The organism is Patescibacteria group bacterium (assembly GCA_026397045.1).
In the GTDB taxonomy this organism is placed as follows: domain Bacteria; phylum Patescibacteriota; class Saccharimonadia; order CAILAD01; family BJGX01; genus JAPLVO01.
Window position 1 is genome coordinate 1 of record JAPLVO010000012.1, and the last position, 57,671, is coordinate 57,671.

Here is a 57,671-nt window from a genome sequence, read left to right on the forward strand (position 1 = left end):
GTAAAGGTGCTTGTCTATTAGTTCTAGCTTGCCAGCTGAAACAACTTTATTAGATTGCTTGGCTTCAATTACAGAAAATATTTTATTGTCGTAGCTAAAGAAACTCTTAGGCCAACCTTGGTAAGCACGAATCTCGCGCTCTATCTGCTCGGCAGGTTTAGTATAGTCTATTTGCCCATCTTGCTTGGTAGTTTTATGGGTTAGAGTTATGGAGTCGACATCCTGCTCTAGTAGCTCTAGCCCACCTTCTAGGAATAGTTTAATTGTTTCCGGCAAGAGAGCATCATTTAGCTTAGATAGCTCTAGGCGCAGCTCTATTGCGTTACTAGTGCCAATCTCTATTTGGCCCCAACTCAGAATCGGCCCATCGTCTAATCCTGGGGTGATTTTGATTATAGTAACACCCGTGCGCTTATCGCCGCTTAGTATGCTTGCCCTAATAGGGTTAGAGCCTCTGTGCCTCGGTAGAAGGCTGAAGTGGCTATTTAGTATGCCCTTTGGGAACATATCAATTGCCTCAGAAGGGATAACCATACCGAAATCTAGCACTAGTCCTATTTTGCTTTTGAAATCTGAGGCTTTTAGCTTGTCTATAAGATCTGATTTGCTGGCGGGGTTAATGACCACAATAGCGTTTTCCTCAGCCCATTGCTGAACTGCATTCTTGAATAGCCTGCCAGATGAATTAAGGGCTGGGGGCTTGGTAACGACCAATTCAATAGGATAGTAAGAATCGACTGCCCGGAGTGCTTCCAAGCTAGTCTGGCCAGTGCCAAAAAAGACAATCGACGGTCTTGGGCTAATTGCTTTTTTTGATATCATCTTTTTTGGCTTGAGCCACTGGCATTAAGGACCCGTTTTTGTCGATACTAAATAACTGCGAGGAGTCTTTGATGTGGTCTAGAAATATGACGCCGTTCATATGGTCTATTTCGTGTTGCAAAACTCTGGCGGCAAAACCCTCGACGCTAAGTCGAATTGGCGCTCCGTTAGCGTCTTGGGCTTTTATTTTGACCTTCAGAGGCCGCTTGACCCGTCCGTAAATACCCGGCACACTCAGGCAGCCTTCGATATCACTTATCATTTCGGCACTAACTTTTACTATTTCGGGGTTCACTAAAGTCGTAAACTCTTTATTTTTAGGGTCATCAAAGTCGTTACGGACAACTGTTAGCTTGAGGGGTTCGCCCACCTGGATGGCCGCCAAGGCCGCACCAAATTCGCTGTCGTGGTCCCAATCTATGGTGGTGGCGATCATATCGCTAGCCAGCTTACGAATAGAGTCGTCGACATAGCCAATTCTTTTTGATTTGGTGCGAAGTATTTTATTGGGTATGGTGACGATTTTTTTTATCATGATATTCCGAATGGGTCGAGGTTGATAGCCCAGTATGGCTCTAGCTGTGAGGCGATATCAACAAGTATTTTACGGTTGCGGCTTTTTATTATCAAGCTCCAGAGGTGCTTCTTGCCGCGAATTGAGGGGTGCGATCTGACTGGCCCCAGAATAGCTATCGATTGCTTGCCTCGAAGCTTCGCAATTAGGGCTTGGGCTTTTTGCCGGCCGAGCTCGGGACTTACAAAACCACACTCTAATTTTAACAGATACGAGTAGGGTGGGTAAGAGTATTTTTTGCGTAGAGCCAGCTCGGATTGGTAGAAGCTTTCATAGTCGTTACTGATGATTAGCTCAAAAAATTTGTTGTCGGGGTTTTTGGTCTGGATAATTACCTCGCCGCGATCTTTGCGTCGTCCGGCTCGTCCGGCCGTCTGGCTCAAAAGCTGAAAAGCTCGTTCCAGGCTGTTGTAGTCGATATTGGCTAAATCGTAGTCGGCGTCTATCATACCAACCAAATGTAGATTCTCGAGGTCCAGACCTCGGCCAATAATCTGTGTACCAATTATGATATCGACCTCATTATTGTTGATACTATCTAAAATTTTTGTAAATTCTTTTGGTTCGGCGCTGTCTCGGTCGATCCGTACAATTTTGGCTCCAGCAAATAGTTCTGCTGCTTTTTCGGCGACTGCCTTTGTACCAATACCAACCCCGCGCAAGTTGCTGCCCTTACAGCTCGGACATTTTGCGGGGGGAGCTTGTTTAAACCCACAGACATGACAAACCAAACGCATGCTGTCGGCGTGGAAGTGCAAATTGACCCCGCAGTGTGGGCACTCAAAGCCCTGGCCGCAGTCGTTACAAACAAATATCGGCGCCGTTCCGCGGCGGTTGAGGTAAAGCATCACGAGCTTGCGGTTGGACAAGGTCTCTTTTATAGCGGTAGTTAGCTGGCTTGTGAATATCTCAGATTTTTTGTCTTTTTTGATTATTTTAATATCTGGGTGCGACGAAGCAATGGCTCGTTGCTTTAGACTCAGCCGTTGAAGTTTGCCAGCATCGGCCAAAAAGCGCGTTGAAATTGAAGGCGTGGCGCTACCGAGTACGAGCTTGGCACCCGTCAGGCTAGCGAGTTTGCCAGCCACCATCTCGGCATGGTAGCGCGGCGAGGAATCTTGTTTGTAGCTCTGCTCGTGGCACTCATCTATTACGATGAGTCCTAGGCGGTGCACTGGGCTAAATAGGGCTGATCTTGGGCCCAACACCACCAAGCCAGACTCTTTAGACCTCGCACTACAATCTACCCAGAAAGACCGTCTCTCGGCCGGAGTCATGCTGGAGTGAGTGATGATTAGCTTTGAGCCAAAATGCTTTCGTGCCCGCTCAATCATTTGCTTAGTCAAAAATATTTCAGGCATGAGCATTATAGATGACCTGCCGCTGGCTAGTTGCCGGCTGATTAAGTGGAAGTATATCTCTGTCTTGCCAGAGCCCATAGCCCCTTCCAGTAAAGAAGCCTGAGTGGACTGGGTGATATCGTTAAAGGTACTTTTCTGTGGGCTAGAAAGCTGTACAATCGGCTCAGTATTATATTCAATCTTTTTGAAGGCCTTGCGAGGCCTAGTAGTTGAGTTACGAGGTATCAGCATTTGCCAGACTGTAGACGATGGAGCTACATAGTAATCTATTATCCAGTCGCCCAACTTCAGCAAATGTTCGGGTAGCGGATCGATCGGTAGTACATCGGCTATCGGCTGCACCTTAATAGGCGGCTTAGGGGCAGGAGTATTCAGAGCCCGAATGATGCCAAGCGAACTTTTACGGCCAAACTTAACCATCACAATGTTTCCAACCACTAATCCTGATGAGCTATCTGCGAGGTAGCTAAATCTGCGGTTGTCATTACCCCCGTAACCAACTACATTTACTTCTACATACATGCCTTTATTGTACATCAGATAAAAATTATTACCCTAGGAGGGGCAATATGGTTTATAATAACTACATGAAGCTAAGAACAAAGTTATATCTAATCCTTGCGCTGTTGGTAGTGTTAGTACTAATCGCATTGCCCCGCGAGGACAAATTACTTTCTGCGCTAGGAATAAAGGGCACCTCGCCAAAAATACGGCTCGGCCTAGACCTCCAGGGTGGTGCGAGCCTGACATATCAGGCCGATCTATCCAAGATCTCAAGCCAAGATAAGGCCAAGGCGATTGAAGGAGTCATAAATGTTATCAATAAGCGCGTCAACCCTAGCGGAACCTCCGAAGTTGTGGTCCAGACCTCTGGATCGGATCGGGTATCTGTCCAGCTTCCAGGCGTAAAGGATATAAATCAGGCTATTGGTATTATTGGCAAGACTGCCCAGTTGTCGTTTTTGTCAGTAGGCCCAGATAATATCCCACAAGTCACAGATATTAGCGGCAACGACCTGGATAGCGCCAACGCCGATATAGACACCCAAACAGGTCAGCCTATTGTTTCATTCCAAATTAAAAACGAGGCTATCCAGAGATTCGCAGATGTTACTAAGAAGATAAATCAGGAAGGCGGAAGACTACTTATAGTACTTGACGACCAACCACTATTTAATGGCACCGTGTCTAGCCCGATCACCGATGGGAAAGGCCAAATGCAAGGCTTTGAGGATTTGAAGGATGCCCAGAGCAAGGCCCTGCTCTTGAATGCCGGCGCCCTACCAGTCCCGATCGAGTTAGTAGAGCAACGCGCAGTAGGCGCTTCACTAGGTGCGGAATCTATCCAAAGAAGTCTTTTTGCAGGTGCCATTGGGCTGGTAGCTGTCCTAATATTCATGATTTCATATTATCGTCTGGCTGGTTTAGTGGCCAGTGGAGCCCTATTAATTTACACGCTAATTACCTTCGACATATTTAAGTTGTCCAGTCTGAGCCAAGCTCCGATAGTGCTAACTTTAGCCGGCATAGCTGGGTTTATATTGAGCATTGGAATGGCTGTAGACGCTAATATACTAATATTTGAGAGGATGAAAGAAGAGATAAGAGGCGGTAGTAGTGTAGCGGCGGGAATGGATGTGGGCTTCAAACGGGCCTGGAGCAGCATAAGAGATTCCAATGTATCAACCCTAATCACTTGCACGATTTTGTACATATCTGGAATCCCAATCATCAAGGGTTTTGCCGTCACGCTTGCTATCGGAGTAATTGTGAGTATGTTTACAGCCATAACTATTTCAAAAACATTTATGGAGGCTGTCGTAAGGACAAAAATCGGCTCCAAACCAAGCTCTTATAGAATTAAGGAGGGTAATAAAGAATGAACATAATAGGAAGAAGAAGGCTTTGGTTTGTGATATCGTTTTTATTAGTACTGCCGGGGCTAATAGCATTAGTATTGTGGGGCCTAAAGCCAGGCATCGATTTTACGGGCGGGCAAGAAATGGAAGTAGCCGGAACATCTGACCAGCCGCTACTTCGCGAGTTAGTTGGCAAGGCTGGCGTTAAGGATATCACAGTTACCACAAGTGGTAGTGATAGGTTGCTTGTAAGATATAGCGATAAGGAGGCGGGTGAGTCGGAGCTAGTCCATCAAAATGTCAAAACCATTCTCGCCCAAAGCGGTATCACCGAAACATCCTTTAGTTCGGTTGGGCCATCTGTGAGTAAGGACATCACCAGAAATGCATTATTCGGAGTAGCCCTTGCCTCGTTAGCGATACTACTCTATATCGCGTTTGCTTTTCGCAATACGCCGCCCCCAGTCAGCCCCTGGAGCTTTGGGGCTACTGCTATTGCCGCTTTGATGCATGACGCCTTATTTGTACTCGGGGCATTCGCCATACTTGGCCATTTTTTCGGCGTTCAGGTAGATGCCCTATTTGTCACAGCCATTTTGACAGTCATTGGCTTCTCTGTACACGATACCATCGTAGTATATGACAGAATCAGAGAAAACCTTCGACGGCTTAATAAGCCCTTCGACGAGGTGGTAAATATATCTATTAATGAGACACTGGCTAGATCTCTTAACACTTCTATTACAGTTATTATTGTTCTATTGGCCTTTTTCATGTTTGGCGGAGAGTCAATAAGATACTTTATATTGGCTCTTTTGATCGGTATCATATCGGGCACTTACTCTTCGATATTCAACGCATCTCCGTTACTGGTTGTATATAATAATTGGAAGATCAAAAGATCAACTCCCAAGCCAGCGCCTAAGACTCGAAAGTGATTAGTTCTGGATAATAGTTAGTAGGATTATTACCATAGCTACAAATATCAATATCCCTACTATTATCCATGTCCACACGCTTGGGTCTTTCTGGGTGGCAACGGTAGCTTCAAGATTATCCCTCTGGGATAAATCTGATCTATCGGAGCCCTCTCTAGTATTTTCAATACCATTATTGATAGTAGTTGTCTGATCTGTGACGCCAATATGGTTGTTATTAAGTGATGGGCTGACAACAGATCCACTGTCTATCAGGGTTTGATGCGGTGGTGCTAGCTCCGGTACCACTAATCTCTTCAGCATTGATTTAACTTTGTTGTTACTATAAGTTTGCTTGGTTTCGCTGGATAGCTTGGCCAGCTGACTAGGCATTACATTCATGTCTGCGGAGCTAGTATCGGCAGCCTCCACTCTAGCCAGAGAGCTACCAAGCATGGCAGAATCAGTAGCCGAATAGAACCTCTGGACATTACCGCATTCGGGACAGAGATAACCCACTAGGCTGGGCGTTGTAATTGAGTTGCATTCAGTGCAGTATCTGTTCATATATTTGTTTTATTACCTTTAAACCAATTTTAGCACATAAATCATAAGCATAATAGCTGTTGTTATTTTTACTTTTGTTAGTTATAATATAAAACAATAACTAAAATCAAATGCTACAGTATTTTATTACATCCAAAACTCGCCGCAAGATAATTACTTTGTTTAGTAAGTATCCTGATTATCGGGTACATATTAGGGGCCTAGCAAAGATTACCAGGGAGGATCCTGGCAATGTCAGTAGGGAACTGGTCAAATTAGAAAAGATTGGCTATGTTAAGTCTTTTAAAGAATCAAACACCAAGGTTTATGGTGTTAATCAAAATTTTATATTGTTTAAGGAACTCCAGGGGATGGTCTTAAAAACCTCCAATAAGAGGGCCTAATGATAAGTTAATATAAAAATAAAAGGAGATATCATGAAACAAATACAAAAATTTTTAAGCACTGTTCGCAATTTTAACTTTATCGCTAATAAGCGATCTAAATTAGATTCAACGAGTAGTTACTTGGCCTCAAAGAGGGGTGGCTATATGGAGCCTATCCCTGTTGGGTTTAAGTCTAGAACCAGCTCAGACTTCTTCTTGCAGAGATAATTATGCTTAGCAATTAGCTAAAATTAGTTATAGACTATAACTATGTCTAAAATAATATGGAATCAATCTCAGGCAATTAGCCCTACTTCATCTCAATCTGTCGCTATGGAGCTCCTATCTAAACGGGGGCTTAACTCCCATCAAATAAAGAAATTTTCACATCCAGATTATGCTAAAGACCTAGAAGACCCCTTTTCCTTGCCTGATATGAGCAAGGCTGTCTCCAGGCTGGCGAAGGCCATCGCTAATAATCAAAAAATCGCTATATACGGCGATTATGATATCGATGGCTTAAGTTCCTGCGCCATGCTAGGGGATGCCTTAACCCAAATGGGCTCTAAGCCGGAACTATATATCCCCGACAGATTTGAGGAGGGGTACGGGCTAAATAGTGGTGCCCTCGAAAAACTGAAAGCTAAAGGGATGGACTTAGTTGTAACCGTCGATTGTGGTACAACTGCGCACCAGCAGGTAAGCCTCGCCAAGAAGATCGGTCTAGATATTATTATCACCGACCATCATGAGCCAGACAATGGGGCTCCGAAAGACGCAATAGCCTGCGTTAACCCTAAGCTATTAAAGGATAGTCCACTCAAGGATTTGGCTGGTGTTGGCGTGGCATTCTATTTGGTGCGTGGACTACAGATAAAACACCCCAGCCTACTACCTAGTGGGAATGAAAAGTGGCTATTAGATCTAGTTGCACTGGGTACAATCTGCGATGTAGTTCCTCTTATCGGAGACAATAGGGTACTGGCTAAGTATGGCTTGAAGGTACTGAGGCTCTCAAAGCGAGTTGGTCTACATGCTCTAGCCGAATCCAGTGGTATGGAATTAAGCCGTGCTCACGAGGCGGACCTGGGCTTCAAGATGGGCCCACGCTTGAATGCTGCAGGCAGATTGGCGCATGCGAAGAAGGCTCTAGTATTACTAACCACCGATGACCCCGTGAAGGCTACTAAGTATGCCAATGAATTATCCGAACTTAACCGAAAAAGACAGGAAACTACCAAAAATATCTATTTTGAGGCCAACGAACAGGCTAAGAAGTACAAAAGAGACCCCATATTAGTACTATCAAGCCCAGACTGGTCTCATGGGGTGGTCGGTATTGTGGCTAGTAAAATAGCCGAGAAATGGCACAAGCCTACTATTATATTGCAGGAAATGGCAGATATATCCAAGGGCTCGGCCCGTAGCTATAACAGCTTTAGTATTGTAGACGCCATAAGATCATGTGAGGAAATTTTATTAAGTTTCGGCGGCCACAGTTTTGCTGCAGGCCTAAAACTCAGCACCGAACGAATAGAAGAACTTCGATATCGCATCGGCCGCTATGCAGTATCAAATATGGATGCAGAGAATAATTTCAAAACATTGAATATCGGCCTAAATCTTGTGGGTTCCCAAGCTTCGTTGGGCCTTTATGATTCAATAGTCGAGCTAGCCCCATTCGGTAGTGCTAATAAGAAGCCGTACTGTCACGCTAAATATGTAGTTGATCAAGTTAGGCTAGTAGGAAGCGACGCATCCCATTTACGGCTTTTATTGCGTGATGATGAAGGTAATGTACACACTGCAATTGGGTTTAGTATGGCCAGAAATTTCTCATGGTTGGAGTCGGGCCAAACAATTGAGATCGTTTTTGAGCTATCGGAAAATATTTGGCAAAATAGACGCAGCCATCAGCTAGAGATATTAGACATGCGAATTATTGAACAGTAAGATTGTTCATTTAATCTATAAATGTACTTAATATTATCTTGGTAAAGGAGTTGTAATGAGGATTAGTAGGCAATTAAGCTATTATTGATAACAGGCAATATTTGTATGATTTTTCGTAAGGCAGGGAGCTTAATAGAATTAATTAGTTCGTTTAAGTTGTTAAGGGGTCCGCTAAATTGCTCTATTAGCTGTAAATAGATACAATATATATATTATGTCAAAACCTAAATTACAAAAACCTCGCGGCATGCAGGACTTGCTGCCTTTGGATCAAAAGTCCCTGAGCCATATAAGCCTCCTATTCTTGAATCAACCGAACTCTTCAATCGTGCCGTAGGCGAACAAACTGAAGTAGTGTCCAAAGAAATGTATACTCTCCAGGACAAGTCCAATAATAGTTTAACTCTTAAGCCTGAGAGCACTGCAGGAGTGGTTAGGGCCTATATTGAAAATGGTATGGCTAGCTTACCTAAGCCAGTTAACCTATATTACATTGAGCCTCATTTTAGGTACGAAAGACCTCAATCTGGCAGGTATAGGCAGCATCACCAAATGGGGCTTGAGATATTTGGTGATCCTTACCCGTCTTGCGATGTACATGCAATCTGCCTGGGCTCTAGAGTTCTCGGAAATCTTGGGATAAAGCATACAGTAGCCATAAACAGCATTGGTTCTGCAGAGGACAGGAATAGGTATCTGGAGGTTCTTAGAAAATACTTCGAGCCCTATAAATCTGATCTACCAGAAATAAATTTGTCCCAGCTAGAGCACAACCCTCTGCGAATACTGGACACTAAAGACGAAAAGGTTAAGCGTATAGTCGAGGACGCACCACACATACTAGATTACCTCGACAAGGATTCGTCCTCGCGATTTCATAATATTCTAGAAATGCTGGAGGGCTGCGGGGTAGGTTATGAACTCAATACTAGATTAGTCAGAGGCTTGGATTATTACAACGACACTGTGTTTGAATATATTTCCGCGCGCGATGAAGCTCGGGATAGTTTGGGCGGTGGCGGAAGATACGATGGGCTGGTATCCGAGATGGGTGGGGTAGCTACCCCGGCCTTGGGATTTGGTATAGGTATGGAAAGAATCAAGATGGAGCTAGATGCTATAAAATACATCCCTAAGGAAGAAAAGCTTGAGGTTTTTGTTGTGGCAATAGGCAAGGAAGCCTCCGGCTATGCTGAAATAATTCGCGAAAAGCTACTAGACGCTGGCATAAGGGTAGATGCAAACTTCACAAAAAAGTCTATCAGCGACCAGCTAGCAATCGCCGCAAGCAAAGAGGCTATTTATGCGGTGATCGTGGGCGCTAGAGAGGCCCAGCAGAAGGAGGCCATAATAAAAGATATGCACTCAGGTAATCAACACACTGAAGGTCAAGACAGCATAGTATCTAGCCTCTTAAAAGCTCTTAAGGGTTGAATTATTCAGCCTTTTCAGTTAAAATAATACAGATTTTATATACAATAATCAAAGAAGGAGCATAATTTGCTACAGGTAACTAGAAAAGACGATGAATCGGTAGAAAATTTGATCAGGAGGTTTAACAAGAAGGTTATACAGTCTGGCATCTTGACTACTGCGCGTCAAAAAAAGCACTTCCTTAAACCAATATCTAAGACCGAAGCAAGATCAGTAGCTATACGCAAAAGGTTTCGCAAGGAACAAAAGCTTCGCGAACTGATTAAGGCTAGATAGTATGGATCTAATAGACCAGCTGGAATCTGATTTGGCTGAGGCTATGAAACTGCGCGATCAAGTTAAGACCACTACTCTTCGGTTGTTAAAAAGTGCAATGAAGAATTATCAAATTGAACTTGGGCACGACTTGACTATGCCTGAAGCTTTAGCGGTCCTACAAAAGGAAGCTAAAAAGCATCAAGAATCGATTAACCAATATCAACTGGCTAATCGAACTGACCTAGTATTAGAGGAGAAAGCCGAGCTGGATATAATAGATAATTATTTACCAGAGCAGCTCCCCAGGGCAGAAGTAGAAAAACTAGTTACAGCTGCAATTACGGAATTAAATGCTCAGTCGTTAGCCGACATGGGTAAGGTTATTGCTCTGGTCCGACAAAAGGCCGAGGGCCAGGCCGATGGTAGCATAATAGCTGAAATAGCCAAGCAAAACCTAAGCTAACTATTAATATATGAAGATATCATTTAGCCTGGAGGGTAAAAGCCCTCTTAAGCAAGCTCAAATAGAGTCTATCGAGAGAGCTATCTCTGCCTCTATGGGCGGGCCAGGCGAATATTTTATCGGCTTGTCATTCGTTAGCCAGGAGGTTATCCAAAAGATGAACAATAGTTATGCAGGGAATAATTACCCCACAGATGTTCTTAGCTTCGACTACTCTGATTCCGTCAAAGGTGGGGCAATAGGAGATATAGCTGTCTGTACACAGCTAGCCAAGGCCCAAGCAAAAGAGTATGATACTTCACTCGAAGCCGAATTAAGCCTGTTGGTTGTGCATGGCGCTCTACATATTCTAGGAGAAGACCACCAGACAAATGCCGAAATCACTAGCCTAGACCAGCTCCAGAGTGATATTATGAGTACTATGAACTATAAATATAGAGATTTCAAATGGTCTCATTAGCTAGCTTTAAATATGCAGCCAGAGGGCTTAAGGAAGTTATTAGCTCTGAGCGTAATGCCAAGATCCACCTCTTTTTTGCAGTTTTAGCGATTATTCTTTCGATTGTGCTGAGAATAGGCAAACTAGAGTTCTTATTTGTTTTCTTGTCCATAGTACTGGTGTTTTTTGCCGAGATAATTAACACTGCAATGGAGAAGTCATTGGATCTTATTAGCCAAGAGAATAATCACTTGGTTCAACAGACTAAAGACATGATGGCCGCTGCTGTGCTAGTTACAGCGATCGGTTCTTTGGTGGTTGCTGCGGCGGTTTTCGCCCCCTATATCTGGGAATTAATAATCTCGATCAAGAAATGAAGAAGCTACTTGTGGTAATAGGCTTACCCGGGTCTGGCAAGGATACCCAGATAGCCTTGTTATCTGAAAGGCGCCCCGTTGAAGTTATTAGGGTTGGAGAAATGACCCGATTAGTAGGACAGAAAGATCCTTTAGTTGCCCAGGCTTTAAAAGACGGCGATCTAGCTGATGATGATATCGTGAACTCTTTAATATTGAACCGTATCAGCAATGTAGTAGACGGTGGTTACCTGGTATCGAATGGCTTCCCTCGCAGCATCAGCCAGGCTAAGTGGCTAGATCAACTTGTCTCTGATCGAGTTTTGCAGATAGATAAAGTAATTCTAATATCCATTAGTGATAATGAGGCGCTTATTAGGCTGCGTAAACGAGGCAGGGGCGATGACGATGAAAAGACTATCAAGCACAGGGTAGCTGTGTATCATGAATTCACTGATCAAGTACTAGATTACTACAAGTCGGTTGGCAAGCTAATTATTGTGGATGGCGGCGGAAGCCCAGATGAAGTCTCGAAAATAGTATCTTCGAGGTTAGGTTGGTAGTAACTAAGATAAAATCTGCCGAAGAGGTTGATAATATGAGACAGAGCGGAAAGATACTGACTATGGTTCTAGACAAGCTTGTAGAATCGGCTAGACCAGGTGTGACACCCAAGGACCTAGATGCAATCGCCCGTAAAGAAACCAAAAGACTCGGTGGGTTGCCGGCATTTTTAGGCTACCAGGGTTTTCCCGCAACCGTTTGTGTTTCTGTAAACAATGAAATAGTCCATGCCATACCCAACCTCCGAGAGCTAAAAATGGGCGACTTAGTTGGGATAGACTATGGGGTTAGCTATCGAGGTATGATCACAGATGCAGCTCGTACTATCTCTATTGGTAAGCCCAACAAGTATTCTAAGATCCTGATTGCTGGCTGCTATGAGGCCCTCCAAGAAGCAATATCAATATTGCGAAATGGTGTTAAGGTAGGCGATGTCAGTTCCATTATCGAGAAAACTCTAGCAAAGCATGGTGTTCGCCCAATATATAGCCTTACAGGGCATGGCGTTGGGCACGAATTACATGAAGACCCTGTAATTCCTAATTATGGGACTGAAGGGTCGGGCGAGGTCTTAAAGACCGGCATGACAGTGGCTATAGAGCCAATCGCATCGACCAGCACTAATGATCTGTATTTAGCAGATGATGGCTGGACTTACATGACTAGAGACGGCTCCCTTAGTGCTCAATTTGAGAACACTCTCTTGATTACAGACGAAGGTTGTGAGGTGCTAGCTAGCTAGCTATTTGCAACTGAGGCCAATGGCCGAGTATAATAGTAATAGATTATGACAGCAAAAAATGAACAAACCTTCGTAGGCTTAGATATTGGTTCTAGCAGAGTCATCTGTGTAGTTGGTCTTTACCAGCAGGATTCTCCTACCCCTAGCATTATTGGCCTTGGGGAGTCGCCAACTTCTGGATTACGCCGTGGGTTAGTGGTTGATGTTGAGGAGACAGTGAGCTCCATAACTGCCGCCCTAGAGGGAGCAGAGAGAATGAGTGGGATAGCCATCGAGCGAGCCACGGTATCAATTGACGGACATCATATACGCAGCCTTAACTCTCGAGCAGTTATTGCTGTGTCTAGAGCTGATAGGGAAATTACCAAGGAAGAATTGGCTCGGGCAGAGCAGTCTGCGACATCGGTTCCCTTAGATGCGAACAGACAAGTACTTCAAGTGCTACCTAGAAGCTACAGTGTTGACGGCCAAAAAGGGGTTGCAGATCCCGTAGGAATGAACGGGATTAGGCTGGAGGCCGACATGCACATCATTACTGGCTCTACCCCAGCTCTGAAAAATCTTCATAATGCAGTGTTTCGGTCGGGTATTCAAATCAATAGTCAGTTAATAGTTCCCTTGGCTGCAGCCAAGACGGTGATCACAAAAAAGCAAATGGAACTCGGAGTAGTGTTAATACATATTGGGGCTGAAACTACTGGGGTCGCCGTGTACAAGGAAGGGCAGCTTTTTTACACTGCAATATTTCCATTTGGCTCTAGTAATATTACCAGAGATATTGTCTATGGGCTCAGGACAAGTATGGAGATAGCCGAAAAGGTTAAATTAAAATACGCCAAGGCCCACCGGCCTAACCAAAAGCACCAGCATAAAATAGATCTCAGTGAATTTGGCGGCAAAGGTATAGTCAACAGTTATGATCTAGATAGAATAGTATATGCTAGGTGCAATGAAATGTTTAATATAATTGCTAATCAGATCGACAAGGTAGATGCAAAAAAACAATTAGCTGCAGGGGTAGTTATTTCTGGTGGAGGAGCCAATATGGATGGCATGGTAGATTTTATATCAGAGCAACTAAAACTCCCCACAGCTATCGGCGTGTCGCATAAGTACACTGGCGTTACTGACAAAATCACTGATCCAGGCTACGCCGCAGCTATAGGGCTGATGCTACAAGACATGGATAGCCCTATAATCCCAAGTACCAACCCCCTTGAAGGAATAATTGGCAACATAGGTTCTAAGCTAAAATCAATATTTAAAAGTCTCACACCCTAATCCTGTAACTCATTTATTAAAATAGCTGGTATGCTTCATCAGACTCTTATTGCTGGTGTAATCCCGGCGCTATATTTTTAGACGAATAAATTATTAAATGTAATGAACACATTTTTTACAGGTGTAGTATTCATAAAAAAGTCGAACAAATATGTTGCATAAGCCTGATACTTTAGGTATACTAAATGTATCTTTTGTGGTGGTACGCAATTGATATGTGGTAAGGCAGAATGTATCTGGAGGGCTCGAGAAGCCTTCCCAAGCAATTATCAAATAGTGAGGATTAATATCATGGCAGAAATCTTACCCGAAATTGAAACATTTGCACGCATCAAAGTTGTTGGTGTGGGTGGCGGCGGAGGTAACGCCTTGAATAGAATGGTTCAATCCAAATTAAGAGGCATCGACTTTGTCGGTATTAACACAGACGCCCAAGCACTACATTATTCTCAGGCCAACACCAAAGTCCATATTGGTAAAGAAGCCACAAGAGGCTTGGGCGCAGGTGCTAATCCTGAGGTTGGTCGTCAGGCTGCAGAAGAGAGTGAAGAGGCTATATATAATTCTCTAAAGCACTCGGAGATGGTGTTTATTACAGCTGGCTATGGAGGAGGTACTGGTTCGGGTGCAGCCCCCGTAGTGGCCAGGATAGCCAAGGAAATAGGGGCCCTTACTGTAGCGATTGTAACCAAGCCATTTAGTTTTGAAGGGGATCGTAGGCGAAAGATAGCTGAGGCAGGAATCGAGGAGCTCCGCGACAAAGTCGATACACTTATAATTATCCCTAACGATCGCATCCTTCAACTAGTTGATCGTAAAACAACTCTGCTTGATGCTTTTGGAACTGTCGATGATGTCTTAAAACAAGGCGTCCAGGGCATAGCAGACCTTATCACCGTAAACGGCCTCGTGAATCTTGATTTCGCAGATGTTAAATCTATTATGAGCAATGCTGGGTCAGCCTTGATGGGCATCGGACAGGGCTCTGGTGATACCCGTGCCATAGACGCTGTTAAGTTCGCAATGGACTCTCCGCTGCTTGAGGTTTCTATACAAGGGGCTAAGGGCGTACTGATCAACTTTACCGGTGGCCGCGATATGGGCATGCATGAAATCGAAGAAGCAGCAAAACTAATTCACGATTCTGTCGACCCAGAAGCTAACATTATTTGGGGCACAGTTCTTGATGAAAATATGACAGGCGAAATAAGGGTCACTCTAGTTGCGACAGGGTTTGATGCAGATCGTAACTCTCATAGTCCATACATGGTTAAGTCTCATTCATCAGATAATATGGATTTAGGTAGTGACACTAGTAGCGATATTTTTGGGACCCCAGAGGCAAATTCCGACGAGGAGCAAGGTATCGGGGCATCATTATCGACGCCTTTTTTAAGATCTCACGGTTCTCGCCCCGTATTTCATGACGAACCTGAGCCTATGGTAAAGCCTACTATTGAACCCAAAGACGCTACAGAAACCACTAACGAGCAAAAACTTGAAGAAGATCTAATAGGCTTTGATTTCGAAGGTCATGAATTTGAAAAGGAATCGTCTCCTAAGGATTTTCCACAAGAACCAATTATAGAAACAATACCATCCAGCTTTGACCAAGACGATATGGACGGTGATGATATGGATCTACCATCATACAAAAGAGATGGGGTGGAGATAGATGAGCCAAAGTCGCCAGATGACGACGACATACCAAGCTTCGTAAAGAAGAAGCTCTAGCAATATAATGAAGTGTCCCGTCTGCATGAAGCAAGCTAGCCGGGTGCTAGAGTCGCGCGATGTTGAGGAATCTGGTGCTATTCGTCGAAGGAGAGAATGTACAGACTGCCTGCATCGCTTTACGACCTATGAAAGGCTGGAGGTCCCTAACTTAATGATTGTAAAGAAAAATGGAGATAGAGAGTTATTTGATCGCCATAAGTTATCCAGGGGCATTTATAAGGCGCTTGAAAAGCGCCCAGTCAAATCTGATAAAATTGAGCTTGTAATATCTGAGATTGAGCGACGCTGCCGTGGCCTCGGTAAGGTCGAGATACCCTCCAGAAAGATAGGGCAAGTTGTCATGGAGGAGCTATTATCAACAGACGATGTGGCTTATGTGCGCTTTGCCAGTGTGTATAGAAGTTTTACTACTCTTGATAGCTTCGAAAAGGAGTTGGAGAAAATCCGAAAGCTACATAGTTAGTTGTTGTGCTAAAATATACAATAATGAAAGTAATATTATTCACTAATGGAAAAATATCTAGCACCAACGACTATAAGCTGCGGCAGCTAGACGCAGTTTTTAAATCTAGTAAAATATCACTCGAGACCATCGATACCCAGACTAAGTTAGGCGGAGACATGGCTAGCAGCTATGGGATAATGGATTATCCCTCTCTCGTAATAGTGCGTGAAGATGGCGGGGTACAAGGTTTTTGGCAGGCTGATTTACCCAGCCGAGATCAGCTTAGCCAAGCTATTGGTTATCTGTAGCCAAGTTATTATTGAATCAAGCAATCGTCTCTATCCTATTCTACCTGGCAACCAAGACAGATATTGAATATCAGCAGCTATTGAAGTATAATTTAATCGTTGAAATAGCAATAAAAAGCGTCTTGCCAATTCCACCGGCAATAAAGTGGTTATCAGCCACATAGCTACAGAAAGAACCGCTCAAAACTGTTTTGAAGCCTAGTAGAGTCTGTCGCAGTCACCTGCGTTGTTAAAGTGAAATTAAGAGCCACACCCTATGGAAGCAGGATGGTACCGTCTCGAGTCATTCGAGATTCCTGCATAGTCTATGGGGTTTTGTTATAAATAAGGAGCTCAAAATGAAAAAACTAGCCAGCTATAATCAAAAAAATATCGAGCACAGCATTCTAGATTTCTGGAACAAAAATGATATTTTTGAAAAATCACTTGAAAAAACAAAAGGCGGAGAAAGATTTAGCTTTTACGATGGGCCACCTTTTGCAAACGGCCTTCCTCATTTTGGGCATAGCTTGGTCACTAGTATCAAAGATTCAATAGGTCGCTATCAAACCATGCGTGGTCGTTATGTGGAGCGCCAAAATGGCTGGGATTGTCATGGGCTACCAGTTGAGTTTGCTATCGAGAAGCAATTTGGAGTATCGGGTAAACAGCAAATTACAGAGCTGGGAATTGAAAAATTCAATCAAGCCTGCCGCGACTCCGTTTTCACTTACAAAAAAGACTGGGAACAGTTTTTTGAGCGCATGGGTCGCTGGTCAGACACCAAAAACGCCTATGCCACAATAGACACTAGCTATACCGAATCAGTATGGTGGGTGATGTCGCAAATTCACAAAAAAGGCCTACTCTACAAGGGCTACAAGTGTATGCCTTACTGCCCAAGATGCGCCACGCCACTTAGTAATTTTGAGGTAAATGAGGGCTATAAAGATGATGTAGAAGACCCCAGCCTGTATGTTAAGTTTAAGCTCAAGGGTGAAGATGTCAGTTTGATTGCATGGACAACAACCCCATGGAGCCTTCCTGGTAATGCCGCCCTTGCAGTTAACCAAGATGCTGAATATGTAAAGCTTCAGCTTAGTGATGACTCTGGCAATACTGAACAAGTGATTGTCGCCAAAAACAGAGTAGAAGCCCTCAACAGTGAAAGCTATCAAGTGATAGATCAGTTTTTGGGCAAAGAGCTGGTAGGAAAATCATATTTGCCTGTTTTTGAGCTTGAAGATTTAGCGCCCTCAGAAAATCTCTACAAGATTTGGTCTGCAGACTTTGTTAGCATAGAAGACGGTACCGGTATTTTGCATGTGGCTCCAGCTTTTGGTGAAGATGATCTTAGCTTGTCTGTTGAAAAGCAAATACCCGTTCTGCAAACCGTTAGTGCCGAAGGTAAAATAAAACCGGGCACTGGGCTAGCAGAAGTAGATGGTAAGTTTTTCAAGGGGGCAGATAAGATTATAATAGCCCACCTCACAGAACTTGGGCTAGTTTACGGCGCTGAAACATTTAAGCATACTTATCCTTTTTGCTATCGTTGTGACACGCCGCTACTATACTACGCAATTGACACTTGGTTTGTGTCGGTTTCAAAAATAAAAGACCAGCTAGCCGAGTCAGCCAAAGATATTACCTGGCACCCAGATCATATTAAAGACGGCCGATTCGGTAAATGGCTAGAAGGAGCTCGGGATTGGGCAGTGAGCCGTAACCGATACTGGGGTGCACCAATGCCAATCTGGGTAAATACCCAAGACGAATCTGACTATCTAGTTATAGAGAGTATTGAGCAGCTCAAATCTCTGGCCGTGGGTGATCCAAAACTCACTGATTTGCACCGACCCTTCATAGACGATGTAATTATCGAAAAAGAAGGCAAAACTTATAAGCGCATAGAAGAAGTGATAGATTGCTGGTTTGAATCTGGCTCAATGCCGTACGCCAAAGGCCACTATCCTTTTGAGAATGCTGATCAATTTGGACAGTCATTTGGGGCCGACTACATAGGTGAAGGCCTAGACCAAACCCGCCTGTGGTTTTATGTCTTGCATGTAATTTCTACGATCGTGTCAGATAAGCCAGCCTACAAAAATGTTTTGGTAAATGGCATGATTATGGCAGCAGACGGCAGAAAGTTATCAAAGAGCCTCAAGAACTATCCACCTATTGAAGATGTACTAGATGACGAGGGAGCCGACAGCCTACGCTTTTATCTGCTCTCTAGCGATCCAGCCATGTCTGGAGACTACATGCGCTTTGATAGGGCTGGGCTTAAGGATGTTCAGCGTAATTTATTTATGACAATCAACAATAGCGTGTCTTTTTTGGGAATGTACGCAGAAATTGACGGCTGGAAACCAAGCTCACTGGGCACACCGCAAAAACTCACCAACCCTCTAGACATCTGGCTAGTTGAGATGGTCAAGCAGGCATCTAGTATTGCTACAAAATCTGCCGACAGCTTTGAGATATCTAAGGCCACCTGGCAGGTATATGAGCTAACTCAGGAGCTTTCTAATTGGTACATTCGCCGCAGCAGAAGGCGCTTCTGGAAAAGTGAAGATGATAGCGATAAGAAAGACGCTTATCGCACTCTACATTGGGCACTGGTAAGCATTTGCCAAATGTTAGCACCCTGGTCGCCGTTTATTAGCGACTATTACTATAAGTACCTGACAGATGGTATGCAAGACGCCGAAGAGTCGGTGCATTTGAGTAAATGGCCTAGCTTTGATCAGGCTGATCAGTCAGTACTTGCCAGTATGGTGAGTGTGCGGCAAGCTGTAAACGACGGATTGGCCGAAAGAGCCAAGGCTGGCATAAAGGTTCGCCAGCCACTTGCTAGCGCAGTAATAAACTCACCAAACAGCATAAGTAAAGACCTTGAGCAAATAATCGCCGAAGAGCTGAACACTAAAAAGATTGTTGTAAAAAGCGCTGAGGAACTTTCGGTGGTCTTGGACACAAATATTACTCAAACCCTCAAAAATGAAGGCATTGCTAGGGATATTATTCGCAACATACAGCAGGCCCGCAAAGATGCAGGCTTACAGATAGAAAATCGTATTAAATTAAGTCTTTTTAGCCCATCTGGAGGACTCAATATGGCTATAAATGAGTTCACTAATATCATTTCAAAAGAGACCCTTTCTGTGGAGTTTTATGCCACCCCGAAGGCTTACGGCTATACCAAAACAGCCATAGTAGATGGCCAGGAATTGATAATTGAACTAGAAGCTAAATGAAAAAAAGGCCGATTTGGAAGCTAGGTAGTTACGATAATTTGCTGCTAGCTGCCAGTACGCTACTAGTTATATTGGGCCTTATAGTGTTGTATTCACTGGGAGTACGGGCCAAGCAAGTATCAAACCAGTTAGATACGACAAGACAAATTGTTTACGCTCTGGTTGGTCTGCTATTAATGGTCGTAGCATCCAGGAATGATTATAAGATTCTTAAAAGCTATAGTGGAGTTTTGTATATTTTTATGATAGCTACCTTGCTGGCTGTGGAGTTTTTTGGCGCAACTCGCCTAGGTGCGACGCGCTGGATCGCGATTGGCCCCTTCCAGTTTCAGCCCTCAGAACTTTCAAAATTAATTCTCATAGTGGTCCTTGCTAAATTTTATTCACAAAATTACGACTTTACAGACCAACTTAGGAACTTAGTTAAGTCTTTAGTATATACTTTACCAGCTGTATTCCTCGTTCTCGTCCAGCCGGACTTAGGTACTGCGATCGTACTTGGGTTTATCTGGCTTGCTATGACACTAGCAACAAGAGTAAAAAAGAAATATATCTTAGCGATGATTGTGGGCATTATTGTCCTTTTCCCAGTTATATATCCGAACCTCAAGACCTACCAAAGACAAAGGGTAAATACATTTCTTCAGCCAGCCTCCGATCCAAGCGGCACCGGCTATAATGTCAATCAAGCGATTATAGCTGTAGGCTCAGGTGGCGTATCAGGGCAGGGCTTAGCAAGCGGCGGCCAGACTCAAGGTAATTTCTTGCCAAGTTCACATACCGACTTTATTTTTGCAGTTTTGGCAGAGAAGTTGGGCTTCGTCGGCGCGCTTGTTTGTATTCTACTATTCGCTGCAGTAATTGCCAGGATAGTGATGGACGCTAGCCTTAGCCAGGATAGGTTCGGTAGCTTGCTTTGCATTGGCATCGCGGCGATGTTTATTATTCATGTTTTTGTAAATATCGGTATGAACCTCGGTATAATGCCTGTCACTGGGATACCTCTACCTTTTATATCTGCGGGCGGTACTAGCATGATGGCGAGTTTATTTTCAGTAGGTATCGTACAAAGTGTTTATTCTAGGCGCAGAGGCCGAGAGCTAAAGGATACGGAGTTAGTGTGAAGCACAATAAAAAACTTATCATATTTGGGGCTGGATTGCTGGTGTTAGGCTGGAGCTTGGCGTTTGGCAGGCCAAATAAGGGCACTGTCGCAGCCCAGGACGAATATGAGGTAAAAAATGTCATAGATGGCGACACATTGGAGATAGTAAGATTTGGGAAAAATGAGAAAGTAAGATTTATAGGCATTGATACGCCCGAAACTTTGGACCCAAGAAAGCCAGTTCAATGCTTCGGAGAGCAGGCTTCCCAAAAGTCAAAGGATCGGCTATCGGGCAAAGTAGTTAGGATTGAGTTTGACCCAGTTGTAGGGGAAAGAGATAAGTATAATAGGCTACTGGCATATGTCTGGGTAAATGGCACAGAGCTATATAACCTTGAATTGCTTGAGCAAGGTTTTGCTCATGAGTATACCTATAGATCCCAAAGCTATAAGTACCAGAGCGCATTTAAGCAAGCTGAAATGTCAGCTAAAAGTTCAGGCTTAGGGCTGTGGAGTAGTGATACCTGTTCGGGTATTACAAAATAGCTGTATACTAGTAGTCATGGAACAAGTTCTAGACCCCGTAAAAAAGCAACGCGAGCGAGACTTAATAGAGCAGTTTATTAGCATCTGTCCTAAGTATTCGGGCTGGGCTTTCGAGTCGTATTCCGAAAACCCTGATATGATTTACACAAAGGGCTCCAATAGAATCGGCTTTGATAGCGTAATAATATCTGACGACCAGGCATCTGTTCAGTGTGTCTATAGTCCAGAGCTATGTCAGATATCGCTGCCTGGCAATATTAGTCGTAGTGAAAGACTAAATAAGATTGAGACATTTTTTGCCAATAAGCTCTTTACTCATCTCAGGAAGTATAGTGTGCCGACTGTTTTGGTTTTCACATTAGTCGATACCCAAGAAACTTCATTTGCAGATATAATTAATATAGCCAAGAAGTTCAAACTCCCTAAGCTCGAGGTATTCAACATTCAGTCCTACTACCTTTGCGATAATTCGCAGTATGTGAAAATTGCCTCGACCTGAAGTATGGTATATAGTATAGGCATAAGTACTTTGCAGTAATTAAATAAATATATTAAGGAGACCATGTCTAAGAAAAAAAAGATAACTATTGAGGGCTTAAGGAAATTTAACATTTTCATGTTTTTCTTTTTTGCCCTGCAAGCTGGAATATTGTTACTCATTGCCAGCCAAAAAGTAAAATTTCCAATAACTACCAACTATTTAACTTTCGATTTAGCTACCGAGACCTTAGTATCATCTAGTAAAACGCTGTTTGACTTGCCCTTGGTTTGGCCAGTCATAGCCTTTGTTCTAATATGTATGTTGTCGCACCTGCTGATTTCTACAATATGGTTTAGGGGCTACAAAAAAGACCTTAAGGCTGGCATGAACCGGGCTCGCTGGATAGAATATAGTTTTTCTGCCAGCATAATGATTGTGGCTATATCTCTGCTTACTGGTATATATGACCTATCAAGCTTAATAATGCTATTTGCGCTGGTTATGGTAATGAACTTGTGTGGCTTAATAATGGAAATACACAACCAGACAACAGCAAAAACTAATTGGATTAGCTATATTGTGGGCTGTATTGCCGGCATAGTTCCCTGGGCAGTGATTGCTATTTACTTCTGGGCTAGTGCCTCTAGTGCCACTGGCGGCGCCCAAATACCGGCCTTTGTTTACTGGATATTTATAACCATCTTTATTTTCTTCAATTGCTTCGCCATAAACATGTTCTTGCAGTACAAAAAATGGGGGCCCTGGAGCAACTACCTGTATGGCGAGAGAGTGTATATTATTCTTAGCTTGGTAGCCAAAACAGCTCTTGTATGGCAAGTATTTGCCGGCACCCTTAGACCCTAAAAATGGCCCGCCGGTACAAGCTTAAGCGTACACTCGGTATATTCTTAGTAACTATTTATGGCCTAGGCAACATAGTCGGAGCTGGCATATATGCTTTAGTAGGAAAAGTTGCAGGCGAAGCTGGAACAGCTACTCCATTGGCTTTTTTATTGGCATCTATCGTGGCTGGTTTTAGTGCATTATCTTTTGCAGAATTATCTAGCAGAAAACCATATAGCGAAGGTGTCTCGGCTTATGTGCATAACGCATTTCGCCGAAAGCCAGTTTCGATAGCCGTCGGCGCACTAATGGCAATCGCAACGGTTGTCTCGGCTGCCGCACTGGCTAGAGCTTTTGGAGGTTATCTTTACCAGTACACTGGTATATTTATCCCGCTTGGTGCAGCTCTTATAATTATCACTTTTGGATTGCTTTCGGCTTGGGGCATAGAAGAGTCAGCTAAGTTAGCAGCTGTACTAACGGTTATCGAGGTTCTTGGTCTGGGTGTTATTATCTGGCTAGGAAGGGGAAGTATAGTCGCTAGCGCTCAGACTCCAGCCAACTTTTTTGATATCAGTAGCGTAGGTATCACCGGCGTTTTGTCGGCAGTATTTTTGGCCTTTTATGCTTATATTGGCGTAGAGGACATTGTGCATTTGTCTGAAGAAACAAAAAAACCCAGGCTCACGGTTCCATTCGCTATTATCGGAGCTGTAACAATAGCTACAGTTCTCTACACTCTGGTTTCAATAGTAGCCATAGATGCCGTTCCACTTGCCGAGCTTAACAAATCGGCTGCTCCCGTTGGTTTGATCTTTACTACATTATCGAGTACGCCGGGCTGGGCGATCGCTATTATTGCTCTTGCGGCTACAGCCGGAGGGGTGCTGGCACATATCATCAGTGGTTCGCGATTGCTTTTTGGTATGGCTGAGGCTGGTTGGCTTCACAAAAGACTGGCAATTGTACATGAGACACGCAAGACTCCAACCGTAACAATCGCGGTGGTTGTTGCTGTATCTATAGTTTTATCGACCTTCGCCGAGGTAAAGACTCTAGCGCTGGTTACTAGCTACCTTATACTAATTATATTTTCGCTGGTCGATACATCGCTTATAATTATCAAAATCAGAGACAAAAACACTAAAAAGCCAATCTTTTCTGTCAGTATGATAGTGCCTATTTTGGGTCTAGTATCTAGTATTTTACTGCTGGTGGTGCAGACCAGCATTTTGCTTTAGCAAATCCGCTAATTACCAATAATATATAGCTCTTGTTCGGCCCTGGTGACCGCGGTATACAGCCAGCGTTGCCATTCGTCTTGGCTCATTTTTGGAAAGCGTTCCTCAAAAACCAACACCCGCTTGGCCTGCGAGCCTTGAGCCTTATGAACAGTCAGGCCATAGCCGAAATCAAACAGACCGACAGAGTCCTTCTGAGGCCTTTTAGGCACAGACTTAAGTGTAGTGGGGGCACCAAATTGTTCCCTCGGTGCAAAGCCCTCAAATTTAATCCCATCAAAATCGGCCGTAATGTCCCACCATAATTCTTCATCATCATGAGCGGCTGGAGTGATTTGTTCGATAAGGCCTATTTGCCCGTTGCTGAGGCCTGATTCGCGGCTATTTTTTAGGCAAACAATAATATCATTACGCTGTGGGTCTGGGCCCTCCATCCCTTTAAGTAGCCTCACATGGGCATTGAGTTTTTGACGCGTGCTGTTATAGCCACAGAGTATTAGTGTGTCGGTATTGTGACTTTGCAGTATCTCTTCAATCAGATCGCCAGTAAGAGGGTCGGCATTATCTAGCTTGGCCACTCCTTCACCATAGCTCATTATTGGTATTTGATTGCCATTTCTTGCTAGTGCTGAAATCGCTATAATAGGGCTTTCAGCAGCTTGTCGCCATATTCTATCTAGCGTTAGATCCGGCTCTAGCATTAGATTAAAGCTGCTGCCAATTGGCGGCAGCTGGCCATGGTCTCCAACTGCCAGAACTGGCTTGCCAAAACTGAGGAGGTCAGCCCATATCTCCTCGCTGACCATACTAGCCTCATCGACCACCACCAAATCGACTCTCAAGAAATCGCGCTTTCGCCATTTTGGCGCATCCCCCTTACTGGACTCAGAATAATACATCAGGCCATGCAGTGTAGATATAGAATCGCCAGGCTGCAAGATATTATCAGCCACTAATTTGCGTTTTAGCACTAGTGTTGCCTTGCCAGTATAGGCAGCAAAGCCAACCTTCATGCTCGGGATGTTAGTTTGCAAGACTCTACGCAAAGCAGCTAGCAGAGTGGTTTTGCCAGTACCAGCATAGCCACCTAGGGTAAGGTATTGTTTACCACCGCCCTTGGCGATTTTTAGCCAAGCCCCAATAGCACTTAAAGCTACGCCCTGCTGATTGGTAAGTTTTTGCATCTACAGTATTGTATCAGTAATTATACTTTAGTATCACTGCAAAAAAGAATTATTATATAATTAACAACAAAATAGTTTTTATTTGCTATAATATGGTCAATATGACTAAAGAATTAAAAACTAAAAAATATGATTTGATCATTATTGGTGCTGGCCCTGCGGGCTACACTGCCGCCATATACGCAGCTAGGGCTAGTCTTAAAGTACTTATGATTTCAGGTACCACCCCCGGAGGTCAGCTACTACTTACCAGCGAAGTAGAGAACTTTCCGGGCTTTAAGGACGGCATCAAGGGCCCTGAGCTGATGGATGAAATGAAAGCCCAGGCACTCCGTTTCGGGGCTACGATCGTCCAGGAGATAGCCACAAAAGTAGAGCTCGGTGGCCAGCCTAAAAAGGTCTGGGTTGGCAAATCTCAATTTCACGCCAAATCCATAATAATTTCTACTGGCGCAAGTGCTAACTGGCTCGGGCTAGATAACGAGCAGCGCTTGATGGGCAATGGCATATCGTCTTGTGCTACCTGCGATGCGTTCTTTTATCAGGATAAGCATGTAGTGGTGGTTGGCGGTGGCGATAGCGCAATGGAAGAAGCCCTGACACTAGCAAAATTTGCCAGTAAGGTCACAATAGTGCATCGTCGTAGTGAGTTTCGGGCTAGCAAAATAATGCAAGAAAGAGTACTAAGTAATGAAAAGATTACGGTCAAGTGGAATAAAACCGTAGTAGATGTATTGGGCCGAGACAGAGTTGAGGGTGTAAAGCTCAAGGACCTAGTGACCTCCAAGGAGTCTAGCCTAAAGTGCGATGGTATGTTTGTCGCAATCGGCCATACTCCAGCCACAGAGCTATTCAAGGGCACTCTCGAAACCGACTCCAAAGGCTATCTTGCGACCAAGGATAATGTCAAGACAGCTTTGTCTGGAGTATTTGCAGCCGGGGATGTAACAGACCCTCACTATAGGCAGGCCATAACAGCTGCCGGCGACGGCTGCAGGGCCGCGCTAGAAGCTGAGCGCTATATTGAATCCAGCTAGGCCAAGTTCATTAATTCATTCTAAATTTAGCCTCTCTTATATCAGACTGATGATTACACCTAGCAAAAAACGCCCTTGAAGAGGGGCGTTTGTACTTATATTTACTAGTTTACTTAGTGTTTATAGCTGTAATCTCTAATATAGTGTGTCGCTGACGGTGGCCAGTGAGAGTTTTTTGACGCTTCTTGGCCTTATATTTTAGGATCTTAACTTTATCGGCCTTAACATCGGCTTCCACGACCTTAGCTACTACAGTGGCGTTTTCAATAACAGGCTTGCCGACCTGGATATTGTCACCATCTATCAGCAATAGGGCTTGGAACTCAATCACATCTTTGTCGGAGTGTAAAAGCTCGGCCTCAATAATGTGGCCTTTTTCTACCATAAACTGCTTTGAACCTGATTCTATTACTGCTATCATTTTGAGTTTCCTTTCTATGCCAGTTATTAAAAGACAATTTAAAATTGTAGCACAAAAGTAGCCTATCTGTAAAGAATTAATTTAAGAGCAAATACTGCTATAATATTAATATGCACGGAGACAGCAAAATAATAATAGTTGCCAATCAAAAAGGCGGCGTTGGAAAGACTACCACAGCAATTAATTGCGCCGCGTACTTGGCTAAATCTGCTCGTAATGTCTTACTAGTAGATTTAGACCCCCAGGGCAATAGTACCAGCGGCTTAGCGGTCGATAAGAACAGTCTTAAACATAGCGTTTATGATGTCTTGATCAATTCAGTTCCGGCGACCGATTGCATTGTTGCAACAACAGTGCCGAATCTCCATCTTTTACCATCTAATTCAATTTTGGCAGCAGCAGAGGTTGAACTCAGTGCTGTTGATGGCAGGGAATACATCCTGGCCAATGCTCTATCCGAACTGAAATATGATGTAATTATCATCGACAGCCCTCCATCTCTGGGGCTACTAACCCTAAATGGTTTTGTGGCAAGTGATTTTGTGCTAATCCCCGTACAAAGCGAATACTATGCCCTAGAGGGGCTCTCGGAATTATTAAATACTATTAAGCGTGTCAGGGTTGGGCTTAATAAGCAGCTGCAAATACTTGGTGTGGTTGTTACCATGCACAACAAACGCACCAGCCTAGGCGAACAGGTATTAGCTGAATTGCGTAAGCACTTTCCGGAGAAGCTATTTGACACAGTAGTGCCACGCAATATACGCTTAGCAGAAGCTCCCAGCCATGGTCGCCCTATTTACGAATACGACCGTTTCAGCAAGGGGGCACTGGCCTATAAGAAGTTATCTAAAGAAATCGAAGGGAGGTTGTTTTAATGGCTACTAAGAATAGATTAGGCAGAGGACTAGATGCGCTAATCCCTGTTAATATGGATGAGTTTGTGGCCGATAGCTTACCCGACGGTCTTAAGGATAATTCCAACGATGTTGCTACGATCGCTATCGATAAGATATCCCCCAACCCCCACCAACCTCGCTCTGAATTTTTAGAAAGTGATCTCAAGGATTTAGCTAGTAGTATTAAGCTGCATGGCGTAATTCAGCCCTTGGTCGTTATTAAAACCAAGCCTGGGTATTTTCAGCTAGTTGCCGGCGAGCGTCGTATGAGGGCATCTAAGCTAGCAGGCCTAAGCACCGTACCAGCAATTGTGAGAACTTTTAGTGAGCAAGAGCAGCTGGAGTTAGCCGTCATAGAAAACATTCAGAGGGCTGATCTCAAACCACTAGAAGTCGCTATCGCCTACAATAAATTAGTCGATCAATTCAACTTAACGCACCTTCAGATCTCTAAGCGAGTCGGTAAGGGTGCCTCGACAGTTTCAAATGCCATAAGGCTGGTTAATTTGCCTCATCCCGCCAAGTTAGCTCTACAAAAGGGCCAGATATCAGAGGGCCACGCCAGAGCGATACTATCCTTAAACGAAACTGCCGATCAGCTTCAGCTATTAGAAACAATCATTAAATCTAGGCTGACAGTGCGTGAAGCAGAGGAAGCCGTTCGCCGATATAAAGACGGCAATGTGGATTCTAAGCCGCCTAAAGCCGTAAAGATTAGATCTGAACATGCGGTACTTATAAATAGTATCGGGAAATATCTTGCGACAAAGGTAACTATCCATAAGACAGCCAAGGGTGGTAGGCTTCAGATAGAGTACTACTCAGATGAAGAGCTTGAGAGAATAGCCGAACAGATAAAGGGCCAAAACTAGCTTATTATTTATATTCCGCTGGCCCTAAAAATCCAATATCATTTAAAGGTAGAAGCCTGAAGAAGGCGTTGCCAGATATGTTCTTCTGAGGCAGTTGGCCCCAGAATCTAGAGTCATAGCTACCGCCAGGGGATCTGTTGTCCCCGACAGTAAAGACATTCCCAGGTGCTATTATTTCGTCAACTTCACCCTCCGAAATGTATGCAGGATCTATGTAGGGCTCTTTTAGTATGAAGCCATTAGGGCTTTCTTTATTATATATTTTGAATACACCATTTTTTAATGTGATTCGCTCGCCAGGGAGGGCGATGACTCTTTTAACATAAAACAGCTCAGCGTTTTCTGGTGGCCTAAAAACTAGTACATCGCCACGCTTAATGTCCATGCCTTTTTTGTTACCCCAAATGGCCGATACATTATTTAGCGAGGATGCTAGCTTATTTATTAAAATGTAGTCGCCGTCATTATAGCCGGGGTTCATACTGCTGCCACTAACATAGTAGGCCTGAAAAACAAAAGTATTGATAAATATCACCACTGCAGCGGCAATTAGAAGGGTTTTGAGAAGCTCCCAGGCAACATGAAGTATGCCTTTTTTTGGTTCAACCTCGGTTTCCTGGTGAGTGCGAGTCTGAGATTCTGCGAAATCATTAAATTCAACAACATCCCGATTGAGATCATGGGGCTCCTTGGCGGCAGCTGGGCTATTGTTGCCGGCTATTTGATTCTTGGTTGGACTGTTGGGCGCGATCACGCTACCTGGCTTTAGGAGGTCGGATTCGTCTAGTCTTGCCGTAAGGTCGACCGGTTCGTTATTGTTATTATCCATTATCATAATTATAGCAGCTTGAAAGTGGATATTAAGCACTTTGCCTATAATTGTTTCCTACTAAGCCCTTATGGCATATAATAGGTTATATACATGAAGTCCAAAAAACAGCACAAGGATAGCCAGACTTCTACTATCCAAAAAGATTTGACCAAACCAATAAAGACCAAGAAAAAGTACCGCTGGGGCTTAAGGTTAATTGTTGCGGTTATAATTTTAGTTATACTTGCAGTAGGTGCTATAGCCGTAAGATCGTTAACATCTTTAAATAAGGTTCTGCAAAAAAGAACTGGTATCGCCGCCGCCGGCCTAAAAGGAGACCTAGAGCTAAGTAAACTTAAGGGCGAGGGAGAGGGTAGGGTAAATATTTTATTATTAGGAACTGGTGACGCTGGCCATGCGGGCGAAGGCTTAACCGATACTATGATTGTAGCTAGCATAGACCCTAAATCGAAGGATGTAGCGATGCTTGGTATTCCTAGGGACTTATATGTCAAGATCCCAGGCTTTGGCTGGGACAAGGTTAACTCGGCACATGCCCTAGCCGAGCAGGAGAATCCTGGGTCAGGCCCTGAACTAGCCAAGAAGACAATTAGTGAGTTTATTGGCCAGCCAATACACTACTTTGTTCGACTGGATTTCACTGGCTTGAAATCAGCGGTGGACTCCCTAGGGGGTGTAGATATTTATAATTCCTCATACCTAAGCGACACCGAGTACCCCTGCGACACGAGTGAATCAAAATCTTGCGGGTTCAAGCTAAACTCCGGCTATTACCATATGGATGGAGCCTTGGCCCTAAAGTATGCGAGATGCCGCAAGGGTACTTGCGGCGATGATTATGGACGCGCAAGGCGACAGCAATCAGTGGTAGTGGGCATGCGAGATCAGGCATTACGGCTTGGTAATATCTTGAACCCTGCTAAGGTCGCTGATCTTATCGGAATCGCTGGGGATCACTTGAAGACAGACATAAGTATCGATGAGTTAAAGCGTTTAGCCGATCTAGCCAGTAAGGTCAACTCCAACAAAATAGCTAATAAGGTGCTTGATTCGGAAAATGAAGGCCTGGTAGTTAACAGTAGTGTCGGTGAAGCCAGTGTTGTCGTGCCCGCGGCGGGAATCGGCAAATATGGCGGGATAAAGTCTTTCGTAAGAAGTATTTTTATTGATGGCTATGTCAAAAGCGAGTTGGCTAAGGTAGAAATAAAGAACTCAAATGCTAAGCCAGGAGCAGTGTATGCCCTATCCTCAATATTGAAATCTCTCGGCTATAATGTTATAAATACTTCAGCCGTTCAAGATAAAGGCAACGGTAACGGTAACACTCAGATCTTAGATTATACTAATGGGTCTAGTCCCTATACTCTAAAGTACCTGGAGAACAGATTGAAGCAGCCAGTTTCGAAAGCTGAAAAGCCCGCTGGTAGCCAGGCCGATATAGTAATTATTTTAGGAGCAGAATATGAACCTCAAGGCAACATTTAAAAGATTTAATTTGTTTACTCAGGGCCAGAGGCTGATTGTTATTATTAGCGTCTGCGCGGCTCTTGTGTCGATGATGATTTTATATTACACACCGTCGCCGCTATTGCTGGTGCCAATTATTGTGGCTCTTAACTATGGGTTATTTAGGCGCCTACTGGTAACTAAAAAAATCAGGATGATAATCGCTAAATCTCTCCGGCCATTTATTTGGCTATCTGTAAGTTTATTTTATTTTTATAGCATCTATAGCATAAATTCTACCCCGGCGTATATATTTATAATTTGTTTGTCGGGCTGCTCTGCAGTATATGGGCTACTTAGCTATATCGAGATCCAGCAAGAAACTAATTTGATGCTTAACAACTCTCTGACGCTAGTATTTATACTTATCACGACATCTCTCTCAAGCCTATTGGTATCTTATTGGAACTGGCCTGTGCCACTTGTTATGGTTGGCCTCTGGCTTGTTAACTTCCTGATTGGCCTGTGGTGGTTACTGGACTTTACCAACAAACCACAGCTACTAGCCGCACTCTGGGGTTTTGTAGTGGTAGAATTGGCCTGGCTGGCTTCACGCTGGACGGTACTATACCAGATCCCTAATCTGCCGCTGATAGTGTCTCAATTCTCTGCGATTGTCACTTCGTTGGCATATGGTTGGGGAGGGATATACTTTCACTACAAGCACCGTAGCCTCAAAAAAGCCATAGTATTTGAATATTTAGGTGTCACGATTGTGGTTTTTGCTGCGTTAATATTATTGAATCGCTGGACTAGTCTCGGCTAAATAATATTTAAAGGAGGTAATTTGAAAGAAAACAGTTTAAGGGGAAACGCCAAGATATACATATTGGCGGCCTCACTAGCTTTGTTAGCAGGCTTTCTGGGGTCATTGGTCGGTAATTTCGTAATCCGCAAGCTGCCTAGCACAGTTATAAACCAAAGTAGACAAGTCGTTATCGATGAGCAGACAGCGGTCGTAAATGTCGCCAAGAAGGTTAGCCCTTCAGTGGTTAGTATTGTGTCCTCAGCAGCTCAGCAGGACCCCTATACTGGTAGCAGTAGTTTGGCTAAAACTGGAGCTGGCACTGGGATTATTATTAGCGCTGAGGGTTTGATAATAACTAATAAGCATGTGGTGGAGGGCAGCGATAGTTTTACAGTTTTTATAAGCGATAACACCGAATACAAAAATGCAAAAGTTATTGCTACAGACCCCTTCAATGATATCGCATTTATAAAAGTCGATGCCAAGGGATTAAAGCCGGCCGAGCTGGCTGATTCCGATAAGGTAGAGGTTGGCCAAAGTGTGGTGGCTATCGGTAATGCGCTGGGGCAGTTTCAGAACACCGTTACCACTGGCGTTATTTCTGGTAAATCTCGACCCATCACAGCTAGCAGCGGTGAAGGCGATTCGGAAAGCCTAACCAACTTATTCCAAACAGATGCCGCAATCAATCCCGGCAACTCCGGCGGGCCGCTCGTTAATATTGAGGGGCAGGTGATTGGTATAAATACTGCGGCTGCCGGAAGTGCCGAAAATATCGGCTTTGCAATACCTATAAATGATGCTAAAAGTGCTCTCGAATCCGTTATTAAAACTGGAAAAATAGCCCGCCCCTATATTGGTGTCCGCTACATCGCCATTAACGATGGGATTGCAAAAGCCAATAACCTTGCTTCTAACACCGGAGCATTGATTTATGGCAAAGGCACTCAGCCGGCTGTCCTGCCTGGCAGCCCAGCAGATAAAGCAGGGCTACAAGAGGGCGATATTATTATTAAACTTGATGGCAAGGATATTAACGAATTAACTTCAATAAGCTCGGTGATTGGTAAGAAGAAGTCAGGCGACAAGATTGAAGTTGTGTATTTGCGAGATGGGAAACAAAATAAAGCTACTTTAGTCCTGGATGAGGCTCCAGCTAGCTAAGCTCCTTTTGAAAAGCCAAGTATTAAGTATTCCTCGAGCAGCAATTTAAGTCCTTGCTTTGAGGCTAGTTTCTTTAAGCCACTGTGCTGCCAGGGGTCTGATTCGTGATAGACAATACTACCAGGCACTAAATGCTCTGAAATTTCGCTGTAAAATTTACGATACAAATCTAGGCCGTCACCTTTGCCGCCAAAAAGTGCAATAGATGGCTCTTTTTGAACCTCAGGCTTCATATTTGGCTTGTAGTCTTCTGAGACATACGGAAGATTGGTGACAATTGTTTCAAATTTACCTTCAATGCCTTTCCAGACATCAGCCTCGACAAAATTTATTTTATTATGGCTGCCTAGTAGGTTTTTGGCGTTAAGTTTGGCCACTTGCATAGCTAGGGGAGAAACTTCTGTAGCGGTAATTGTGAGGTCTGGGCGGTGCTTGGCAATGGCTATAGCCAGCGCGCCACTCCCGGTGCCTATATCGATTAGCCTTGAGTTTCTGGGAGCATTACTAATGGCTTGTTCGGCAATAAGCTCGGTTTCAACTCTTGGGCTCAAGACTCTGTTATCAACAAAAAAGTCTATGCCATAAAACTCTAGTTTGTTGGTGATATAGCATACTGGCTCGCGGTCCACACGGCGTGCTAATGCCTTATTAAATTCTAATCTACTATCTTCATCTAGCTCGTCATTATCGTGGGCTATAAGCCACTCTTTGGGCTCGCCAAGAGTATTTGCTAGTAGCAGTTCTGAATCTAGCTTGGGGTTGCTTACATCTGCCTCAATAAGCTGCTCTCTGGCTTTCTGCAGTGCTACTTTGATGATCATGATGAACTAGAGACGGCTTTATCTGTGGCGGCATCTCTTAGTGCTTTAAGTAGTTCTTGGATGCCCCCATCCATTACCTTGGCTAGATTATGAGCCGTGTAGCCAATGCGGTGGTCTGTGACACGGTCTTGAGGGTAGTTGTAAGTACGAATTTTTTCACTTCTATCGCCAGTACCTATTTGCCCTCGGCGAGTATCGCCCATCTCCTGGGCCTCTTTTTGGGCCTGTGCATCTAGCAGCCTAGCTCTAAGCACACCCATAGCCTTAAGCTTATTTTTGAGTTGCGATTTTTCGTCCTGGCAAGTCACCACAATGCCACTAGGCAAGTGAGTGATTCGAACGGCGCTATCGGTGGTATTTACGCTCTGGCCACCATTGCCACTAGACCTGTACACATCCACCCTGAGTTCATTTTGGTTAATCTCGATGTCTTGCTGGTCGGCCTCTGGCAGTACTGCTACAGTTGCGGTAGAAGTGTGGATTCTTCCAGCACTTTCGGTGACAGGCACCCTCTGCACCCTATGCACACCAGATTCATATTTTAGAGTGCCATAAGGAGAATCACCACTAATTTGGGCAATTACTTCCTTGTAGCCACCTGCTGGGTTGGGGCTCTCACTTAGGAGGCTCAGTTTTAAGCTATTGTCTTCGCAGAACCTCGCATACATTCGTAGCAAATCGCCTGCAAAAATACTGCTTTCATCGCCACCTGCTCCAGCACGAATTTCAATAATTGCATTTTTGGAATCATTAGGGTCGATCGGTATTAGAGCTATTCTTATCTCCGACTGTAATGATTCTATTAGAGGCTCTAGCCTGGCTACTTCTTCAGTCGCGAAGTCTTTCATATCTGCATCTGAGAGCATTTCGGTAGCAGCAACAAGGTCGGCCTCAGCATCACTCACTTGCTGGTACAGACTCAGCCTTTCGCTAAGCTGTCTTTGTCGGTTCACTAATTTGCCCGATTCGGCACTTGCGTATATTTTAGGATCAGCTAATTTAGCCTCAATTAATTCAAGCTCATGTCTCGTATTGGTAATGGTGGTTTGGTTAATAGTGCTCATACATACAAATAATACCCTAATTATAGGGTATTATCGTGTTTATTTATTATTTATTGTTCGTTTGGCTGCTCTAATGGGCTTGGCTTCTGGTTTAGCTTAGGCTTCGGCTTAGAGGTGCTTGCGGCTGCTGTGGGCGTGGTTTTGGAAATCTTGGCCTGCTTGCGTTTAGCCTCTTTAATGGCTTTTTTGCCTAGGTCATCTCGGCGAGATTTGGCAGCCTCAGATCTTGCTCGGAACCTATCGACTCTTCCGGCAGTATCGACTAGCTTTTGTTTGCCAGTATAGAATGGGTGACACTGGCTACAAACATCTACTGTAATATCATCGACCGTAGAGGTCGATTCAAAGGTAGTGCCGCAGCCCAGGCAGGCAACTTTAGTTTTCTTTATTTCGGGGTGTATACCAGCTCTCATAATTTTACAATAATATCAGATTATGCCCCCAAGGTCAAACCTATTAACTTGATGTAGCCTTGCCGAGCTTGGCGGAAAGTAAAAGTTGCCGAGTATCGCCGGTACCATCCGTTATCTCTGTTTTTTGAGTTTCATCGTAGTAGCTCACTAAGTAGTGGCTCATTATCTCTTGCAGATCCTTCTGTTTGAGTTTTTCGTCGTCTAAGTCGGCATTGATCTTCTGAAAATCTTTATCAGCCAAAAGTAGCTTTTTAGCTTCTGCCCGCTTGGTGCTAAGCTCTTTTATTTCTTCCTCTAGCTTACGATATTCATCGTTTTGCTCCATCACATCTTTTAACTGCTCTCTTATTGTTCTTATTTTTTCTTTAGACTCTGTAATCTCTGGCATTAATCTGTGTATCGACTCGAGCGGTGTTTTGTCTTCCATATTTCTCCTTATTCAAATAACTATTATAACGCCTGAGCTTGGATTGCCAAGAGTATTTTTAAATTATTTGCGAGCTTGAGCATTACGAGCAATCTGCATAATAGTTTCTTCATCATCTGTAATCGTATATAGGCCCATGTCAGCCGCGTCGATAGTCCCGGTTGGCAGCATCAGGCTGCGATGCATATGTTCATTTAGAGTCTCCCAGAAATAGGCGCCAACACATACTATTGGTACGCGATTTATCTTGGCTGTTTGCACTAGCGTCAATATTTCATAAAATTCATCCATGGTGCCAAAGCCACCCGGGAAATAAATATACATTCGGGCTGCAAAAGCCAGTACAACTTTGCGCGTAAAAAAGTATTGAAAGGGTATTTCTTGAGTGATGTATTCATTTGTAACCTGTTTGTGCGGGATTTTTATGGTGGCAGCTACAGATTTGCCTCCTGCTTCGAATGCCCCCCGACTGGCAGCCTCCATGATACCCCCACCGCCACCTGTTACTACGGTGTAGTCAAGCTCTTCGGAGAGCCGCCGGGCAAGCTGGCGAGCCTTAATGTAGTCGGGGTGGTTTTCATCGAAGCGGGCAGAACCAAAGAAAGTCACCTTTTTGGGGTATCGACTCATCAGTTCAAGGCCCTGAGTTATTTCTTCGTTTATTCGGCAGACTCGCTGGGCATTGTTATCGCCAGGCTCTGTGACAAGGCAGGCCTTCTGGATCTCTTCTAGCGAAAGCGGTTTTATTTTAGATTCGCTCATGCATATTATTTTAACTGGTTATGATTAATTAGTCCAAAGTATTTTAGATATATTATCTAAAACCCACTATTATCCCCTTAGTATTTCAGTTTGTTTGCTAGCTGTTCGTATTATCAGCTATAATACCGATGCCTCTAGCACCTAGTGGGTTTTTGCTAGCACCACATTTAGCGCTTTAAAAAGTATGCCAAACACTATTTACAAACCAATTATGCTTCGGTAATATAGATATCAGTTGATACATATTTAAACAAACAGGAGGGTTAGTGATATGCCAGAAAAAGCCAAAACCACAGGCACAATTAAAGATGACGACTGGGACAAGCCAATGACCTGCCCAATCGATCCAAAAGAGCTCGCTGAGTGCGAAGCTTGCCAGTAGCAAAAGTAGCAAAATTCTAGCTGCACTCATGTGAGGCTTTTGCATATAAAATTAAATAACACAAAACCCCCACTAATAAATAGCGGGGGTTTTGATTTATGGCTTGTGCTAGCTAGCTTAGGCTTATAAAAGACCTAATCTACGAGCACATGATGGCCATGGAGACCAGCCACGTCGGGACTGAGTTTCGCGAGCCTTGGCATCCTGAACTTCAGGAGGAGCAAGGTCGGGGCGGGCATAGCCGCCATAATTGGCCCAAGTACTCATATCGTACTGGTAGGCACCATAGTAGCCGTTACCTGTGTTGGTGTTGTAGTTACCACCAGCTTCACAGAATCTAAGCTTGGCAAAGGCGTCATCGCCACCAATTACAAGCTTAGTAGCATTGGCCGCAGGGCCTGCCTTAGCAATAGACTTAAGCTGTTGTGCCTTTAGGGCAGCTTCAGCGTCAGCCTTGGCCTTGGCTTCCTGTGAGGCCTTAAGGGGCTTTACGACAGCATCGATAAAAGTAGGACGCTTGTCTTTGACTGAAAGGGACAGGGTGTTTGTGTTAAGGTTCAAATCGTAGTCTTGCTTGGCTGTACTCTCAGCCTGGCTGATAGCCAGTGCTGGCTCGGCGACAGTAACTTGTACGGGGTTGATCGCCTGTTGTAGTAGCACCAATACGGTGAATACTGCTATATATAAGTTACGCATAGGTTTGATAGATGGCTTGCTGGGCAATACCCACCTAGTTAAACTTCCTCGTTTAATGTTGTTTTGCCAAGAACGATTTCGACCTCAAAATATGAGTTCGTTCTTATGTCTACTGCTCAACTGAAAAGAGACCTTAATTAGGGTCTCTCAATTGAACAGACGATATTATACCAAGCATAAGCGTATTTGTCAAGGGTATTAGTGGCCTGGGCTAATTCCAACAGGTTAAAACAGCATTTGCGCTCATGCTTGACAGCTATTGGGCAGGACTATTATTGATGCCTATGAGCTATTTACCAAAATAAAAGGATATGGTATAAATAGAGGCCACCCTAAAAGGAGAAAATATGGCTATTGCCTATATTGGTATGGGCTTGCCTGGTGCAGGCAAGACTACTTACCTAGTTAAGCTAGCGCAATTGATTGATGCCCAATATATCTGTGCTGATGAAATAAGGGCAGAGCTTTACGGCTCAGCAGAAATCCAAGGTGATCCCCCAGAAGTATGGAGAATTGTTCACGAAAGAGCCAGTGCTGCACTTGATAGTGGCAAGGATGTCATTATAGACGGCACCCATGCTAAAAAAGCCGACAGAAGGGCTACGATAGAAAGCTGTAAGACCGCAATCAAAATCCACTTAATATGGTTTAAGACGCCATACCATGAGTGCTTGAAGCGGAATTCGCTACGAGACAGGGTTGTACCAAAGCAAGATATCGATGAGATGAAATGGCAGCTAGAACAACAGCCACCGCTCAATTCGGAAGGTTTTAATGAGCTGGAGATAATATACAGCCGATAAAATGATCTAAAAAAGCACCTTTTAATTAAGCCGCCCCAGTAGGGGCGGCTTAAAAATTACCTGTTATTATTTGATTTCTTTCTTTCATGAGGTGAAAGGTATTTTTTGCGTATTCTTATGGTCTCTGGAGTCACCTCGAGGAGCTCATCGGCCTCGATAAAGTCGATAGCCTGTTCTAGGCTGAGGTTAGTGAAGGGGGAAAGCTTGGTGGCATCATCCGAACCAGATGCCCGTACATTAGTCAGCTTCTTTTCTTTGGCAACATTTATTTCCATATCATCACTACGGGAATTTAAGCCAATAACCATTCCGCCGTATACTTTTGTGCCAGGACCGATATAGGCTGTGCCTCGAGCCTCGACTGTTTGCAGGCTGTAAGGTGTGGCTGTACCAGTTTCGGCTGCAATCAGAGCACCCTTGCGAAGCTGCTGGAGCCCAGCAGTAGCCGGTGCATAGCCAATGGAAAGCGAATTCATAATTACCGTACCTTTTGTGGCAGTCAGAAGGATATTGCGTAGTCCTAGCAATGTTCTGGTGGGAAGTTCATAAATGAGTTCAGTGGTGTTCTTGGTAGTGGCCCTTTGATCCTTAATTAGCGCCTTGCGCTGTCCTAGCTCTCTTTGAATAGTTCCTGAGTATTCATCAGGTACTTCAACGGTAAGTTCTTCGATTGGCTCCATAGTTTGGCCGTCTTCTTGCTTGGTTATAACCTGCGGTCGTCCTACTTCTAGTTCAAACCCTTCGCGCCGCATCGTCTCTATGAGCACTGAAAGGTGCAGCTCGCCCCTTCCAGAGACAAGAAACTGCGTATCTCGCTCGTCGACTAAAAGCCCGACATTGGTTTCGAGTTCTTTGTGGAGTCTAGCGGCAATCTGTCGAGATGTCGTAAGCGATCCCTCTTGCCCAGCAAATGGTGAAGTATTGGGGCCTATGCCAATTTGCAAAGTCGGCGGAGCTATTTCCATAACAGGAAGAGCTTCGGGGTTGGTAGGATCGGCGAGTGTTTCTCCGATAGATGCAGAATCTATACCTGTAAAAGAAACAATATCACCCGCTCGGACTTCTGGAACTTCCTTGCGGTCCAGGCCTTCATTAACGAAGACTTTTTCGATCTTAGATTTGATATGGTTACCTTTTGCGTCAATCACCACCACGGCTTGGCCTGGCTTAGCACTGCCTCTGCGAATTCGACCGATGCAGTATTTGCCCTGGTAGCTGTCCCAATCTAGGGCTGTAACAAGCATCTGGAAGGGGGCATCTAGATCGGCCTGAGGAGCCGGAATATGGTTGAGTATAGCCTCAAAGATAGGCGTTAGGTCGGCAGTAATTGTCATGTCTTCGGGAATTTCACTCCACGAAACGCCATCTCGGCCAATTGCATAATAAATAGGGAAGTCCAGCTGATCCTCTTCAGTTGCAAGGTCTAAAAATAAGTTACTTATTTCGTCCTCGACATCTTTAATTCGGGCATCACGCTTGTCTATTTTGTTAATTACAACGACCGGCTTTAGCCCTAGCTGGAGGGCCTTTTGTAGTACAAATTTGGTCTGAGGCATTGGGCCTTCTTGAGCATCAACTATAAGCAAAACACCATCAGCCATATTGAGTGTACGCTCAACTTCGCCAGAAAAGTCGGCGTGCCCAGGAGTATCGATGATATTTATTTTGGTGTCACCGTACTGAACAGCAGTTTGCTTAGCGGAAATAGTAATACCGCGTTCGCGCTCTAAATCGCCAGTATCTAAGATAGTAGTTTGGCTCATTTCAGCTTGGTTGTCGCGGAATGAGTTGGATTGCTTTAAAAGACCATCAACCAAGGTGGTTTTGCCATGGTCTACATGGGCAATGATTGCAATATTTCGGATGTTATCTGGATTTGTCATAGTTATAATTAAAAATAAAAAGCCCCACTTAGGGCTTACCTAGTAATTGACTTAAGACTATATCATAAAAACTATGCGGTGTCGAGCTATTAAAGACTTCAGCTTAGGCAGTTTTCTTGATCAAGGGCTCAATATGTGTAATAATTATTACCCAGTTGGTTACCTTTGAAACTATGTACCTAGGGGGGAAATGTACGGTTTAGTAGATGGAGAATGGCAGTTAGCAATCTTTTTAGTGGTAGCATCCGTGGCGTTACTCGTCATGGCTCACCTTATTCCTGGAAAATCCACAAAATCCGCCCAACAGAGCGAGATTTTACAGAAGGAACGAAGTGCTAACAAGCCGGAATAGACTTAATTAAAAGATAACAGGGCTCTCGTTAATTCGAGAGCCCTGAAACATTTTTGTAGTAAAAAGCCTAATAATTGCTACAATAATTAAATATGAAAGAAATTATCAGAATAATTGGTTACTCAGCAAGCCTGTGGCGTTATTACCTCACAATTAGCTTCTTCGTGGTTGTACTTTCGTTATTAAATCTAGCATCTCCTTTTATCACCAAAGGCTTAATCGATGGCCTGACGACAAAGTATTCGGGTGGCGCCGTGAGCTTTGGGTATTTTATGGTATTGCTTGGGCTGATGCTACTAGCTAATATCACCATCACACTACTCTCAAACATAAATGGCTTTATAGGCGATAACATGGCCGTAAAGCTCAATAGCCTATTGTCCCGTAGGTATTTTGAGCACCTCATGAAGCTACCAATGAGCTATTTTGATAATGAATTAACCGGTAAAATCACCGCCCGATTAGAGCGCTCAATTACTACAATTAGTATCCTAATGCAAACGCTTGGCAATAATTTCGTGCAGTTCTTCTTGACTACCGCTATAACGCTAATTGTAATTGCATTCTACTCTTGGCAGGTGGCGGTGCTACTCGTAATAATATTCCCTACATACATATGGATTACTCATCTTTCGAGTAAGTCGTGGCAGAAAACTCAAGAGGGTATCAATAAGGACTTAGATAGCGCTAACGGCCGCTTTGTCGAGAGTATTGCACAGGTTCGGGTGGTAAAATCATTTGTTAGCGAAAACCGCGAAGTAGGCTTTTTTGGTCTTAAACGAAAATCTATCGAAGGCCAAACGAAGCTACAGTCCGCGCACTGGCACAAGTATGATGTTATGCGCAGGGTTATTCTAAATATTGTATTTTTTGCCATTTATGTAGTCATCATATGGCAAGGCTACCAAGGAGCTTATGGCTTAGGTACGGTGGTGCTTTTAATTACCCTAGTCATCCAGGCCGAGTTCCCGCTATTTGCTAGTAGCTTTATTATAGATGCCCTGCAAAGGGCCAGCGCTGGTAGCAAGGATTACTTTGAGGTCATGAATACCGAGCCTAGTATTACCGACAAGTCTGATTCTAAAATATTTAAAGTCAAAAAAGGCAAAGTGGAGTATCGAAAGGTTGATTTTGGCTATGAAGGCGGCGCTAGTGTACTAAAGGATGTCAGCTTTACGCTGGAGCCAGGCAGTAAGCTAGCCTTAGTGGGGGAATCGGGTGAGGGCAAAAGCACCATCGCGAACTTGCTTTTGCGCTTCTATGAAGTAAATGCTGGGTCAATATTTATTGATGGTCAGGATGTTAGGGATGTATCGCAAAAAAGCCTCAGGGCTAGTGTCGGGGTGGTATTCCAGGAGCCGTTGCTATTTTCTGGAACAGTCCGAGAAAACATTGCCTACTCCGAACCAAAGGCTAAATTATCGGTAATTATAGCCGCCGCAAAAGCCGCCAACGCCTATGGTTTTATCAGTAAATTACCCAAGGGCCTTGATACTGAGATTGGCGAACGAGGAGTAAAGCTAAGTGGCGGTCAAAAGCAACGCATTGCCATAGCTCGGGCAATTGTTAAGGATCCAGCGATATTAATTCTCGATGAGGCCACCAGCAGCCTTGATAGTAAAGCCGAGCACGAAGTCCAGCAGGCACTAGAGCGGCTAATGGAAAATCGCACCACGCTTATTATTGCTCATCGTCTGAGTACGATAGCTAATGTCGATACTATTGTTGGGCTTCGCAAAGGCCGAGTGATAGAACAGGGCTCACCAGCTGAGCTCAAAGATGGTAATGGTATCTATGCCGAGCTACTAAAGCTTCAGACTCTCGGCCAAACGGAAGTCGGCCAAGCCAAACTCAAGAAATACGATATTTCGAGCTAAGACAGACAAATTATCAACTTATGAACACAGCTAAGCCATATAAATTTTATAATCTGATATCTAAAGGCAAGCCCTCGCTGAATCAGCAATTTGAATTTGGCTTTGGCAAAAAAATAGTATTTCTGCACGGTCTTGGCTCATCTGGTCGTTACTGGTCCGAGACATCACGCCTTTTGGCGGGCCATTACCGCACTTTTAGCTTCGATCTACTAGGCTTTGGCGAATCCCCAAAGCCTAACGAACTCGACTACTTTCTATGGCAACAAGCCGATGCTCTTAGGCAGGGTCTGTGGGATAGACGAATATGGGGTAGGGTTAATATCGTCGGCCATTCACTCGGCGGTTTGGTGGCATTAGAATTTGCCAAGCGTTATCCAAAAAAAGTTTCTTGTTTGGTGCTGTCGAATATACCGGTCATATTACAAAGATCAGAACATCAGCGTGTCGAGAAAAACTATGCACTGATTTACGAGCTATTAAAAAATGAGCTACATCGCAAGGGGCTCAAGACCGTCCGTAGCTCAAAAGTTATTCAGCATAAGATACTACCGCGCTACGCCAAAACGAAGCTTGCCCAGAAGGTCTTCTCAGACTACGATCTGGATCATATCAGCCGATATGCCTACAACCAGTCGATCAAAAACTCAATCGAGAGTCAGCAGACAATGCAGGGTTTAGATAAGATTAAGGCACCAGTCTATATTGTTAGAGCAAGCAAAGACCGCGCGGTTATAAAAGGCAATGTTTCTAAGCTAGCCAGCCATGTAGCTAATTCGAAAATAATTGATGTTGTGGGTGGACACCAGTATCCGATTCAGCACGCTGGGGGGTTTGCCAAGATAATCATTGATAATTTGCACTAAACTACATAAATACCAATATCCTAGCTCTAGTTTGCCACATAAAGCTATTGACATAGCAGGCTTAAAGATGTAGAGTCTGGCGTATCCGAACCGAACATTACGATTTTTAGGAGGTGTAATGAAACTCGGGTACTTTACCCCCAGCCAAGCCCTCCAGGAGCTAGAAAGAATTCTAGCCGATGGAAGGGTGGTAGAGGTACAAATGAGGGGCTCAGAAGCCCACCTTTGCTCTTCTGCTCCAAATGCTGAATTGGCAAAACTCATTTCTGGACATAGCTCTTATGAGTTTTGTTCTGAGGCTACTATCTCCGAAAACGGAGAAAATAAACTAGTCCTAACCATTATCCCGGTCAATTGATCCCGCCCCTGTAATTTGGGGGCGGGATTAAACTTGAAAAATCAGTTTTGTTCTGCTATTATTATCACGCAAAAGTAATTTAACGAAACATATTGATTATTAGCTCCTCCCGCTTGGGAAAATCAATAGATGCAAATTAAGGAGATTTACACAATTATGGCAAAGACAACACAGGCTGATCCAAAAAAGCCTATCAAAGAATCTATTAAGGCTGATGATACATTATTGAAACAGCTTCTAGAGGCAGGCGCTCATTTTGGGCACCGGCAGGATCGCTGGAACCCTAAGATGAAACCTTATATCTACGGAGCCAGGGGCGGAGTACATATAATTGACCTTACAAAGACCCACGACCAGCTGTTGATAGCCGAGAAGTTCATTGAAGACACCACTAAAATAGGCGGCACAATCTTATTTGTTAGCACCAAGCGCCAAGCTCGCCCAATTATTCAAAAGGCCGCCAGCGACACAGCGATGCCCTTCGTAATCAATCGATGGCTAGGTGGGATGCTGACTAATTTAGAAACAATCCAGACACGAGTTACTAAGCTCAAGAAGCTCCAGGAGGAATCGAGTGAGGGGAGCTTGGTGGGCACTAAAAAAGAACGCGCTGATCAAGAGCGCGAGATGGAAAAACTAAGTAAGGTGTTCACAGGAATATCCGAGATGCAAAATTTGCCATCGGCAGTATTTATCGTGGATATAATGCGCGACGACATCGCTGTTTCTGAGGCCAATAAGCTAGGGATCCCAATTGTTGCAATTTGCGATACCAATACCAATCCCGAACTAATAACATACCCCGTAGCTGCTAACGATGATGCCGTAAAGACTATAAGCCTGATCGTTTCAAGAATAACAGCGGCGGCTCTGCGAGGCAGTGAGCTTTATAAAGCCAAAACAGCTGAGTCCGCCCAAAAGGAAGCAGCCAAGAATAATCAGGAGGAAAAGTAATTGAACATAGACGATATTAAAAAACTGCGTGAATCTACCGGGGCTGGCATGATGGACGCCAAGTCGGCACTTGAAGAGGCTAAGGGGGATTTTGATAAAGCCGTAGTGGTGTTGCGCAAAAAAGGCCTCGCCAAGGCTGCTAAGAAAGCCGAGCGTACAGCTGCGGTCGGAGTAGTAGAGAGCTATGTACATAGCGATAAGATTGGCGTTCTGGTGGAGGTTAATTGCGAGACCGACTTCGTAGCACGCACCGATGATTTTAAGTTATTTACCAAGGATATTGCCATGCATATTGCTGCCGCCAACCCTACCTATCTCCTGCCCAGTGATATTTCGCAAAATGATCTAGACAAAGAGAAAGAAATATTCGCAGATGAGCTTAAGGCTAGCGGCAAGCCAGCCGAGCATGCTGAAAAGATTATAGAAGGCAAATTGGCTAAGTGGTATGAGGATGTCTGCCTTATGAACCAACCTTTCATAAAGGACCCCAGCCAGACTATAGAGCAGCTCAGGCAAGCTCTTGTTGGAAAGCTCGGCGAGAATATCATAATTCGAAGGTTTAGCCGTATTGAAGTGGGTGGCTTAGAATAGCCTTCTCGGCTATACTATAACTCATGGAAACTCAACTACTAAAGTCGGCCGAGGCTAAATTCAAAGCCACCCTAGAACACTTCGAGAGTGAGCTGACGGGTGTAAGGACTGGCCGAGCTAGTGCAGGGTTGGTAGACACTATTCGAGTCGAAGTTTACGGCCAGTCGATGCCCTTAAAAACAATCGCAACCATCTCAACCCCAGATGCCAAAACCATTCAAATCCAACCCTGGGATCAGTCTAATTTATCATTTATCGAAAAGGCTATTAGCGAAAATCCAAATCTCGGCCTCAACCCCAGTAACGACGGTAGAGTAATTCGAATTGCTGTCCCTGCTTTATCTGAAGAGACCAGAATCCAACTCATTAAGCTAGTCAAGGAAAAGGCCGAATTGGCTAATGTTAGTTTGCGCAACGGTAGGCATGAAGCCCTTAACACAGCCAAAACCAAAGAAAAAGCTAAAGTGCTTACCCAGGATCAAGTAACTAAGCTCCAAAAGGCGATAGATAGCCTTATTGATACCTACAATAAGAGTGTTCAAGCTATAGTCGTTAAAAAAGAACAGGAACTGATGTCGGTTTAATGGCCATCCAAGCACACCACAATGCTGGATTACCTCGCCATATTGGGTTTATTTTAGATGGGAATCGTCGGTGGGCGAAAGAAAAAGGGCTACCCAAACTAGTAGGGCACAAAAAGGGCTATGAGAACCTTAAGACGATATCTCAGGCCTGTTTTGACAAAGGAATCGAGGTCGTATCAGCCTATATATTTTCCACTGAAAACTGGAATAGGGAGGCCGATGAAGTAGATTATTTGATGGGGCTAGCTCTTAAGCTATTTAAGACCGACCTAGAAGAGTTGATGCAGAAAAACATCAAGGTGGTAGTTTCTGGTTCTAGGGATAAGCTTGCCGCCAATATCCTGGAGGCCATGGACGAAACTATTTCAAAGACCAAAGATAACACCTCGGGTATTATTAATGTCTGTTTCAATTATGGTGGCCAGGCAGATATTGTATCTGCAGTTGCTGCAATTATTAAAAATAAAGTAGACCCAAGCAAGATAACCCCTCAGCTTATTCGATCTGAGCTGAGCCACCCAGAGCTACCGCCGGTCGATTATATAGTTAGAACTTCTGGCGAACAGCGACTAAGCAACTTTTTGCTCTGGGATAGTGCCTATGCCGAGCTAGAATTTGTCGATGTCCACTGGCCGGGGTTTAAGCTACAAGACCTCGAAGCTGTTCTGGACGAATATAAATCCCGTAAAAGGCGATTTGGCAGCTGATGATTAATATATTATTTATAATTATAATATTTTCATTGCTTGTTATCGCGCACGAATTAGGCCATTTTATAGCCGCTAGGCGTAACGGCGTGGCTGTCGATGAATTCGGCATTGGCTTTCCGCCAAAATTATTCGGGCTCAAGAAGCGAGGCACGCTTTATAGTATAAATCTGCTACCAATCGGTGGATTTGTTAGGCTCAAGGGAGAAGATGACCAAGTAGTAGGTAAGGATAGCTTTTCGGCTCAACCCTATAAGGCCAAGACCAAAATAATATTAGCAGGTGTAGCTGTAAACCTAGCCATCGCGTATGCCATACTGCTAATTTTGATGGTAGCTGGCTTGCCAGCAATACTGCCTAATGGCTTTGTTAATGTTGGGCCTATTAAGCCCGCCAGCATCGAAAAATCTGCTCTTTTGACAGTTTCAGTGGCTAAGGGCTCGGCCGCAGAGAAAGCTGGTTTGAAGCCAGGCACCGAAATTATCCAGCTCAATAGTACTCCGGTTCTTAGCTTTGATCAGCTCAGAGACTTTACTCAAGCCAACGCTGGCCAAGAGGTTTTGATAACTACTCGTAAAAACGGCGAGACCAAGCAGGTGCAGGTTCAGCTCGGCAATGATCCCGAGGCTGGCTATCTAGGGCTAGTTGCTCAGCCAATCGAAATTGCACGATATTCTCCCATTACTGCGATTTTTGCCGCTGCCATCGGAGTAGTCCAGCTGGCACTGGCCACCTTAGCTGCCTTCGGAAGTTTTATAGCTGGGCTATTTACTAAGGCTCAAGTAAGTAGTAGCGTGGCAGGCCCAGTAGGCATAGTGGGCCTATTTACAGGCGTGATGCAATTTGGTTGGCGTCATGTACTGGCCTTCATCGCTTCAATATCTTTAAGCCTAGCAGTTATCAATAGCCTGCCAATACCAGGCCTGGACGGCGGCAGATTTGCCTTAATAACTCTAGCTAGGCTAGGCTTTAAAATAACTCCCAAAAACGAGGCCCTGGTTCATTACTTTGGCTTCGGGTTTTTGATTATTTTGATAGTAATTGTAACAATCTCGGATATATCGCGACTTTAGCTCTGGTCAGTACTCTACTAGCTTGGTAGACTAGTATCTATGATAGATTCAATTTTGGGTAAATTTTCGCACGATATCGGCATAGACCTAGGTACTGCCAATACCTTAGTTTATGTCCGCGGGAAAGGCATAGTCGTAAATGAGCCTTCGGTGGTCGCGATTAATACCAAGAACCGCCAGATCCTGGCAATAGGCGATGAAGCTAAGCGAATGGTCGGCAAAACCCCAGCCAATATCGTGGCCACAAGGCCTCTTGTAGATGGAGTTGTTAGTGATTTTGAAATTACAGAACAGATGCTGCGATATTTCATCGAGAAGGTCCATCGTGAAAGCTTCGTACTATTCCCTAGACCTCGAGTAGTAATTGGTATTCCATCGGGTGTTACTGAAGTCGAACGGCGCGCCGTTGAGGACGCCGCCACCAATGCAGGTGCTAGGCAAGCTTTTTTGATAGAAGAGCCTATGGCCGCCGCGATTGGTAGCGGGCTATCTATCCATGATGCGGCCGGCAGTATGGTGGTTGATATTGGCGGCGGAACTAGCGAGGTGGCGGTTATTAGCCTCGGGGGGATAGTAGCCAGCCGATCCATAAGAATTGCAGGTGATGAGCTGACAGAGGATATAATTAGCTATTGCAAAGAGGAGTTTAGCCTCCACATAGGGGAAAGAACAGCCGAGAGCATTAAAATAAATATTGGCTCAGCGGTGAAGCTTAATAAGATTCTGGAGGCTCCAGTCAGAGGCCGAGACATGGTAACGGGCCTGCCCAAGGAAATAATTGTAAATTCTAATCAAGTGCGCCAGGCTCTAGCTAAAAGCGTACGATCCATTGTCGATGCTGTTAAATACACTATCGAGGAGACCCCACCCGAACTGCTGGCCGACATCATGGACAAGGGAGTATACCTGGCTGGCGGCGGCGCACTATTAAGAGGCCTCGATGCCCTGCTTGCCCAGCAAACTAAGATGCCCGTGCACATTGCAGCCGATCCTTTAACCTCAGTCGCCAGAGGAACTGGAATGGTCCTGGAGGACCTGGATAGCCTTAAGGATGTGCTGGTCTCAACTCAGTACGAGAAGGCACCCTACTAGGAGCCCTCATGAAGCAAAGATACTCCGTTACAGTAGTTGTAATATGCCTAGTGGCATTGTTGGTAATAGCCCTACGCTACGCTGGCGGATTCTGGCCCTTTAGGATTATTAATGACCAAATCATCAACCCTATTGGGGCCGGGATTAGCCAGGCCGGTCGTGGACTTAGGGATAATATAGAATTAATCACCAGGGCATCGGAGCTATCGCAGATTAGTAAAAACCAGGATGCAGAAATATTAGAGCTCAAAAACCAGCTCTCCAGCCTTAAGGAAATCGCTAATGAAAACGAACAGCTCCGAGGCCAGCTAAAGTTTAATGAACGATTGTCGTTAAATCTTACGGCCGCGCGAGTAGTGTCTAGCGAAGGCACTAGTCTGCGTAAGTACATCACCATAGATCGTGGCAAAAACAGCGGCCTGGCCAGCGGCATGGCGGTGCTTTCGTCGGGCGTGTTAGTAGGTACTATAGATCGAGTTGAGGACTTTAGCTCGACGGTGTTTCTGACCTCCGATCCAGAGTTTAGGATTAGAGCAATAGGCCAGGATGGCAGAGCCCAGGGGATAGTGCGTGGCCAGCTCGGCCAAGGCTATCTATTCGAAAAGATCACCCAGGCCGAATCTATAACCATCTCCGAACAAATCGTGTCGTCAGGCTCAGGGCTAGTACCCAAGGGGATCTTGATAGGTCAAGTGGAGTCTATCTCGAAGAGTGATAATGCCGTATTCCAGTCGGCCCAGCTCAAGCCGCTGGTCGACCTGTCTAGGCTCGAGGTGGTATTTGTAGTAACGGGTCTCAAGCAATGAAGACAGTATTATTAGCCATCGCCCTAGTTATCAGTATTTTGCTACAATTATTTTTCCTACAAAGCTGGCAAGCAGATGGTATTTCAGCCAATGTCGTGTTGGCATATTTGGCCATAATTAGTATTTATACCAGCACCGAGCAAATGCTCTGGATGTCGCTCTTTGCCGGGCTATCGAGCGATATTTATTCTTCAGGAGACTTTGGATTCTACTTAGGCTTTTATCTATTAGTAGCAGTTGCTTGTAAGTACTTGTTTAAGTTTGGAAGCCAGGAGCATTCCTGGTGGAAGCCGATATTTTTTTTAGCTTTCGCGGCTAGCGCCCAGAGCCTAGTGGTTAGCCTGCCTCTTTACAGTTCCAGCCCTGCCTGGCAAGTGACACAACAAGCCCTGACCTTCGTTATATTAACTGTAGGGGTGGGGGTTTTGTGGTATTTACTATTAAGCCAACTACTCGAGATGGCAAATAGAATTAAACTGCCAGGAATATTAAATATCAAATGAGTATATTCGGAGAATTCTACCAAAAACCCATAAAGTTCAAACGGAACAAAAAAGAACTTATAGTGTCTCAAAGCGAGGACTGGAGTGCAGCCATCTTATCTGGGTCAAGCGAACTTACAGCCAGCGAATCGACGGTGCCAAGATATATTTATTTAGGCCTGGCGATAGTTTTAACCTTGGCCACGAGCCTACTACTGTGGAGACTGTTCTCGATCCAGATCGTGCAGGGCCAGCGAAATACGCTGCTGGCTAATGGCAATAGAATAAGGACCACCACAATACCAGCCCCAAGGGGCGCAATATATGATCGAAACGGCACGCTCTTGGCAAGAAATAGCGCCCTCTACGACTTGGTAGCCACACCTTCTCAGCTACCCAAGGCCGATAGCGATATTTCACAAATAGCGGCAGACTTGGCCGTTGTCTTGGGCTCCAGCCAGACCGAGCTTTATCAGAGCCTCATAAATATACAAAAAAGCGATCAGCCAGAAGTGGTGTTGGCCGCAAATATCGATCGTGAGAAGTCGCTGCAGGTAGAGGAAAAGAGTCGTCTTTTGCAGGGGCTATCGCTGGAAACAACACCTCAAAGGGAGTACCTAGATAAAGGCTTGCTTGCTCATTTTTTAGGTTATATAGGTAGGATCTCGCAGGAAGAATGGAAGGAAAATCCCGAATATCGACCTGTTGATGTTATCGGGAAGAGCGGAATAGAGAAGAACTATGAGTCAGAGCTCAGAGGTATTGCAGGTAAAGAGCAAGTTGAGGTCGATGCATCTGGGCGCCCAATAAGGTTTTTAGCCAGAATCGAACCTGTTGCTGGTAAAAATATCAATCTAAGCATCGATTGGGAGCTCCAGCAGCAGATGTATAATTCCGTTAAATCGGCAGCCGAAAAAGCTGGTTCTAAAGCTGGGTCGGCTGTTTCGCTGGATCCCCAGACGGGAGAAGTTTTAGCAGCAGTCAATTACCCCACCTATGATGGCAATTTGTTCGCCAAAGGCATTAGCCAGGCCGATTATAATAATTTGCTCAATGACGAATCAAAGCCTTTGAATAATCGACTCAGCTCTGGTAGCTATCCAATCGGTTCGGTGGTAAAGCCCTTTATATCGGCCGCAGCCTTACAGGAAAATGTAATCAATTCTGGCACCTCGGTGGTCGATAAGGGTAAGCTCGAAGTACCCAACATCTACAATCCCTCAGTGGTCTACACTTTCAAGGGCTGGAAGCCTGAAGGTCTGGGAACTGTCAATGTCGTAAAAGCAATTCAGATGAGCTCCGATATATTCTTCTATCAGGTGGGCGGCGGCTTCCAGAGCTTTCAGGGCCTCGGGGAGAAACGATTGCTGGATTGGTATTCTAGGTTTGGATTCGGCTCTAAGACAGGCATTGATATAGGCGAGGAAAGCTCTGGATCGCTACCAAGCCCTGAGCAGAAGAAAAAACAAACCAACGAAGCCTGGTATGTAGGCGATACCTATAATATATCTATTGGCCAAGGCGATATGAGAGCCACGCCGTTACAGGTGGCAGTCGCTAATGCTGCAATCGCCAATGGCGGCAAGATAATCAAGCCACATTTGCTCCGTAGTACCTCTCAATATGGAGTAGGGCTAAATAATGTTGGCGTGAGTATTGTAAGGTCGAACTTTGTATCCGAGGCCAACTTGCGGCTTATCCAGCAGGGCATGGAAGATGCCGTAAATGGGGGAACGGCTTGTTGCAGTATCAAATCAGAGGTACCCGTGCAAGTAGCAGGTAAGACCGGCACAGCAGAAACCTCATCTGAGGGCTTTGATGGCAAAAATCCCCGAACCAAGCCCCATGCCTGGTTTAGTTCCTACGCACCAGCCATCAATCCCAGAATAGCCACCGTGGTGATGATCGAAAACTCAGGCGAAGGATCCGAATTCGCAGTGCCCGCAAGCAAGGATATACTCAAGTGGTACTTCGCTAACAGATGAAATAATAATAGGTAGCGAGGTTTGACAGCGGGTCTGATATTTGCGATAATAAAAACAAACAACTAAGAATTATGGTTGATTTGCCCTAGATTTAAATCACGCCTCATGGCGAGTTTTTCTTTTTAGAGGCTAGTATATTTAGAGAGGTACACCAATACAATGTCCAAACAAAATGATTTTTATTTAACTAAAGAAGGCCTTGCAGAGCTTCAGGCCGAGCTTGATAACCTTAAAACTACCAAGCGCAAAGAAGTTGCTAATGCCCTTAAAGAGGCTAAAGAATTCGGCGACCTCAGCGAAAATACTGATTGGGATGATGCCAAATCTCGGCAGCTCTTTATCGAAGGCCGTATTTCGGAGCTTGATAATATTCTAAAGCACGCTAAAGTAATAGAAAAATCTAACACTAGCTCCGTGGTTGTAGGCTCTACCGTAGAGGTAGAACTCGAAAATGATCACCATACATTCAGGATTGTCGGCTCCACAGAGGCCAATCCAGATAAGGGTAAGATTTCCGACGAGTCTCCTATCGGTAAGGCCCTTATGGGCAAGAAAATAGGCGAACACGCAGAGGTCCAAATTCCTGCTGGCTCAATCACCTACCGAATACTAGATGTCAAATAGGTTCCTGGCGCCTTAGCTTGTTGGCCCATAGTCGGGTATAATTAAAAACTATGAACGATAATAACCAGAGTAACTATTGGCTAGATATATTAATATCAAGGATAATCACGGCCCACCCAACAGGCGAGCTGATTGTATCTAGTGGTATATCTCCATCGGGTCCGTATCATGTTGGTCATGGCCGAGAGATACTCACAGCCGACTCAATTTATCGCGGGTTGCGCGAGGCTGGAAGGCAAGTCCGGCACTTGCACTTCGTGGACGCCCACGATACCCTGCGCAAACGCTACCCATATCTCCCAGAATCATACGAACAAGAAGCCGGCAAGCCACTATACAAAGTCCCGGCACCAGATGGTAAATCTGAAAATTATGCTAAGCAGTACTTTTCAGATTATCAAAAGAGCGCTAAAAAGCTGGGGATTGAAATGGAGATAATCTGGACCAACGAACTCTATGAATCTGGTGTATTTTCAGATGCCATTGGGCTTTGCCTTAGAAAGCGCGACGAAATCGCCAAGATTCTTTTTGATATTAGTGGTCGGGAAGTATCAGAAGATTGGCAGCCTATTCAGATTCTCGATCAATCAACAGGCAAGCTCAATACCGCTAAGTTTATAGGTTACGACCATGACACCCAAAAAGCTCATTACTTAGGGGAAGATCAAAATGAATATTTCGCAGATGCCAGCAAGGGCCAGATTAAGCTGGATTGGCGGCTAGATTGGACAGCTCGCTGGAAACTCTATGGCGTTATGATCGAGGGTTTTGGAAGGGAGCATGCCACTAAAGGGGGAAGCTATGATACTGGGGTGGTTTTAGCCAAAGAAATATTTGCTATCGATGCGCCAATACCCGTGCCCTATGACACAATCAACCTCAAAGGGGAGTCTAAAAAGATGAGCTCCTCTCTTGGTAATTTAGTAAGCCTGATAGATTCTCTAGAAATTATTCCGCCAGAGGTGCTCAGATACTTCACTTTCAAGAGCCGCCCCGAAAAGCAGCTTGGCTTCGACCCCGGGCTGGGCCTCTATACATTAATGGATGAATACGCCAAAACTGAATCAGCCACCTTAGCAGGCGAAGAGCCAGCTTTTAAGCGAGCCTGGCAGATAGCCAGCTTATCTGGCGATCAGCATGTTGTTAGCACTGTGCCCTTCTCTCATATCGTGACCCTCTACCAGACTGCCAGAGGAGAAGCTGTTGTTATTCTGGAGATGCTCGAGCGCACTGGCCATAAGGCTGCCGTACAGACCCAATCTGAATCCATACTGCGCGAATTAAAGTATGTCAAGAATTGGATAGATCGTTATGCCCCGGAAAATATTAAATTTGAAATACAAAAGAAGCTGCCAGAACTTGAAATTAGTAAGGCTCAACATCAGTTCTTGGCTGGGTTACTCGATAAAATTAAGCCTTCATCCATGCAGGCCGATGAAATCCACAAGGCAGTTTATGACAGCGCTATGGCATCTGATTTGAAGCCAGCTGAAGCATTTAAGCTTATTTATAGGCTATTTTTAAATAAAGACCAGGGGCCGAAAGTTGGCTTTTTCCTTTCTAGCCTAGACAAAGACTTCGTATTAAATAGAATTGCACTAAAAGGGTAGTATAATTAAGCTATGTTAGACATACGATTTATCAGAAAAGATCCAGAGGCCGTTAAGCAAAATGCAATAAATAAGGGCTACGAAATCGATATTGCGTCCATCCTTGATTTGGATGAGAACCGTCGAGATCTTATTCTTAAAACCGAAACTCTGCGCGAGCGGCGCAACGACTTGTCTAAATCTAAAGACCAAACTTCAGATACAATCTCTGAAGCCAAGGCTATTCGAACAGAATTGGCTGGGTTAGAGAGCGAATTGGCCGTCATCGAGGAAAAATTGAACTTAAAGCTCAGAGTAGTACCAAATATGGCGCTCAAAGAAGTCCCTATCGGAAAATCAGAAAACGATAATGTCGTCCTAAAGACAGTCGGGACTAAGCCTGAATTTGATTTCAAGCCTAAAAGCGATGAAGAGCTTGGCGAATTACACGGCTTTATTGACAAGCAGAGGGCTGCAAAAGTGGCTGGGGCCAGATTCGCCTATCTAAAAGGTAAAATTGTTCGGTTGCAGTTTTCCCTCATCGAAATGGTGATGGATATACTAACCGACGAAATAGTCATTAAAGAAATAATCAAAACGCAGGGCCTTAATATAAAGCCCACTCCATTTGTACCAGTGCTGCCACCATACTTAATAAAAACCGAGCCATATATGGCATCCGGAAGGCTCGATAGCGAAGAAGTCACCTATAAGCTAGAAAACGACGAACTTTGGCTAAATGCAAGTGCTGAGCATAGCTTGTGTACTATGTATATGAATGAAAAAATCTCTCATAAGGATCTGCCCATAAGAATGCTTGGCTATTCCACTAGCTTCCGGCGCGAAGCCGGCAGCTATGGTAAAGACAGTGAAGGGCTATTTAGGATGCATCAATTCGATAAGCTCGAAATGGAAATATTTTCAACAGCTGACACCGGCCAAGAAGAACATAAGCTTCTGGTAGCGCTTCAAGAGTATTTATTGCAGCAATTGGAATTGCCTTATCAGGTAATACAAAAATGTTCAGCCGATATTGGTAGGCCAAATGCCCAAGGGGTTGATATCGATACCTGGGTCCCTACCCAAAACAAATATCGCGAAACTCACACTGCTGACTACATGACAGACTACCAGGCAAGGAGCTTGAATACCAAAGTGAAGCTCGAAAGCGGCGAGTCCGAGTTCGTTCACACCAACGATGCCACGGCCTTTGCAATGGGCCGGATATTAAAAGCTATCCTGGAGAACTTCCAACAGGCTGATGGTAGAATCAAATTACCAAAAGCCTTGGCGAAGTATTTTGGAGCCAATGAACTTTAATTAATAAAGGAGGTCCTCATGATAAAGATCCAGCTAACAGGGCGTAAATTTGAGATTGAACCAGAAATCAAGAAGTATGTCGAGCGAAAGCTCGGAGGATTAGATAAATATTTGCCTCGCGGCCATATCAACCAGGGCATGAGCGTAGAAATATTAAAGGACCCATCAGGCAAGGAAGATAATCGCTATAAGGTCATCGCCGTTCTAAAAGTGCAGGGGCCAGATCTAGTGGCCGAGACTGCCACCATAAACCCACATTCGGCCATTGATATCGTGGAACAAAAGTTAAAAATCCAAATACGGAAGTATAAGGAAAAGCAAAAACCTCGTCGCATCGGCATTAAAGAGCTGTTTGATAAAATCAGATCGCACTAACCAAGCGACTCCTGTATAATATAAATTATGTCATTTATAACCAAAATATTTGGTGACCCAAACGAGCGGGAAATCAAAAAAGATCGATTAATAGTCGATAAGATTAATGCCTTAGAAGCTAATACCAAAGCCCTGACTGATAAGCAGCTAACAGCCAAGACGGCTGAGTTTAAAAAGAGGCTTGGCAAACAGGAAACTCTGGATGATATCCTACCAGAAGCCTTTGCTGTAGTTCGTGAGGCTTCAAGGCGCCGGCTAGGCCAAAGACACTTCGATGTACAGCTCATCGGCGGGATTGTTTTGCATGAAGGTAAAATCGCCGAAATGCGTACTGGAGAGGGCAAGACCTTGGTTGCAACGCTAGCTTTGTATCTAAATGCCCTGGAAGGCAAGGGCGCTCATTTGGTTACCGTTAACGACTATTTGGCCAGGATCGGTGTAGGCTGGATGGGTGAAATATATCATTCTTTGGGGCTTTCTTCGGCCGTTGTTTTGCCACAGGGAGCATTTTTGTTCGATCCAGACTTCAGCGACGAGTCCCACCACGATCCACGCCTATGGCACCTTAGGCCTATCACCAAGCAAGAGGCTTATCGAGCCGATATCACTTATGGCACAAATAACGAGTATGGTTTTGATTACTTGCGCGATAATATGGTTTCGGATTTAGATCAATGTTCACAGCGAAAGCTAAACTATGCGATAGTCGACGAAGTAGATTCTATCTTGATAGATGAAGCCCGTACGCCACTTATTATTTCTCAGCCCGCAGGCAAAAGCACTGAGCGATATCAGTCTTTCGCTAAGCTCGCTACCAAACTCAAGCGGGATACAGATTACACCGTAGATGAAAAACAGAAGGCCGTGAGCCTAACCCCCAAAGGCATCACCCAGATAGAAGTCGATCTAGGTGTGGAAAATGTCTACGATGCCGAGCACATCGAATATGTACACCACATCGAGCAGAGTCTTAAGGCCGAGGCTTTATTCGTGAAAGACAAAGATTATGTGGTTAGTGAGGGCGAGATAGTTATTGTCGATGAGTTCACCGGTAGGCTATTGGCAGGCCGTCGCTACTCGGAGGGTCTACACCAGGCTATTGAAGCCAAAGAAGGCGTGATTGTCCAGGCAGAATCCCAGACCTTAGCCACGATCACCTTCCAGAATTACTTCAGGCTTTACGGTAAGCTATCTGGGATGACAGGTACTGCCCAGACCGAGGCCGAAGAGTTCGCAAAAATATACAAGCTCGAAGTTACCCGAATTCCTACCCATAGGACCATGATAAGAACCGACCTCAAAGACCGTATTTATAAATCCGAGGCTACCAAGTTTGCTGCTGTAGTTGAGGAAGTCAGGGTTAGGATCGCTAAAGGTCAGCCCGTACTGCTGGGTACTTCTAGTATTGAAAAGAACGAAATAATGAGCCAGCTACTATCTAAGGCGGGTATCGCCCATGAGCTACTAAATGCCAAAAACAATGAGAGAGAAGCCGAAATTGTGGCTTTGGCGGGCCAGCAAAAGTCTGTCACCTTGGCCACCAACATCGCAGGCCGCGGGACCGATATAGTGCTAGGCGAAGGAGTCAAGGAGCTAGGTGGGCTGCATGTAATAGGCACAGAGCGCCATGAATCTAGGCGCATTGATAATCAGCTCCGGGGTAGGGCTGGGCGGCAGGGCGATCCAGGATCGAGCCAGTTTTTTGTTAGTGTTGAGGATGATCTTATGCGAATATTTGGTGGAGAACGAATTGGCTCACTGATGTCAGGCTTGAATTTGCCAGACGACATGCCAATAGAGAATAGTGTTATATCTAAGTCGCTCGAAACAGCTCAAAAACGAGTTGAGGGCCAGAACTTCGATGCCCGTAAGCATTTGGTGGAATACGATGATGTAATGAACTCCCAGCGCGAGATCATCTATGCCAAGCGCCGCAAGTACCTGGAGGGCAAGGACCTCAGAGCCGAAGCAGAGTCCATGTACTCGCAGGAGTTTGGCGATATCGTGAGCGCTAACACCAATCCCAAGACAGGCTCTGTGGATCTGGTTCAAGTTCAGGCATCGGCAGCTATGATTAGCCCCTTGCCAGACGATTGGTCCAGCAAAATTGATACCAAAGTCCCGGATCTGATCACCAAAGACCTTGTGGCGAGAGTCGGAAATATCCTCGATCAGCGCGGAAAGGATGTCGGTGAAGATGTCCTGGCAGTTATCCTTAGGCTAGT

General features: G+C 44.6%; 58 protein-coding genes and 3 pseudogenes (1 of these 61 running past the window's edge). 47 read left to right on the top strand and 14 right to left on the bottom strand.

Annotated features, from left to right (window positions below):
* The 3 genes from NT111_02180 to priA all read right to left on the bottom strand — a co-directional run.
* The coding region (locus NT111_02180; protein ID MCX6804798.1) for a formyltransferase family protein at window positions 1-822 on the bottom strand (822 nt) is incomplete at its 3' end.
* Complete coding sequence (def, locus tag NT111_02185; protein ID MCX6804799.1) at window positions 800-1,357, bottom strand: peptide deformylase; 558 nt, start codon at window positions 1,355-1,357, stop codon at window positions 800-802. The genes def and NT111_02180, both read right to left, overlap by 23 nt.
* Window positions 1,354-3,279: a primosomal protein N' gene (gene priA, locus NT111_02190; GenBank protein MCX6804800.1), complete on the bottom strand. Its 1,926-nt coding sequence runs from the start codon at window positions 3,277-3,279 to the stop codon at window positions 1,354-1,356. The genes def and priA overlap by 4 nt, the downstream gene beginning before the upstream one ends.
* A gap of 65 nt (window positions 3,280-3,344) precedes the next feature.
* On the opposite strand from priA, the gene secD reads away from it, so the two are divergent.
* Together secD and secF are read left to right on the top strand one after the other, a co-directional pair.
* Window positions 3,345-4,640, top strand: coding sequence for a protein translocase subunit SecD (gene secD / locus NT111_02195; protein MCX6804801.1), 1,296 nt, complete (start codon window positions 3,345-3,347; stop codon window positions 4,638-4,640).
* On the top strand, window positions 4,637-5,554 hold the full coding sequence (secF, locus tag NT111_02200) for a protein translocase subunit SecF (GenBank protein MCX6804802.1): 918 nt from the start codon (window positions 4,637-4,639) through the stop codon (window positions 5,552-5,554). The genes secD and secF overlap by 4 nt, the downstream gene beginning before the upstream one ends.
* Here the strand turns inward: secF and NT111_02205 are convergent, their stop codons facing one another.
* The gene (locus tag NT111_02205) at window positions 5,555-6,100 is read right to left on the bottom strand and encodes a hypothetical protein (GenBank protein MCX6804803.1); all 546 of its coding nucleotides are present in this window, start codon (window positions 6,098-6,100) and stop codon (window positions 5,555-5,557) included.
* 110 nt (window positions 6,101-6,210) lie between these two features.
* Between NT111_02205 and NT111_02210 the strand changes: the two genes are divergently transcribed.
* The 20 genes and pseudogenes from NT111_02210 (at window position 6,211) to NT111_02305 (ending at window position 23,900) form a co-directional block, all read left to right on the top strand.
* Window positions 6,211-6,483, top strand: coding sequence for a winged helix-turn-helix domain-containing protein (locus NT111_02210; protein MCX6804804.1), 273 nt, complete (start codon window positions 6,211-6,213; stop codon window positions 6,481-6,483).
* Between the two features lie 33 nt (window positions 6,484-6,516).
* Window positions 6,517-6,693, top strand: a complete 177-nt coding sequence (locus tag NT111_02215; GenBank protein ID MCX6804805.1) for a hypothetical protein — start codon at window positions 6,517-6,519, stop codon at window positions 6,691-6,693.
* Between the two features lie 42 nt (window positions 6,694-6,735).
* Window positions 6,736-8,418, top strand: a complete 1,683-nt coding sequence (gene recJ, locus NT111_02220; protein MCX6804806.1) for a single-stranded-DNA-specific exonuclease RecJ — start codon at window positions 6,736-6,738, stop codon at window positions 8,416-8,418.
* Window positions 8,419-8,646: 228 nt separating this feature from the next.
* Entirely contained in the window at window positions 8,647-9,852 is a 1,206-nt protein-coding gene (gene hisS, locus NT111_02225) for a histidine--tRNA ligase (protein ID MCX6804807.1), read from the top strand.
* A gap of 66 nt (window positions 9,853-9,918) precedes the next feature.
* Window positions 9,919-10,128: a 30S ribosomal protein S21 gene (gene rpsU / locus NT111_02230; protein MCX6804808.1), complete on the top strand. Its 210-nt coding sequence runs from the start codon at window positions 9,919-9,921 to the stop codon at window positions 10,126-10,128.
* A gap of 1 nt (window position 10,129) precedes the next feature.
* A complete protein-coding gene (locus NT111_02235; protein MCX6804809.1) occupies window positions 10,130-10,573 on the top strand; it encodes a GatB/YqeY domain-containing protein in 444 nt (147 codons plus the stop codon).
* 10 nt (window positions 10,574-10,583) lie between these two features.
* Entirely contained in the window at window positions 10,584-11,033 is a 450-nt protein-coding gene (gene ybeY / locus NT111_02240; GenBank protein ID MCX6804810.1) for an rRNA maturation RNase YbeY, read from the top strand.
* The gene (locus NT111_02245) at window positions 11,021-11,389 is read left to right on the top strand and encodes a diacylglycerol kinase family protein (protein MCX6804811.1); all 369 of its coding nucleotides are present in this window, start codon (window positions 11,021-11,023) and stop codon (window positions 11,387-11,389) included. The genes ybeY and NT111_02245 overlap by 13 nt, the downstream gene beginning before the upstream one ends.
* Complete coding sequence (locus NT111_02250; protein ID MCX6804812.1) at window positions 11,386-11,931, top strand: nucleoside monophosphate kinase; 546 nt, start codon at window positions 11,386-11,388, stop codon at window positions 11,929-11,931. Before NT111_02245 ends, NT111_02250 begins: the two co-directional genes overlap by 4 nt.
* The gene (gene map, locus NT111_02255) at window positions 11,925-12,674 is read left to right on the top strand and encodes a type I methionyl aminopeptidase (protein MCX6804813.1); all 750 of its coding nucleotides are present in this window, start codon (window positions 11,925-11,927) and stop codon (window positions 12,672-12,674) included. The genes NT111_02250 and map overlap by 7 nt, the downstream gene beginning before the upstream one ends.
* A 45-nt stretch (window positions 12,675-12,719) precedes the next feature.
* Window positions 12,720-13,955: a cell division protein FtsA gene (gene ftsA / locus NT111_02260; protein MCX6804814.1), complete on the top strand. Its 1,236-nt coding sequence runs from the start codon at window positions 12,720-12,722 to the stop codon at window positions 13,953-13,955.
* Between the two features lie 291 nt (window positions 13,956-14,246).
* Window positions 14,247-15,215 (top strand): annotated as a pseudogene (ftsZ, locus tag NT111_02265) (cell division protein FtsZ).
* 481 nt (window positions 15,216-15,696) lie between these two features.
* Window positions 15,697-16,155 carry a transcriptional regulator NrdR gene (gene nrdR / locus NT111_02270; protein MCX6804815.1) on the top strand — a complete coding sequence of 153 codons (459 nt, stop codon included), beginning with the start codon at window positions 15,697-15,699 and terminating at the stop codon, window positions 16,153-16,155.
* A gap of 23 nt (window positions 16,156-16,178) precedes the next feature.
* Window positions 16,179-16,445, top strand: a complete 267-nt coding sequence (locus tag NT111_02275; protein ID MCX6804816.1) for a hypothetical protein — start codon at window positions 16,179-16,181, stop codon at window positions 16,443-16,445.
* A gap of 338 nt (window positions 16,446-16,783) precedes the next feature.
* A complete protein-coding gene (gene ileS / locus NT111_02280; protein ID MCX6804817.1) occupies window positions 16,784-19,684 on the top strand; it encodes an isoleucine--tRNA ligase in 2,901 nt (966 codons plus the stop codon).
* The gene (gene rodA, locus NT111_02285) at window positions 19,681-20,808 is read left to right on the top strand and encodes a rod shape-determining protein RodA (GenBank protein ID MCX6804818.1); all 1,128 of its coding nucleotides are present in this window, start codon (window positions 19,681-19,683) and stop codon (window positions 20,806-20,808) included. The genes ileS and rodA overlap by 4 nt, the downstream gene beginning before the upstream one ends.
* Window positions 20,805-21,335 carry a thermonuclease family protein gene (locus NT111_02290; GenBank protein MCX6804819.1) on the top strand — a complete coding sequence of 177 codons (531 nt, stop codon included), beginning with the start codon at window positions 20,805-20,807 and terminating at the stop codon, window positions 21,333-21,335. Before rodA ends, NT111_02290 begins: the two co-directional genes overlap by 4 nt.
* 16 nt (window positions 21,336-21,351) lie before the next feature.
* A complete protein-coding gene (locus NT111_02295; GenBank protein ID MCX6804820.1) occupies window positions 21,352-21,834 on the top strand; it encodes a hypothetical protein in 483 nt (160 codons plus the stop codon).
* Between the two features lie 63 nt (window positions 21,835-21,897).
* A complete protein-coding gene (gene heR / locus NT111_02300; protein ID MCX6804821.1) occupies window positions 21,898-22,680 on the top strand; it encodes a heliorhodopsin HeR in 783 nt (260 codons plus the stop codon).
* 2 nt (window positions 22,681-22,682) lie between these two features.
* Entirely contained in the window at window positions 22,683-23,900 is a 1,218-nt protein-coding gene (locus NT111_02305) for an APC family permease (GenBank protein MCX6804822.1), read from the top strand.
* Between the two features lie 8 nt (window positions 23,901-23,908).
* Here the strand turns inward: NT111_02305 and NT111_02310 are convergent, their stop codons facing one another.
* The gene (locus tag NT111_02310) at window positions 23,909-25,084 is read right to left on the bottom strand and encodes an ATP-dependent RecD-like DNA helicase (GenBank protein ID MCX6804823.1); all 1,176 of its coding nucleotides are present in this window, start codon (window positions 25,082-25,084) and stop codon (window positions 23,909-23,911) included.
* Window positions 25,085-25,185: 101 nt separating this feature from the next.
* On the opposite strand from NT111_02310, the gene trxB reads away from it, so the two are divergent.
* Window positions 25,186-26,121 (top strand): thioredoxin-disulfide reductase, encoded by a 936-nt coding sequence (gene trxB / locus NT111_02315; GenBank protein ID MCX6804824.1) that lies wholly within the window; start codon window positions 25,186-25,188, stop codon window positions 26,119-26,121.
* Window positions 26,122-26,230: 109 nt separating this feature from the next.
* On the opposite strand, the gene rplU is transcribed toward trxB, so the two are convergent.
* Window positions 26,231-26,542, bottom strand: coding sequence for a 50S ribosomal protein L21 (gene rplU, locus NT111_02320; GenBank protein MCX6804825.1), 312 nt, complete (start codon window positions 26,540-26,542; stop codon window positions 26,231-26,233).
* Window positions 26,543-26,652: 110 nt separating this feature from the next.
* On the opposite strand from rplU, the gene NT111_02325 reads away from it, so the two are divergent.
* Complete coding sequence (locus NT111_02325) at window positions 26,653-27,420, top strand: AAA family ATPase (GenBank protein ID MCX6804826.1); 768 nt, start codon at window positions 26,653-26,655, stop codon at window positions 27,418-27,420.
* Complete coding sequence (locus NT111_02330; GenBank protein ID MCX6804827.1) at window positions 27,420-28,313, top strand: ParB/RepB/Spo0J family partition protein; 894 nt, start codon at window positions 27,420-27,422, stop codon at window positions 28,311-28,313. Before NT111_02325 ends, NT111_02330 begins: the two co-directional genes overlap by 1 nt.
* Window positions 28,314-28,317: 4 nt before the next feature.
* Here NT111_02330 and lepB read toward each other — a convergent pair whose 3' ends face one another.
* Window positions 28,318-29,142 (bottom strand): signal peptidase I, encoded by an 825-nt coding sequence (gene lepB, locus NT111_02335; GenBank protein MCX6804828.1) that lies wholly within the window; start codon window positions 29,140-29,142, stop codon window positions 28,318-28,320.
* Between the two features lie 93 nt (window positions 29,143-29,235).
* Here lepB and NT111_02340 point away from each other — a divergent pair, with 93 nt between their 5' ends.
* Genes NT111_02340 through NT111_02350 form a run of 3 tightly spaced genes read left to right on the top strand, consistent with a single transcriptional unit; the run spans window position 29,236 to window position 32,563 of the window.
* A complete protein-coding gene (locus NT111_02340; GenBank protein MCX6804829.1) occupies window positions 29,236-30,630 on the top strand; it encodes an LCP family protein in 1,395 nt (464 codons plus the stop codon).
* Complete coding sequence (locus tag NT111_02345) at window positions 30,608-31,417, top strand: hypothetical protein (protein ID MCX6804830.1); 810 nt, start codon at window positions 30,608-30,610, stop codon at window positions 31,415-31,417. The genes NT111_02340 and NT111_02345 overlap by 23 nt, the downstream gene beginning before the upstream one ends.
* A 21-nt stretch (window positions 31,418-31,438) precedes the next feature.
* Window positions 31,439-32,563, top strand: a complete 1,125-nt coding sequence (locus NT111_02350; protein MCX6804831.1) for a trypsin-like peptidase domain-containing protein — start codon at window positions 31,439-31,441, stop codon at window positions 32,561-32,563.
* Here the strand turns inward: NT111_02350 and prmC are convergent.
* The 6 genes and pseudogenes from prmC to NT111_02380 form a co-directional block, all read right to left on the bottom strand.
* Window positions 32,560-33,384: a peptide chain release factor N(5)-glutamine methyltransferase gene (gene prmC / locus NT111_02355; GenBank protein ID MCX6804832.1), complete on the bottom strand. Its 825-nt coding sequence runs from the start codon at window positions 33,382-33,384 to the stop codon at window positions 32,560-32,562. The genes NT111_02350 and prmC overlap by 4 nt on opposite strands.
* On the bottom strand, window positions 33,381-34,448 hold the full coding sequence (gene prfA / locus NT111_02360; protein ID MCX6804833.1) for a peptide chain release factor 1: 1,068 nt from the start codon (window positions 34,446-34,448) through the stop codon (window positions 33,381-33,383). Before prfA ends, prmC begins: the two co-directional genes overlap by 4 nt.
* A gap of 203 nt (window positions 34,449-34,651) precedes the next feature.
* Window positions 34,652-34,861: pseudogene (gene rpmE, locus NT111_02365) on the bottom strand (50S ribosomal protein L31).
* 43 nt (window positions 34,862-34,904) lie between these two features.
* Window positions 34,905-35,288, bottom strand: a complete 384-nt coding sequence (locus NT111_02370; GenBank protein ID MCX6804834.1) for a hypothetical protein — start codon at window positions 35,286-35,288, stop codon at window positions 34,905-34,907.
* Between the two features lie 63 nt (window positions 35,289-35,351).
* The gene (locus tag NT111_02375) at window positions 35,352-36,050 is read right to left on the bottom strand and encodes a TIGR00730 family Rossman fold protein (protein MCX6804835.1); all 699 of its coding nucleotides are present in this window, start codon (window positions 36,048-36,050) and stop codon (window positions 35,352-35,354) included.
* Window positions 36,051-36,561: 511 nt separating this feature from the next.
* Window positions 36,562-36,789 (bottom strand): annotated as a pseudogene (locus NT111_02380) (transglycosylase family protein).
* Between the two features lie 686 nt (window positions 36,790-37,475).
* Here NT111_02380 and NT111_02385 point away from each other — a divergent pair.
* Window positions 37,476-37,931, top strand: a complete 456-nt coding sequence (locus NT111_02385; protein ID MCX6804836.1) for an AAA family ATPase — start codon at window positions 37,476-37,478, stop codon at window positions 37,929-37,931.
* 56 nt (window positions 37,932-37,987) lie between these two features.
* Here the strand turns inward: NT111_02385 and typA are convergent, their stop codons facing one another.
* A complete protein-coding gene (gene typA, locus NT111_02390; GenBank protein ID MCX6804837.1) occupies window positions 37,988-39,814 on the bottom strand; it encodes a translational GTPase TypA in 1,827 nt (608 codons plus the stop codon).
* A gap of 190 nt (window positions 39,815-40,004) precedes the next feature.
* Between typA and NT111_02395 the strand changes: the two genes are divergently transcribed.
* From NT111_02395 to secA, 18 genes are all read left to right on the top strand, one after another.
* On the top strand, window positions 40,005-40,166 hold the full coding sequence (locus tag NT111_02395) for a hypothetical protein (GenBank protein ID MCX6804838.1): 162 nt from the start codon (window positions 40,005-40,007) through the stop codon (window positions 40,164-40,166).
* Between the two features lie 92 nt (window positions 40,167-40,258).
* On the top strand, window positions 40,259-42,043 hold the full coding sequence (locus NT111_02400) for an ABC transporter ATP-binding protein (GenBank protein MCX6804839.1): 1,785 nt from the start codon (window positions 40,259-40,261) through the stop codon (window positions 42,041-42,043).
* 20 nt (window positions 42,044-42,063) lie between these two features.
* Entirely contained in the window at window positions 42,064-42,906 is an 843-nt protein-coding gene (locus NT111_02405) for an alpha/beta hydrolase (protein MCX6804840.1), read from the top strand.
* Between the two features lie 118 nt (window positions 42,907-43,024).
* Entirely contained in the window at window positions 43,025-43,264 is a 240-nt protein-coding gene (locus tag NT111_02410) for a hypothetical protein (GenBank protein MCX6804841.1), read from the top strand.
* A gap of 156 nt (window positions 43,265-43,420) precedes the next feature.
* Window positions 43,421-44,218 carry a 30S ribosomal protein S2 gene (gene rpsB, locus NT111_02415; GenBank protein MCX6804842.1) on the top strand — a complete coding sequence of 266 codons (798 nt, stop codon included), beginning with the start codon at window positions 43,421-43,423 and terminating at the stop codon, window positions 44,216-44,218.
* Window positions 44,219-44,809, top strand: a complete 591-nt coding sequence (gene tsf, locus NT111_02420; GenBank protein MCX6804843.1) for a translation elongation factor Ts — start codon at window positions 44,219-44,221, stop codon at window positions 44,807-44,809.
* Window positions 44,810-44,832: 23 nt separating this feature from the next.
* Complete coding sequence (gene frr, locus NT111_02425; GenBank protein MCX6804844.1) at window positions 44,833-45,393, top strand: ribosome recycling factor; 561 nt, start codon at window positions 44,833-44,835, stop codon at window positions 45,391-45,393.
* Entirely contained in the window at window positions 45,393-46,100 is a 708-nt protein-coding gene (gene uppS, locus NT111_02430) for a polyprenyl diphosphate synthase (protein MCX6804845.1), read from the top strand. Before frr ends, uppS begins: the two co-directional genes overlap by 1 nt.
* Entirely contained in the window at window positions 46,100-47,173 is a 1,074-nt protein-coding gene (locus tag NT111_02435; GenBank protein MCX6804846.1) for a M50 family metallopeptidase, read from the top strand. Before uppS ends, NT111_02435 begins: the two co-directional genes overlap by 1 nt.
* Before the next feature lie 39 nt (window positions 47,174-47,212).
* A complete protein-coding gene (locus tag NT111_02440) occupies window positions 47,213-48,265 on the top strand; it encodes a rod shape-determining protein (GenBank protein MCX6804847.1) in 1,053 nt (350 codons plus the stop codon).
* 8 nt (window positions 48,266-48,273) lie between these two features.
* Complete coding sequence (mreC, locus tag NT111_02445) at window positions 48,274-49,071, top strand: rod shape-determining protein MreC (GenBank protein MCX6804848.1); 798 nt, start codon at window positions 48,274-48,276, stop codon at window positions 49,069-49,071.
* On the top strand, window positions 49,068-49,574 hold the full coding sequence (locus NT111_02450; protein ID MCX6804849.1) for a hypothetical protein: 507 nt from the start codon (window positions 49,068-49,070) through the stop codon (window positions 49,572-49,574). Before mreC ends, NT111_02450 begins: the two co-directional genes overlap by 4 nt.
* Entirely contained in the window at window positions 49,571-51,538 is a 1,968-nt protein-coding gene (gene mrdA / locus NT111_02455; protein MCX6804850.1) for a penicillin-binding protein 2, read from the top strand. The genes NT111_02450 and mrdA overlap by 4 nt, the downstream gene beginning before the upstream one ends.
* Before the next feature lie 159 nt (window positions 51,539-51,697).
* A complete protein-coding gene (greA, locus tag NT111_02460) occupies window positions 51,698-52,162 on the top strand; it encodes a transcription elongation factor GreA (protein MCX6804851.1) in 465 nt (154 codons plus the stop codon).
* A 50-nt stretch (window positions 52,163-52,212) separates the two neighbouring features.
* Window positions 52,213-53,772, top strand: a complete 1,560-nt coding sequence (gene lysS / locus NT111_02465) for a lysine--tRNA ligase (protein MCX6804852.1) — start codon at window positions 52,213-52,215, stop codon at window positions 53,770-53,772.
* Between the two features lie 12 nt (window positions 53,773-53,784).
* On the top strand, window positions 53,785-55,071 hold the full coding sequence (gene serS / locus NT111_02470) for a serine--tRNA ligase (protein ID MCX6804853.1): 1,287 nt from the start codon (window positions 53,785-53,787) through the stop codon (window positions 55,069-55,071).
* 18 nt (window positions 55,072-55,089) lie between these two features.
* Window positions 55,090-55,446 carry a ribosome-associated translation inhibitor RaiA gene (raiA, locus tag NT111_02475; GenBank protein ID MCX6804854.1) on the top strand — a complete coding sequence of 119 codons (357 nt, stop codon included), beginning with the start codon at window positions 55,090-55,092 and terminating at the stop codon, window positions 55,444-55,446.
* 27 nt (window positions 55,447-55,473) lie between these two features.
* A protein-coding gene (gene secA / locus NT111_02480) for a preprotein translocase subunit SecA (protein ID MCX6804855.1) crosses the window boundary here: on the top strand, window positions 55,474-57,671 show its 5' portion. 397 nt of this gene lie beyond the right edge of the window; 2,198 of the gene's 2,595 nt are visible here — the first part of the coding sequence; it begins with the start codon at window positions 55,474-55,476; its stop codon lies beyond the right edge, outside the window.

Bases quoted from the DNA above. Each gene is read 5' to 3' on its own strand.
- def (MCX6804799.1), bottom strand. From the start codon at position 1,357: ATGATAAAAAAAATCGTCACCATACCCAATAAAATACTTCGCACCAAA.
- priA (MCX6804800.1), bottom strand. From the start codon at position 3,279: ATGTATGTAGAAGTAAATGTAGTTGGTTACGGGGGTAATGACAACCGC.
- secD (MCX6804801.1), top strand. From the start codon at position 3,345: ATGAAGCTAAGAACAAAGTTATATCTAATCCTTGCGCTGTTGGTAGTG.
- secF (MCX6804802.1), top strand. From the start codon at position 4,637: ATGAACATAATAGGAAGAAGAAGGCTTTGGTTTGTGATATCGTTTTTA.
- NT111_02205 (MCX6804803.1), bottom strand. From the start codon at position 6,100: ATGAACAGATACTGCACTGAATGCAACTCAATTACAACGCCCAGCCTA.
- NT111_02210 (MCX6804804.1), top strand. From the start codon at position 6,211: ATGCTACAGTATTTTATTACATCCAAAACTCGCCGCAAGATAATTACT.
- NT111_02215 (MCX6804805.1), top strand. From the start codon at position 6,517: ATGAAACAAATACAAAAATTTTTAAGCACTGTTCGCAATTTTAACTTT.
- recJ (MCX6804806.1), top strand. From the start codon at position 6,736: ATGTCTAAAATAATATGGAATCAATCTCAGGCAATTAGCCCTACTTCA.
- NT111_02235 (MCX6804809.1), top strand. From the start codon at position 10,130: ATGGATCTAATAGACCAGCTGGAATCTGATTTGGCTGAGGCTATGAAA.
- ybeY (MCX6804810.1), top strand. From the start codon at position 10,584: ATGAAGATATCATTTAGCCTGGAGGGTAAAAGCCCTCTTAAGCAAGCT.
- NT111_02245 (MCX6804811.1), top strand. From the start codon at position 11,021: ATGGTCTCATTAGCTAGCTTTAAATATGCAGCCAGAGGGCTTAAGGAA.
- NT111_02250 (MCX6804812.1), top strand. From the start codon at position 11,386: ATGAAGAAGCTACTTGTGGTAATAGGCTTACCCGGGTCTGGCAAGGAT.
- ftsA (MCX6804814.1), top strand. From the start codon at position 12,720: ATGACAGCAAAAAATGAACAAACCTTCGTAGGCTTAGATATTGGTTCT.
- nrdR (MCX6804815.1), top strand. From the start codon at position 15,697: ATGAAGTGTCCCGTCTGCATGAAGCAAGCTAGCCGGGTGCTAGAGTCG.
- NT111_02275 (MCX6804816.1), top strand. From the start codon at position 16,179: ATGAAAGTAATATTATTCACTAATGGAAAAATATCTAGCACCAACGAC.
- ileS (MCX6804817.1), top strand. From the start codon at position 16,784: ATGAAAAAACTAGCCAGCTATAATCAAAAAAATATCGAGCACAGCATT.
- rodA (MCX6804818.1), top strand. From the start codon at position 19,681: ATGAAAAAAAGGCCGATTTGGAAGCTAGGTAGTTACGATAATTTGCTG.
- NT111_02295 (MCX6804820.1), top strand. From the start codon at position 21,352: ATGGAACAAGTTCTAGACCCCGTAAAAAAGCAACGCGAGCGAGACTTA.
- heR (MCX6804821.1), top strand. From the start codon at position 21,898: ATGTCTAAGAAAAAAAAGATAACTATTGAGGGCTTAAGGAAATTTAAC.
- NT111_02305 (MCX6804822.1), top strand. From the start codon at position 22,683: ATGGCCCGCCGGTACAAGCTTAAGCGTACACTCGGTATATTCTTAGTA.
- NT111_02310 (MCX6804823.1), bottom strand. From the start codon at position 25,084: ATGCAAAAACTTACCAATCAGCAGGGCGTAGCTTTAAGTGCTATTGGG.
- trxB (MCX6804824.1), top strand. From the start codon at position 25,186: ATGACTAAAGAATTAAAAACTAAAAAATATGATTTGATCATTATTGGT.
- rplU (MCX6804825.1), bottom strand. From the start codon at position 26,542: ATGATAGCAGTAATAGAATCAGGTTCAAAGCAGTTTATGGTAGAAAAA.
- NT111_02325 (MCX6804826.1), top strand. From the start codon at position 26,653: ATGCACGGAGACAGCAAAATAATAATAGTTGCCAATCAAAAAGGCGGC.
- NT111_02330 (MCX6804827.1), top strand. From the start codon at position 27,420: ATGGCTACTAAGAATAGATTAGGCAGAGGACTAGATGCGCTAATCCCT.
- lepB (MCX6804828.1), bottom strand. From the start codon at position 29,142: ATGGATAATAACAATAACGAACCGGTCGACCTTACGGCAAGACTAGAC.
- NT111_02340 (MCX6804829.1), top strand. From the start codon at position 29,236: ATGAAGTCCAAAAAACAGCACAAGGATAGCCAGACTTCTACTATCCAA.
- NT111_02345 (MCX6804830.1), top strand. From the start codon at position 30,608: ATGAACCTCAAGGCAACATTTAAAAGATTTAATTTGTTTACTCAGGGC.
- prmC (MCX6804832.1), bottom strand. From the start codon at position 33,384: ATGATCATCAAAGTAGCACTGCAGAAAGCCAGAGAGCAGCTTATTGAG.
- prfA (MCX6804833.1), bottom strand. From the start codon at position 34,448: ATGAGCACTATTAACCAAACCACCATTACCAATACGAGACATGAGCTT.
- NT111_02370 (MCX6804834.1), bottom strand. From the start codon at position 35,288: ATGGAAGACAAAACACCGCTCGAGTCGATACACAGATTAATGCCAGAG.
- NT111_02375 (MCX6804835.1), bottom strand. From the start codon at position 36,050: ATGAGCGAATCTAAAATAAAACCGCTTTCGCTAGAAGAGATCCAGAAG.
- NT111_02385 (MCX6804836.1), top strand. From the start codon at position 37,476: ATGGCTATTGCCTATATTGGTATGGGCTTGCCTGGTGCAGGCAAGACT.
- typA (MCX6804837.1), bottom strand. From the start codon at position 39,814: ATGACAAATCCAGATAACATCCGAAATATTGCAATCATTGCCCATGTA.
- NT111_02395 (MCX6804838.1), top strand. From the start codon at position 40,005: ATGTACGGTTTAGTAGATGGAGAATGGCAGTTAGCAATCTTTTTAGTG.
- NT111_02400 (MCX6804839.1), top strand. From the start codon at position 40,259: ATGAAAGAAATTATCAGAATAATTGGTTACTCAGCAAGCCTGTGGCGT.
- NT111_02405 (MCX6804840.1), top strand. From the start codon at position 42,064: ATGAACACAGCTAAGCCATATAAATTTTATAATCTGATATCTAAAGGC.
- NT111_02410 (MCX6804841.1), top strand. From the start codon at position 43,025: ATGAAACTCGGGTACTTTACCCCCAGCCAAGCCCTCCAGGAGCTAGAA.
- rpsB (MCX6804842.1), top strand. From the start codon at position 43,421: ATGGCAAAGACAACACAGGCTGATCCAAAAAAGCCTATCAAAGAATCT.
- frr (MCX6804844.1), top strand. From the start codon at position 44,833: ATGGAAACTCAACTACTAAAGTCGGCCGAGGCTAAATTCAAAGCCACC.
- uppS (MCX6804845.1), top strand. From the start codon at position 45,393: ATGGCCATCCAAGCACACCACAATGCTGGATTACCTCGCCATATTGGG.
- NT111_02435 (MCX6804846.1), top strand. From the start codon at position 46,100: ATGATTAATATATTATTTATAATTATAATATTTTCATTGCTTGTTATC.
- NT111_02440 (MCX6804847.1), top strand. From the start codon at position 47,213: ATGATAGATTCAATTTTGGGTAAATTTTCGCACGATATCGGCATAGAC.
- mreC (MCX6804848.1), top strand. From the start codon at position 48,274: ATGAAGCAAAGATACTCCGTTACAGTAGTTGTAATATGCCTAGTGGCA.
- NT111_02450 (MCX6804849.1), top strand. From the start codon at position 49,068: ATGAAGACAGTATTATTAGCCATCGCCCTAGTTATCAGTATTTTGCTA.
- mrdA (MCX6804850.1), top strand. From the start codon at position 49,571: ATGAGTATATTCGGAGAATTCTACCAAAAACCCATAAAGTTCAAACGG.
- greA (MCX6804851.1), top strand. From the start codon at position 51,698: ATGTCCAAACAAAATGATTTTTATTTAACTAAAGAAGGCCTTGCAGAG.
- lysS (MCX6804852.1), top strand. From the start codon at position 52,213: ATGAACGATAATAACCAGAGTAACTATTGGCTAGATATATTAATATCA.
- serS (MCX6804853.1), top strand. From the start codon at position 53,785: ATGTTAGACATACGATTTATCAGAAAAGATCCAGAGGCCGTTAAGCAA.
- raiA (MCX6804854.1), top strand. From the start codon at position 55,090: ATGATAAAGATCCAGCTAACAGGGCGTAAATTTGAGATTGAACCAGAA.